Source organism: Mycobacterium sp. IDUB_39, assembly GCF_055419205.1.
This window is the reverse complement of the sequence record NZ_JBVAXF010000010.1, coordinates 1-55833: the sequence shown is the minus strand read 5'-3', so window position 1 is coordinate 55833 and position 55833 is coordinate 1. Positions and strand designations below refer to the sequence as shown.

60 protein-coding genes and 1 pseudogene (1 of these 61 only partly in view) are annotated in these 55833 nt (G+C 66.0%); 31 read left to right on the top strand and 30 right to left on the bottom strand.

The window, feature by feature from the left end:
• The 4 genes in view from ACZY0X_RS28380 to ACZY0X_RS28365 are tightly spaced (at most 13 nt apart) and all read left to right on the top strand, a layout consistent with a single transcriptional unit that may run on beyond the window.
• Positions 1–9 carry the final stretch of a M24 family metallopeptidase gene (locus ACZY0X_RS28380; RefSeq protein WP_463775163.1) on the top strand. Its footprint begins 1251 nt before the window's first position, so 9 of the gene's 1260 nt are visible here — the last part of the coding sequence; its start codon lies off the left edge, out of view; its stop codon occupies positions 7–9.
• Positions 6–1145 carry a M24 family metallopeptidase gene (locus tag ACZY0X_RS28375; protein WP_463775161.1) on the top strand — a complete coding sequence of 380 codons (1140 nt, stop codon included), beginning with the start codon at positions 6–8 and terminating at the stop codon, positions 1143–1145. Before ACZY0X_RS28380 ends, ACZY0X_RS28375 begins: the two co-directional genes overlap by 4 nt.
• An 11-nt stretch (positions 1146–1156) precedes the next feature.
• Positions 1157–2143 (top strand): enoyl-CoA hydratase/isomerase family protein, encoded by a 987-nt coding sequence (locus tag ACZY0X_RS28370; protein WP_463775159.1) that lies wholly within the window; start codon positions 1157–1159, stop codon positions 2141–2143.
• A 13-nt stretch (positions 2144–2156) separates the two neighbouring features.
• The gene (locus ACZY0X_RS28365) at positions 2157–4580 is read left to right on the top strand and encodes a CaiB/BaiF CoA transferase family protein (protein WP_463775158.1); all 2424 of its coding nucleotides are present in this window, start codon (positions 2157–2159) and stop codon (positions 4578–4580) included.
• Between the two features lie 122 nt (positions 4581–4702).
• On the opposite strand, the gene ACZY0X_RS28360 is transcribed toward ACZY0X_RS28365, so the two are convergent.
• The 3 genes from ACZY0X_RS28360 to ACZY0X_RS28350 all read right to left on the bottom strand — a co-directional run bounded on the left by ACZY0X_RS28360 (position 4703) and on the right by ACZY0X_RS28350 (position 7458).
• A complete protein-coding gene (locus ACZY0X_RS28360) occupies positions 4703–5497 on the bottom strand; it encodes a 1-acyl-sn-glycerol-3-phosphate acyltransferase (protein ID WP_463775156.1) in 795 nt (264 codons plus the stop codon).
• Between the two features lie 35 nt (positions 5498–5532).
• The gene (locus ACZY0X_RS28355) at positions 5533–6366 is read right to left on the bottom strand and encodes a mycofactocin-coupled SDR family oxidoreductase (protein WP_463775285.1); all 834 of its coding nucleotides are present in this window, start codon (positions 6364–6366) and stop codon (positions 5533–5535) included.
• 375 nt (positions 6367–6741) lie between these two features.
• Positions 6742–7458 carry a TetR/AcrR family transcriptional regulator gene (locus ACZY0X_RS28350; RefSeq protein WP_463775154.1) on the bottom strand — a complete coding sequence of 239 codons (717 nt, stop codon included), beginning with the start codon at positions 7456–7458 and terminating at the stop codon, positions 6742–6744.
• 172 nt (positions 7459–7630) lie between these two features.
• Between ACZY0X_RS28350 and ACZY0X_RS28345 the strand changes: the two genes are divergently transcribed.
• The gene (locus tag ACZY0X_RS28345) at positions 7631–8806 is read left to right on the top strand and encodes an acyl-CoA dehydrogenase family protein (RefSeq protein WP_463775152.1); all 1176 of its coding nucleotides are present in this window, start codon (positions 7631–7633) and stop codon (positions 8804–8806) included.
• A gap of 18 nt (positions 8807–8824) precedes the next feature.
• On the opposite strand, the gene ACZY0X_RS28340 is transcribed toward ACZY0X_RS28345, so the two are convergent.
• The 6 genes from ACZY0X_RS28340 to ACZY0X_RS28315 are packed head-to-tail and all read right to left on the bottom strand — an operon-like array spanning position 8825 to position 14196.
• Entirely contained in the window at positions 8825–9658 is an 834-nt protein-coding gene (locus ACZY0X_RS28340; RefSeq protein ID WP_463775151.1) for an acyl-CoA dehydrogenase family protein, read from the bottom strand.
• A 2-nt stretch (positions 9659–9660) separates the two neighbouring features.
• Complete coding sequence (locus tag ACZY0X_RS28335) at positions 9661–10806, bottom strand: acyl-CoA dehydrogenase family protein (RefSeq protein WP_463775149.1); 1146 nt, start codon at positions 10804–10806, stop codon at positions 9661–9663.
• Positions 10803–11255: a nuclear transport factor 2 family protein gene (locus tag ACZY0X_RS28330; protein WP_463775148.1), complete on the bottom strand. Its 453-nt coding sequence runs from the start codon at positions 11253–11255 to the stop codon at positions 10803–10805. The genes ACZY0X_RS28335 and ACZY0X_RS28330 overlap by 4 nt, the downstream gene beginning before the upstream one ends.
• A complete protein-coding gene (locus tag ACZY0X_RS28325) occupies positions 11239–12522 on the bottom strand; it encodes a metal-dependent hydrolase family protein (RefSeq protein ID WP_463775284.1) in 1284 nt (427 codons plus the stop codon). Before ACZY0X_RS28325 ends, ACZY0X_RS28330 begins: the two co-directional genes overlap by 17 nt.
• 2 nt (positions 12523–12524) lie before the next feature.
• On the bottom strand, positions 12525–12863 hold the full coding sequence (locus ACZY0X_RS28320; RefSeq protein ID WP_463775146.1) for a hypothetical protein: 339 nt from the start codon (positions 12861–12863) through the stop codon (positions 12525–12527).
• Positions 12856–14196: an aromatic ring-hydroxylating oxygenase subunit alpha gene (locus tag ACZY0X_RS28315; RefSeq protein WP_463775144.1), complete on the bottom strand. Its 1341-nt coding sequence runs from the start codon at positions 14194–14196 to the stop codon at positions 12856–12858. Before ACZY0X_RS28315 ends, ACZY0X_RS28320 begins: the two co-directional genes overlap by 8 nt.
• Positions 14197–14552: 356 nt before the next feature.
• Here ACZY0X_RS28315 and ACZY0X_RS28310 point away from each other — a divergent pair, with 356 nt between their 5' ends.
• The 9 genes from ACZY0X_RS28310 to ACZY0X_RS28270 all read left to right on the top strand — a co-directional run bounded on the left by ACZY0X_RS28310 (position 14553) and on the right by ACZY0X_RS28270 (position 23720).
• On the top strand, positions 14553–15845 hold the full coding sequence (locus ACZY0X_RS28310; protein WP_463775142.1) for an amidohydrolase family protein: 1293 nt from the start codon (positions 14553–14555) through the stop codon (positions 15843–15845).
• Positions 15846–15970: 125 nt separating this feature from the next.
• Positions 15971–17137 (top strand): acyl-CoA dehydrogenase family protein, encoded by a 1167-nt coding sequence (locus tag ACZY0X_RS28305; protein ID WP_463775282.1) that lies wholly within the window; start codon positions 15971–15973, stop codon positions 17135–17137.
• Positions 17138–17152: 15 nt separating this feature from the next.
• Positions 17153–17917, top strand: coding sequence for an SDR family NAD(P)-dependent oxidoreductase (locus tag ACZY0X_RS28300; RefSeq protein ID WP_463775140.1), 765 nt, complete (start codon positions 17153–17155; stop codon positions 17915–17917).
• Positions 17917–19164: a CaiB/BaiF CoA transferase family protein gene (locus tag ACZY0X_RS28295; RefSeq protein WP_463775138.1), complete on the top strand. Its 1248-nt coding sequence runs from the start codon at positions 17917–17919 to the stop codon at positions 19162–19164. The genes ACZY0X_RS28300 and ACZY0X_RS28295 overlap by 1 nt, the downstream gene beginning before the upstream one ends.
• Before the next feature lie 29 nt (positions 19165–19193).
• Positions 19194–20024, top strand: a complete 831-nt coding sequence (locus ACZY0X_RS28290; protein WP_463775281.1) for an enoyl-CoA hydratase/isomerase family protein — start codon at positions 19194–19196, stop codon at positions 20022–20024.
• Complete coding sequence (locus tag ACZY0X_RS28285; RefSeq protein ID WP_463775137.1) at positions 20024–21169, top strand: thiolase family protein; 1146 nt, start codon at positions 20024–20026, stop codon at positions 21167–21169. The genes ACZY0X_RS28290 and ACZY0X_RS28285 overlap by 1 nt, the downstream gene beginning before the upstream one ends.
• Before the next feature lie 31 nt (positions 21170–21200).
• Positions 21201–22349, top strand: coding sequence for an acyl-CoA dehydrogenase family protein (locus ACZY0X_RS28280; RefSeq protein WP_463775135.1), 1149 nt, complete (start codon positions 21201–21203; stop codon positions 22347–22349).
• A 199-nt stretch (positions 22350–22548) separates the two neighbouring features.
• A complete protein-coding gene (locus ACZY0X_RS28275; RefSeq protein ID WP_463775279.1) occupies positions 22549–23214 on the top strand; it encodes a TetR/AcrR family transcriptional regulator in 666 nt (221 codons plus the stop codon).
• Entirely contained in the window at positions 23211–23720 is a 510-nt protein-coding gene (locus ACZY0X_RS28270) for a hypothetical protein (RefSeq protein WP_463775134.1), read from the top strand. Before ACZY0X_RS28275 ends, ACZY0X_RS28270 begins: the two co-directional genes overlap by 4 nt.
• A gap of 13 nt (positions 23721–23733) precedes the next feature.
• Here the strand turns inward: ACZY0X_RS28270 and ACZY0X_RS28265 are convergent, their stop codons facing one another.
• The 4 genes from ACZY0X_RS28265 to ACZY0X_RS28250 are packed head-to-tail and all read right to left on the bottom strand — an operon-like array spanning position 23734 to position 27743.
• Complete coding sequence (locus tag ACZY0X_RS28265; RefSeq protein WP_463775132.1) at positions 23734–24708, bottom strand: NADPH:quinone oxidoreductase family protein; 975 nt, start codon at positions 24706–24708, stop codon at positions 23734–23736.
• A 4-nt stretch (positions 24709–24712) separates the two neighbouring features.
• Positions 24713–25726 carry a phosphotransferase family protein gene (locus ACZY0X_RS28260; RefSeq protein WP_463775278.1) on the bottom strand — a complete coding sequence of 338 codons (1014 nt, stop codon included), beginning with the start codon at positions 25724–25726 and terminating at the stop codon, positions 24713–24715.
• A gap of 38 nt (positions 25727–25764) precedes the next feature.
• The gene (locus tag ACZY0X_RS28255) at positions 25765–27063 is read right to left on the bottom strand and encodes an acyl-CoA dehydrogenase family protein (RefSeq protein WP_463775131.1); all 1299 of its coding nucleotides are present in this window, start codon (positions 27061–27063) and stop codon (positions 25765–25767) included.
• A gap of 20 nt (positions 27064–27083) precedes the next feature.
• Positions 27084–27743, bottom strand: a complete 660-nt coding sequence (locus ACZY0X_RS28250) for a TetR/AcrR family transcriptional regulator (RefSeq protein ID WP_463775129.1) — start codon at positions 27741–27743, stop codon at positions 27084–27086.
• A gap of 152 nt (positions 27744–27895) precedes the next feature.
• Between ACZY0X_RS28250 and ACZY0X_RS28245 the strand changes: the two genes are divergently transcribed.
• The 10 genes from ACZY0X_RS28245 (at position 27896) to ACZY0X_RS28200 (ending at position 33961) form a co-directional block, all read left to right on the top strand.
• The gene (locus tag ACZY0X_RS28245) at positions 27896–28381 is read left to right on the top strand and encodes a hypothetical protein (protein ID WP_463775128.1); all 486 of its coding nucleotides are present in this window, start codon (positions 27896–27898) and stop codon (positions 28379–28381) included.
• A 7-nt stretch (positions 28382–28388) separates the two neighbouring features.
• Positions 28389–29102 carry an ABC transporter ATP-binding protein gene (locus ACZY0X_RS28240; RefSeq protein ID WP_463775127.1) on the top strand — a complete coding sequence of 238 codons (714 nt, stop codon included), beginning with the start codon at positions 28389–28391 and terminating at the stop codon, positions 29100–29102.
• On the top strand, positions 29099–29893 hold the full coding sequence (locus ACZY0X_RS28235; protein WP_463775125.1) for an ABC transporter permease: 795 nt from the start codon (positions 29099–29101) through the stop codon (positions 29891–29893). The genes ACZY0X_RS28240 and ACZY0X_RS28235 overlap by 4 nt, the downstream gene beginning before the upstream one ends.
• Complete coding sequence (locus ACZY0X_RS28230) at positions 29890–30720, top strand: class I SAM-dependent methyltransferase (RefSeq protein WP_463775124.1); 831 nt, start codon at positions 29890–29892, stop codon at positions 30718–30720. The genes ACZY0X_RS28235 and ACZY0X_RS28230 overlap by 4 nt, the downstream gene beginning before the upstream one ends.
• On the top strand, positions 30717–31040 hold the full coding sequence (locus tag ACZY0X_RS28225) for a cupin domain-containing protein (protein WP_463775122.1): 324 nt from the start codon (positions 30717–30719) through the stop codon (positions 31038–31040). The genes ACZY0X_RS28230 and ACZY0X_RS28225 overlap by 4 nt, the downstream gene beginning before the upstream one ends.
• Before the next feature lie 37 nt (positions 31041–31077).
• Positions 31078–31806, top strand: a complete 729-nt coding sequence (locus tag ACZY0X_RS28220; protein WP_463775121.1) for a helix-turn-helix transcriptional regulator — start codon at positions 31078–31080, stop codon at positions 31804–31806.
• The gene (locus ACZY0X_RS28215; protein WP_463775120.1) at positions 31803–31988 is read left to right on the top strand and encodes a hypothetical protein; all 186 of its coding nucleotides are present in this window, start codon (positions 31803–31805) and stop codon (positions 31986–31988) included. The genes ACZY0X_RS28220 and ACZY0X_RS28215 overlap by 4 nt, the downstream gene beginning before the upstream one ends.
• 173 nt (positions 31989–32161) lie before the next feature.
• On the top strand, positions 32162–33457 hold the full coding sequence (locus ACZY0X_RS28210; protein WP_463775118.1) for a cytochrome P450: 1296 nt from the start codon (positions 32162–32164) through the stop codon (positions 33455–33457).
• Positions 33454–33642 carry a ferredoxin gene (locus tag ACZY0X_RS28205; protein ID WP_463775116.1) on the top strand — a complete coding sequence of 63 codons (189 nt, stop codon included), beginning with the start codon at positions 33454–33456 and terminating at the stop codon, positions 33640–33642. Before ACZY0X_RS28210 ends, ACZY0X_RS28205 begins: the two co-directional genes overlap by 4 nt.
• Before the next feature lie 34 nt (positions 33643–33676).
• Positions 33677–33961 (top strand): DUF1330 domain-containing protein, encoded by a 285-nt coding sequence (locus ACZY0X_RS28200; protein ID WP_241404210.1) that lies wholly within the window; start codon positions 33677–33679, stop codon positions 33959–33961.
• A gap of 72 nt (positions 33962–34033) precedes the next feature.
• Here ACZY0X_RS28200 and ACZY0X_RS28195 read toward each other — a convergent pair whose 3' ends face one another.
• The 9 genes from ACZY0X_RS28195 to ACZY0X_RS28155 all read right to left on the bottom strand — a co-directional run bounded on the left by ACZY0X_RS28195 (position 34034) and on the right by ACZY0X_RS28155 (position 42373).
• Positions 34034–34813 carry an alpha/beta fold hydrolase gene (locus tag ACZY0X_RS28195; protein ID WP_463775114.1) on the bottom strand — a complete coding sequence of 260 codons (780 nt, stop codon included), beginning with the start codon at positions 34811–34813 and terminating at the stop codon, positions 34034–34036.
• Between the two features lie 10 nt (positions 34814–34823).
• The gene (locus ACZY0X_RS28190) at positions 34824–35024 is read right to left on the bottom strand and encodes a ferredoxin (RefSeq protein ID WP_463775112.1); all 201 of its coding nucleotides are present in this window, start codon (positions 35022–35024) and stop codon (positions 34824–34826) included.
• Positions 35025–35122: 98 nt separating this feature from the next.
• Positions 35123–36325: a cytochrome P450 gene (locus tag ACZY0X_RS28185; RefSeq protein WP_463775110.1), complete on the bottom strand. Its 1203-nt coding sequence runs from the start codon at positions 36323–36325 to the stop codon at positions 35123–35125.
• 123 nt (positions 36326–36448) lie between these two features.
• A complete protein-coding gene (locus ACZY0X_RS28180) occupies positions 36449–37264 on the bottom strand; it encodes an NAD(P)-dependent oxidoreductase (RefSeq protein ID WP_463775109.1) in 816 nt (271 codons plus the stop codon).
• A 103-nt stretch (positions 37265–37367) separates the two neighbouring features.
• Positions 37368–38186: an NAD(P)-dependent oxidoreductase gene (locus ACZY0X_RS28175; RefSeq protein ID WP_463775108.1), complete on the bottom strand. Its 819-nt coding sequence runs from the start codon at positions 38184–38186 to the stop codon at positions 37368–37370.
• Positions 38186–39091, bottom strand: coding sequence for an alpha/beta hydrolase (locus ACZY0X_RS28170; RefSeq protein WP_463775106.1), 906 nt, complete (start codon positions 39089–39091; stop codon positions 38186–38188). The genes ACZY0X_RS28175 and ACZY0X_RS28170 overlap by 1 nt, the downstream gene beginning before the upstream one ends.
• Before the next feature lie 45 nt (positions 39092–39136).
• Positions 39137–40789, bottom strand: a complete 1653-nt coding sequence (locus ACZY0X_RS28165; RefSeq protein WP_463775105.1) for a thiolase C-terminal domain-containing protein — start codon at positions 40787–40789, stop codon at positions 39137–39139.
• Between the two features lies 1 nt (position 40790).
• Positions 40791–41078, bottom strand: a complete 288-nt coding sequence (locus tag ACZY0X_RS28160; protein WP_463775104.1) for a ferredoxin — start codon at positions 41076–41078, stop codon at positions 40791–40793.
• Positions 41075–42373, bottom strand: a complete 1299-nt coding sequence (locus ACZY0X_RS28155; protein WP_463775102.1) for an NADH-ubiquinone oxidoreductase-F iron-sulfur binding region domain-containing protein — start codon at positions 42371–42373, stop codon at positions 41075–41077. The genes ACZY0X_RS28160 and ACZY0X_RS28155 overlap by 4 nt, the downstream gene beginning before the upstream one ends.
• Before the next feature lie 68 nt (positions 42374–42441).
• On the opposite strand from ACZY0X_RS28155, the gene ACZY0X_RS28150 reads away from it, so the two are divergent.
• Positions 42442–42933 carry a hypothetical protein gene (locus ACZY0X_RS28150; protein WP_463775101.1) on the top strand — a complete coding sequence of 164 codons (492 nt, stop codon included), beginning with the start codon at positions 42442–42444 and terminating at the stop codon, positions 42931–42933.
• An 11-nt stretch (positions 42934–42944) separates the two neighbouring features.
• On the opposite strand, the gene ACZY0X_RS28145 is transcribed toward ACZY0X_RS28150, so the two are convergent.
• The 4 genes from ACZY0X_RS28145 to ACZY0X_RS28130 are packed head-to-tail and all read right to left on the bottom strand — an operon-like array spanning position 42945 to position 46528.
• Positions 42945–43817: an alpha/beta fold hydrolase gene (locus tag ACZY0X_RS28145; protein ID WP_463775099.1), complete on the bottom strand. Its 873-nt coding sequence runs from the start codon at positions 43815–43817 to the stop codon at positions 42945–42947.
• 33 nt (positions 43818–43850) lie between these two features.
• Entirely contained in the window at positions 43851–44240 is a 390-nt protein-coding gene (locus ACZY0X_RS28140; protein ID WP_241404221.1) for a Rieske (2Fe-2S) protein, read from the bottom strand.
• Between the two features lie 3 nt (positions 44241–44243).
• Positions 44244–45386, bottom strand: coding sequence for an amidohydrolase family protein (locus ACZY0X_RS28135; protein WP_463775098.1), 1143 nt, complete (start codon positions 45384–45386; stop codon positions 44244–44246).
• A gap of 20 nt (positions 45387–45406) precedes the next feature.
• Positions 45407–46528, bottom strand: coding sequence for an amidohydrolase family protein (locus ACZY0X_RS28130; protein WP_463775096.1), 1122 nt, complete (start codon positions 46526–46528; stop codon positions 45407–45409).
• A gap of 284 nt (positions 46529–46812) precedes the next feature.
• Here ACZY0X_RS28130 and ACZY0X_RS28125 point away from each other — a divergent pair, with 284 nt between their 5' ends.
• Together ACZY0X_RS28125 and ACZY0X_RS28120 are read left to right on the top strand one after the other, a co-directional pair.
• Positions 46813–47811: an acyl-CoA dehydrogenase family protein gene (locus tag ACZY0X_RS28125; protein WP_463775095.1), complete on the top strand. Its 999-nt coding sequence runs from the start codon at positions 46813–46815 to the stop codon at positions 47809–47811.
• Positions 47795–48970 carry an acyl-CoA dehydrogenase family protein gene (locus ACZY0X_RS28120; protein ID WP_463775093.1) on the top strand — a complete coding sequence of 392 codons (1176 nt, stop codon included), beginning with the start codon at positions 47795–47797 and terminating at the stop codon, positions 48968–48970. The genes ACZY0X_RS28125 and ACZY0X_RS28120 overlap by 17 nt, the downstream gene beginning before the upstream one ends.
• 66 nt (positions 48971–49036) lie before the next feature.
• Here ACZY0X_RS28120 and ACZY0X_RS28115 read toward each other — a convergent pair whose 3' ends face one another.
• From ACZY0X_RS28115 to ACZY0X_RS28100, 4 genes are all read right to left on the bottom strand, one after another.
• Positions 49037–50401: a cytochrome P450 gene (locus tag ACZY0X_RS28115; RefSeq protein WP_463775092.1), complete on the bottom strand. Its 1365-nt coding sequence runs from the start codon at positions 50399–50401 to the stop codon at positions 49037–49039.
• A gap of 51 nt (positions 50402–50452) precedes the next feature.
• Complete coding sequence (locus ACZY0X_RS28110; protein ID WP_463775090.1) at positions 50453–50644, bottom strand: ferredoxin; 192 nt, start codon at positions 50642–50644, stop codon at positions 50453–50455.
• A 66-nt stretch (positions 50645–50710) separates the two neighbouring features.
• Positions 50711–51571, bottom strand: a complete 861-nt coding sequence (locus ACZY0X_RS28105; RefSeq protein ID WP_463775088.1) for a mycofactocin-coupled SDR family oxidoreductase — start codon at positions 51569–51571, stop codon at positions 50711–50713.
• Between the two features lie 50 nt (positions 51572–51621).
• On the bottom strand, positions 51622–52323 hold the full coding sequence (locus tag ACZY0X_RS28100) for an SDR family NAD(P)-dependent oxidoreductase (protein ID WP_463775087.1): 702 nt from the start codon (positions 52321–52323) through the stop codon (positions 51622–51624).
• Positions 52324–52592: 269 nt separating this feature from the next.
• On the opposite strand from ACZY0X_RS28100, the gene ACZY0X_RS28095 reads away from it, so the two are divergent.
• From ACZY0X_RS28095 to ACZY0X_RS28080, 4 genes and pseudogenes are all read left to right on the top strand, one after another.
• A complete protein-coding gene (locus ACZY0X_RS28095; RefSeq protein ID WP_463775085.1) occupies positions 52593–54095 on the top strand; it encodes an aldehyde dehydrogenase family protein in 1503 nt (500 codons plus the stop codon).
• A complete protein-coding gene (locus ACZY0X_RS28090; RefSeq protein ID WP_463775083.1) occupies positions 54095–55303 on the top strand; it encodes a CaiB/BaiF CoA transferase family protein in 1209 nt (402 codons plus the stop codon). Before ACZY0X_RS28095 ends, ACZY0X_RS28090 begins: the two co-directional genes overlap by 1 nt.
• A 16-nt stretch (positions 55304–55319) precedes the next feature.
• Positions 55320–55712 carry a thiolase C-terminal domain-containing protein gene (locus tag ACZY0X_RS28085; RefSeq protein WP_463775082.1) on the top strand — a complete coding sequence of 131 codons (393 nt, stop codon included), beginning with the start codon at positions 55320–55322 and terminating at the stop codon, positions 55710–55712.
• Positions 55702–55833 (top strand): annotated as a pseudogene (locus tag ACZY0X_RS28080) (ABC transporter permease); the annotation flags it as partial. The gene ACZY0X_RS28085 and the pseudogene ACZY0X_RS28080, both read left to right, overlap by 11 nt.

Below are 55833 nucleotides of genomic sequence, written 5' to 3'. Positions count from 1 at the left end.
TCACAATGAGCGACGAGATTCTTGCCGACGGTCTGGAACTGCGGACTGGTCGGCGTGCACGCGCACTGGCTCAGATGGAGGCATTCGACCTCGACATCCTGGTGCTGGGCCGCCAGGCCAACGTCCGGTACGTCACCGGGGCACCGCAGCTGTGGGTGGCGGGCACGCGCCCCTTTGCGCCGATCTGCGTCATGCTGCGCGGCACCGGCGAAATCCACCTGAACAGCAGCTGGGACGAGGGCATGCCCGAGGAGATCGACCACGATCACCTCTACGGGCTGGCCTGGAACCCGATGACGCTGATGGATGTGCTGAAGAACATCGACGGGGCCGCCACGGCGCGCCGGGTCGGAACCGACGCACTGTCGCCGACGTTTGAGCAACTTCTGCCGATCGCCTTCCCGAAGGCCGAACTCGTCGACGGCGAACTCGCCATGCGTACCGCGCGGCGGATAAAGACGCCCGAGGAGATCGAGTCGCTTCGCAATGCGGCCCAGGTCGCGGAAGCCGGTCTTGCCGCGGGTGTTTCGGCGGTGGCGCCCGGTGTCACCGAGCAGGCCCTGACCGGCGCGATGCTCGAGGCCATGGCCGCCGGCGGGGTCAGCACATCGGCGACCCAGGACGGCGCGTGGATCACCTCGCGCGAGCATCGCTGGCGCCAGGGCCCCAGGGATCGTCGCGTGTCCGCCGGTGACCTGGTCGCGTTCGCCTCCGGCGCACTTGCGGACGGTTACGTCGGTGAGGTGGGCCGCACGGTCCCTGTCGGCGACGTGCCCGGTGCCGATGAGTTGTACCAGCGTTCGGTAGCGTTGTGGGACAGGCTGGTTGCGTCCTGCCGTGCCGGTGCGCCGGCCAGCGACCTGCTCGCGGCATACGAGGCCGCAGGCGAGCCGCTGCCCCCGATGCCGGTGGCACACGGTCTGGGTCTCGGGTTCGACCCGCCCGTGGTGTCACCGGACCTACCCGCGACGTCCTCCACCGAACGCCTCGATCCGGGCACGGTGCTCGCGGTGACCGGTTATGTGTGGGCGCAGGGAGTCGGCGCGGTCTACCAACGCGATGCCGTCCTGATCACCGAGAGCGGACCCGAGGTGCTGACCACATCGGCACCCGCCCAGAAGCACGCCCCCGTTGGCACAAGCTAGAAGGCGCGGAGATGCCGGAAAAGAAGAAGATGCCTGATAAGAGCAAGAACAAGAAGCGGCCCTCAGCCGAGGAGATCATCCTCTACGACAAGGACCCGAAGACCAAGATCGCAACGATCACCTTCAATCGTCCCGAGTTCCTCAACGCGCCGACATCGGATGCGCGGCTGCGCTACGCCGACGTGATTCGCGCGTGCAGCGTCGACAACGATGTCAAGGTCGTGGTGATTCGCGGGGTCGGCGACAACCTCGGTAGTGGAGCGGATCTACCGGAGTTCATGGAGGGCAATGACGATCCCGAACTTCGACTGCGGGAACTCAAGGTCGAGGGGATGGGCGTCGAGTACCCGCCCAAGGGGTCATTCCGCAACGGGGCGACCATCAGCGGCTGGTACGCCAACGTGCAGGCGGGCAACCGGCCGCTGCAGGAACTCAAGAAGATCAGCATCGTTGAGGCCAAGGGATACTGCTATGGCTGGCACTTCTACCAGTGCGCCGACGCCGATCTGGTGATCTCGTCGGACGACGCGCTCTTCGGACACCCGTCGTTCCGCTATTACGGCTGGGGTCCGCGGATGTGGACCTGGGTGCAGATGATGGGACTGCGCAAGTTCCAGGAGATGGTCTTCACCGGGCGGCCTTTCACCGCCGAGGACATGGAGAAGTGCAACTTCCTCAACAAGGTCGTGGCGCGCGACGAACTGGAGGCTGAGACGCAGAAGTACGCCGAGGCGTGCGCGCGCAACCGGCCTGTCGACACCGTCTACATGCAGAAGCTCTTCTTCGAGGTCTACAAGCAGCACCAGGGTGAGTACATGGGCAGCCTGCTCTCGGCGTTCTTCGAGTCGATGGGCAGCGGGGTGACCAACGACAGCGACGGAGACCTCGACATGCACGAGGCCATCGGCACCGGTCTGGCCGCCGCGGTGAACGACAACGACGACAAGTTCCCTCCCGACTTCCGGCTGTCCAAGAAGAACCGCAAGAAGTCGAAATAGCCACGGCACCCACATGACATCACCACTGAGTGGGTACACCGTCATCGATCTGTCGACCGGTATCGCAGGCGCGTACTGCACCAAGCTGTTGGCCGACGGCGGTGCCGAGGTGATCAAGGTCGAACCACCAGAGGGTGATCCGTTGCGCGGATGGTCGGCCTCGGGTGCGACCATCGAGCCGGGCTGCGACGGTGCGCTGTTCAGCTTCCTGTCCTGTTCGAAGCAGAGCGTGGTGATCGACCCCGACGAGGGCGCGGACACCGCGCTGGTCGAGTCGCTGCTGACGTCGGCCGGCGCGGTGGTGTGGTCGCGTGGATCGCGGGTTGCGGAGCTGGACTCGTTGTCCCCGCACCGAATTCACGAACGACACCCCCACCTGGTGATCACATCGATCACGCCGTTCGGACTCGACGGCCCGTGGCACGACCGGCCCGCCACCGAGTTCACCCTGCAGGCCTGGTCCGGTGGAGCGATCGGCATCGGCCGGGGCTCCCAGGACCGGGCACCCGTGCACGTGGGCGGGCAGGTGGGGGACTGGCTGGCCGGGGCCTACGGTTCCGCGATGACACTGGCCTTTCGCGCCAGGGCACTGGATGACGGCAGGGGCGAACTCCTCGACCTGTCGATGCTCGAGGCCCAGATCCTCGGCCTCACCTACTATCCGGTGACCTACTACGAGATGCTCGGGCGGCCCTGGCGCACCGAGCGCAAACCGACCGTGCCCGGCGTGGCTCAGGCCGCCGACGGTCTCGTCGCGCTGGGGTGCGGCACCGCCCAGCAGTGGCACGACCTGTGCGCCATGTCGGGTCACGACGACTGGATCGATGAGGAGACCACCCTCACCATCACCGAGCAGGCCAACCTGCACGCCGAGGAACTCTACGACTGGTTGCGTGATCAGCGCGTCGACGATGTGCGAGATCTCGCCTCGGCGTTCCGGATTCCCAACAGCCCGGTGGGCAACGGTGAGAACGTCACGGCGATGGACCATTACCGCGAGCGCAACGCGTTCACCGAGAATCCTCGCGACGGCTTCGTCCAACCCAGCCACCCCTACCGGCTCAGCGGTGTCGCGCTGCGCACCCCGGAACCGGCCCCGCGCCTCGGTGAGCACACCGCGGCGCACCGCGCGCGCCCGGCGCCAGCGCGGACCGTGCCGCAGACCGACACCGACCGGGACCGGTTGCCGTTCAGTGGTCTTCGCGTTCTCGATATGACAACGTTCTGGGCCGGCCCGTCATGCACGCACGCCATGGCGATGCTCGGCGCCGAGGTCATCCACTTGGAGTCGGCGGCGCGGCCGGACGGCACCCGGCTGATCGCCGGCATCCCCGCGAGCGAGGACCAGTGGTGGGAGCGCTCGCCGATCTTCTCGGCGCTCAACACCAACAAGTTGGGGCTCACGCTCGACTTCCAGACCGAGCGCGGTCGGAATCTGCTGCGTCGCCTGATCCCGACCTGCGATGTCATCGTCGAGAACTTCACCCCCCGGGTGATCGACCAACTCGGGCTGGACTTCGCCTCGGTGCGCGAGCTGCGCGACGACATCATCATGGTCCGCATGCCGGGCTTCGGCCTCGACGGCCCCTGGCGGGACAACCCGGCGTTCGCCTACATCATCGAGGACGCATCCGGACTGAGCTGGCTGACAGGCTATCCCGATCGCAATCCCTACGAGCCCTACTCGATCGGTGATCCGAATGCGGGTGTCCACGCGCTCAACGCCATACAGCTCGCGCTCGAGCACCGCCGTCGCACCGGCGAGGGCGTCCTGGTCGAGGCCGCCATGGTGGACGCCGCGCTGAACGTGGCCGCAGAACAGGTCATCGAGCACTCCGCCTACGGGACGCTGCTGCAACGCGCGGGGAACCGCGGACCCGCTGCCGCGCCGCAGAACCTCTACCAGGTCGCGGGCACCGACGAGTTCGGCCGCGACGACTGCTGGGTCGCGGTGGCGGTGAGCACCGATGATCAGTGGGTGGCGCTGCGCGACGCGATCGGTCGTCCCGACTGGGCGATGGATCCCGAACTGGAGGGCGTGGCTGGGCGCAGGTCGCGCCACGACGATATCGACGAGCGGCTTGGCGCGTGGTGTCGAGCGCGCAGCGCGGACGACGTGGTCGAAGTGCTATGGAGCGCAGGGGTGCCGGTGGCCAAGGTGATGCAGCCGCACCGCCAGACCGAGCTGGATCAGTTGGCACATCGGGGCTTCTTCGAGAGCCTGGACCATCCGATCAACCCGTCGGCCCCACACAGCACGCTGCCCGTGCGGCTGTCGAACGGGCCCGCGGCGTTTCACCGGACTCCTGCGCCACTACTGGGCCAGCACAACACCGAGTTGCTGCGTGCACTCGGCGTGACCGACGGGGAGATCGACGCGCTGAGCGAGGACGGTGTCATCGGTACCGCACCCGGCCGCAAGAAGGCTGCAAAATAGGCGATTTCGGCGCGTTCTCGTTCGCTAGGCGATGGTTAGCGCGCCGAAATCGCAGTGAGTAGGCCGTCGAAGCCGGTTGCGTCACCGGGCATCCACCGGTGATCGTTGCGAACGTCCACTCGTCAGCCGATGATCGGAAACCGGCGCTTGCGGGCCAGTTCGTTGAGGGCGCCCTGCATGACCGACCGGACATACACGTCGACGTCGTCGATGTCCGGATCGGGCCCGAAGCGTGCGATGACGTCGATGGGTTCCAGGACCTGCGTGACGATCTTGGTCGGCAGGGGCACGTTGGGTGGCCCCAGAACGCTGAATCCGAACGGGAAGCCGAACGTGATCGGCAGGATCTCGACCCGTGCCTTCGTCAGGCGGAGAAGCTTGGCCATTCCGTAGCCGCGGGTGAGGAACAGCTGGCTCTCCTGACCGCCGATGGACACCGCTGGCACGATCGGAACTCGCGCCGCGATGGCGGTGCTCACGTAGCCCGTGCGTCCGTTGAAATCGATCACCGTGTCCGACATCGTCGGCCGGTAGGAGTCGTAGTCGCCGCCTGGAAAGACCAACACGACGGCACCGGAGTCCAGTGCCGCCGCGGCGTTCTCGCGGCTGGCCTCGATGACGCCGACCTTGGGCATGAGATCGCCGAGCGGCCCCATCACGACGCCGTAGTGGGCCAACGTGATGAGCGGCCGATCCTCGTATCCGAAGCGGTCGTAGTACGCGGATCCGAACAACATCACATCGGGTGTGAGCATCCCACCGGAGTGGTTCGACACGACCAACGCGCCGCCCGAGGTAGGAAACGCGTCGAGGCCGTGCGTCTCGGCGCGATACCACCGGCGCAGCAGTGGTCCGATCCTCTCGGCCACGAACCTGGTGATCGAGGGGCTGTACCCGGCAAACGCGGGCTCGCTCATCCCATGAGTGTGGCAGTGCTGCGCGCTGTCCGCGGCTACTTCAGGCAGCTGCCACCATCGACGGGCAGCGTGACACCGGTGATGAAGCGTGCCTCGTCGGAGGCGAGGAACAGCACCGCGTTGGCGATGTCCTCGGGCTCCACCCAGCCGATGGGCAGTGTGTGCATCAGCTGACCGATGACCTTCATGTCCTCGGGGCCCGGGTTCTCCAGGTCGGGCCGGAACAGCTTCATCGTGGGCTCGTTCATGAACAGTGGGGTGTTGACGTTGGTGGGGTGCACCGAGTTGACGCGAATGTTCTGCGCGCCAAGCTCTACGGCAAACGTGCGCATGAGCCCGACGACGCCGTGCTTGGCGGCGACGTAGTGCCCGGTGTGGGGGTAGGCCTTGAGTCCGCCGACCGAGCTGGTCAGGATGATTGACCCGCCGCGGCCACCCTCGAGGATGTGGGGGACGCCCGCCTTGACGGTCTTCCACACGCCGGACAGGTTGACGGCGATCATGTCGTCCCAGTCGCCCTCGCTGGTCTTGTCCAGCGTCTGACCGCCGTTGCCGATGCCGGCGTTGGCGACGATGATGTCGAGCCTGCCGAACTCCTCGACACCGGCGTCGACGGCGGCCTTCAACGCGTCGTAGTCGCGTGTGTCGACCTCGGCGGTGAAGATGCGCCGGTCCAGACCCTTGACCAGATCGGCGGTCTCGGCCAGATCCTCGGGATTGGCCAGCGGGATCAGCACGCTGTCGATCTGCTTGCAGATGTCGATGGCGATGATGTCGGCGCCCTCTTGCGCCATGCGAACCGCGTGTGCGCGACCCTGCCCGCGCGCCGCGCCCGTGATGAACGCGACCTTGCCCTCTAGCCGGCCCATTTTCTGCTCCTCGCGTCCGCTGCCTGCCATGTGAATCCTCGACTCCCTGTTCGACGCCAGACGCCTCGCGCTGTGCACTTGCTCAGCACTCTGTCACCGTCGATCCCATTGTGTCAACGGCTCTCTCGGCTCGGGCCGTTTGTACTGTCCGCTTAAACCGCGACCCGGCCGCGGCGAATCGCGTTGTGCGAGATCGGCGTACCCGTAGACGTGGCGGTGGGGGGATGGCGCCGCGTGTATCTAGCGGACCGCTGTCTTAGGGGCGGGGGAGGCTCCGGCGTCGACCCCGGCCGGGCGCACGGCGAATCGGACCAGAGATCAGTTTCGCGCTCAGGCGCGAGTGAAGTTCTTCGTGGTCGAGAATGTAATTCTCTGCTAGCTGGAGGCGAATCCGTGGGAGCAGAAGTCCCATACTTCGTCGGCCGAGATGGGTTTGACGGCGACGTCCTCGGACCCGCTGGACTGGGCGACGAACATCACCGTCTGCATGGTCATGGCCGCCATGCGCCGCGGGTTGACGTCCGGGCGCAGGGCTCCTGCGTCCGCGGCCTCCTCCATCAGCTCGGTGAGCAGCGCCAACAGTGGTGCGTGCGCGATCTTGACCTCGGAGGGATGCGACACCAGCAGGCGTGGCGCGAAGTCGGTGAAGAGCGGGCGCTTGGCAGTGGGATCGGGACGCGAGGACTCGAACAGCAGCTGGACAGCGACTTTGAGCCGCTCGAGCGGGTCGGTCTGGCCGGCGACGGCCGCGCGAATCTGGTCCGCAGATCGGCCGAGCGCGTCCTCGAAGAGGGCGAGTAGAAGCTCATGCTTACCGTCAAACTGCAGGTAGAAGCTGCGCAGCGACTGGCGGGAGCGGTCAACGACCTCTTGTACGGTGAAGTCGGTGCTGCCCTTCTCGATGATGATCGCCTGGGCGGCATCGAGGAATCGCTGCACCCGCTGAGCGGCGCGCACTTTCGCGGTCTTGATGGAGCGTTCGACGGCCCTTTGCTTCCAGGCCGGCTCTTCGCTTGGGCTGCTCACCAGCGGCTCGGACGCGGGCTGGGTGGGAAGAGCATGGATGAACTGTACCGGAGGACGCCTGGGCATTGTGGTCCTGCACCCCCTCGCGGCCGCCGTGTCTGAGATTGTAACTTCCTCATGACGAGAATAGTATTCTCATTTCTGCCATTACAGAAGGCTTATGTGGAAGCCGCGACCCGATTCACATCGTCCCGTGCGTGTGATGCCGCAGGTCGTGACACATCATGCGGGGAGTGCCGTGCAGCTGACCTTTGATTCCGATGTCGAGGCTTTCCGGGCTGAGTTCGTCGCATTCCTCGATGAACACCTCCCGACGGACGCCGAGGCATTCGAACGTTCTCGCTCGTCGTCACACCTTCCGGACTGGGCCCGTCGGTGGCAGCGTCTGCTTTTCGACAATGGCTGGCTGGTGCCGGGTAATCCGCCCGAGTTCGGCGGTCGCAACGCAACCATCCTGCAGCAGTACGTGCACCAGACGGAGTTGTCCCGCCGGCGCATGGTGCCGAGCTTCAACGCGCAGGGAGTGGGCATCATCGCCGCCTCGCTCATCACCTTCGGGACCACCGAACAACAGCAGGGGTGGGCGGTGCCGATCCTGCGGGGCGAGATCACGGCGGCCCTGGGTATGAGTGAGCCCGCGGCGGGCTCGGACCTGGCCTCGTTGAAGACCCGCGCCGTGCGCGACGGCGACGACTTCGTCGTCAACGGACAGAAGGTGTGGACGTCGGGCGCCCACGATGCCGACGTGTTGCTGACCTTCGTTCGCACCAATCCCGATGTCCCCAAGCACAAGGGGATCAGCGTGCTGCTGATCCCCACCGACTCGCCTGGTGTCACGTGCCGCCCGTTCGGGTCGGCGGCCGACCGCGACGATCTGGACTTCAACGAGGTGTTCTTCGACGACGTGCGAGTGCCCGCGCAGAACTTGGTCGGTGAACTCGACAAGGGCTGGGGTGTCGCCAGCGGCTCGCTGGGGCATGAACGGAACATGTTGTGGCTCAGTTACGCCGACCGGCTGGCCGACCTGATCGCCGACTGGCGGCCGCGCACCGAGCTGGAGAGGGACCGCTTCGCGACGCTGGTGATGGACAACCAGGCGCTGCGGCTGTTGGGCTCGGCGGCCATCGCCCGTGCCGCGCGCGGCGAGGAAGATGTGCCCGCACTCTCGGTGCTGAAGCTTCTCGGGGGCGAGACCGGTCAGGCCGCCGGCGGGCACGCGCTGAACGCCAGCGGCGCTGACGGGCTCATCCATCCCGGGGTGTCGACGCGCTACCGGCCGATGAACCACGACGGCTACGCAGGCAGCTGGGCCGATCGCTACATCCGGTCGTTCGCGGGGACCATCGCCGGAGGCACATCGGAGATCCAGCGCAACATCATCGCCCAGCGGGTACTGGGACTGCCACGCGGCTGACTGTCGGCGAAGGCGGGACTACAGCTGAGCCAGCCGTGGCGCGGAACCGCGGGCACGCAGCCCCGCTCCGGCCCTCCGGGTCAGTTCCTTTGAGCTGCCCAGCAATCCGTCGAGAACCAGGACTCGATTCACGTGGTGGTGCAGATCGTGCTCCGCGGTGAAGCCGATGCCGCCGAGCACCTGCTGGCAGTGTTTGGCCGCGGTCAGCGCGGCCTTGCCCGCAGCGGCCTTGGCGAGCAGCGCGGTCAGATCGGGGTTGTCGTCGCCCGGCAGGTTCAGCGTTGCCTCGGCGCCCTCGATGGCGACCAGTGTCTCGGCCAGTCGGTGCCGGACTGCCTGGAAACTTGCGATCGGTCGGCCGAACTGGACCCGATCAAGCGCATGCTGGCGCGCCAGCGTCAGCATCGCCCTGGCCGAACCGACCAGCCACCAGCCCAGCGCGCGGCGGGCGTCAGGCAGCCGTAGGTGCCCGCCCTCGTCAACCCGGTGCAGTGGCAGCCCGCCCAGCGTCGAACTCTGGCTCGGCCGGGACATTTCCCCCGTCGCTTCGCTCGCCCAGGCCTCGTCCCACACCACCCAGGTGCCGCCGGCATACGGCAGCGGTGGGGTGGTGCCGGCATCACGGCCAGCGGTCAGCAGCACCACGTCGTTGAGAACCGAGGCGTGCGAACCCGTTTCGCCCAGGAGTCGGAACACCAGCGGTATCGCTTGCTCGGACATATCGGACAGCATGTCGGCCCAGCCGAGTTGGGCCAGCGCCGTGTCGAGCTCCGCGCCGGAGGCCGACAGCATGGTCTTGCGCAGTCCGTCCTCGAGTAAGTCGAGTGACGCCGTATCTGGTTGGTTATCCATGATCACTCCTTCCCGAGATCGAGCAGCCGGCGGGCGATGATGTTGCGCTGCACTTCGGCGGTGCCCCCGTAGATGGTGGCCGCCCGCGAGTACAGGTACTCAGTGCGCCAGGTGGTTTCGTCCAGCTCGATCGCACCCGGAAGTAGATCGCGTGCGGTGTCGTAGAGCTGCTGTTCGGCGCCGGCCAGCAACACCTTGTCGATCGACGTTTCGGCACCCAGCTTCTGGCCGTCGGCCAGCCGGTGCTGGGTGGCTCGGGACCGGCAGCGCAGCGTGTGCAGGGCCAGATACGCCGCACCCATCTCAGCGTCCGTTCCGTTGTGGCTGGCCTGACCGACGCCTGCGACCTCGTCAATCAACGCGTCGAACCTGTGGTACAGGTGGGCGATTCGTTGCCAGAAGCATGTCGAGCGCTCGTAGGGCAGCAGGTCCATCGCGAGTTGCCAGCCATCGCCGGGGTTTCCGAGCATGCGATCGGCCGGAACGACGACATCGTCGAAGTAGACCTCGCAGAACTCGTCGACGCCGTGCATCGTCCGCAGTGGGCGTACGTCGATACCGGGGCTGTCCATGTCCACGAAGAAGGCCGTGATGCCGGCATGGCCGGGTCCGGTACGCGTCAGCAGCACGCAGCGAGTTGCGTACTGCGCGAAGCTGGTCCAGACCTTCTGGCCGTTGATGACCCAGTCGCTGCCGCGCGGTTCGGCGCGCGTGGTGAGCGATGCCAGATCGCTGCCGGAACCTGGTTCTGAGAAGCCCTGGCACCAGGTCTCCCTACCGGACAGCAGCAGCGGCACCATTTCCGCCGCGAGTTCGGGACGGGCATAGTCGATCATCGTCGGGGTCAGAACCTCGAGCATCGAGTACGGTCCGGGGTCGTCGAGCCCGCGGCCCACGACCTCCTCGCCGACGATCGCGCGCAGGATCATCGGGCCGCCGAGGCCGCCCGCGGATTCGGGCCAGCCCCAACGCATCCAGCCGGCCTCGTACAACTCCCTCAGCACACGCGAGTGCTGTGCGTGATGAGCGTCGAGTGAGTGGTCGCCGGGCGGCGGGGTCAGGTCGTTGTTCTGCAGCCACTCGACGAACTGCGACCGGAACTCGTCGACGGTCGCGAACTCGGTGCCGGCCGTCAGATCGTCGGTCATCCCGCCTCCGGCCGCCCGATCGCGTGCGGGCGACCGGAGTCATGTTCGCCGCTGCGCCGGATGAAGGTCATGGCGCGCGTCTTGAGCCGCCACCCGTCGTCGGTGCGGACGTAGGTGTCTCGGTAGTAGCCGATGCGCATGTCGTGCTTGGAGTGCTCGATGAAGCACAACGGCTGCGTGCCGGTCGCGGTGTCCGGATCGTCGCCGCTCAGGTCGACCAGCGACGTGCCGGTCATGAACAATCCGCTGGGCGCCGCCGCCACCAACTCGGGGAAGCGAGCCAGCGTGTATGTCGACCCGAAGGCGCTGTACGTGCCGTCCGGGGTGAACACCTCGACGAGACCTTCGACGTCACCCTGGGTGATGGTGACGGCGTATTTGGCGAGGAGCTGCTGGATCTCGACCAGGTCGTCGGTGCGGCTGGGGTGCCGGTTAGTTGACTGCGTCATGTCGGTAGACCTTACCGCCCTTCATTACAAAATTGACATGCTGTGTAACGCTGATGTCCTGCAGGGGGTCGCCGGGGACGGCGATGATGTCCGCCACTTGGCCCTCGGCCAGACGGCCGCGGTCGGTGACGTTGATCAGGTCAGCGGCGACCACGGTGGCCGCGCGCAGGACCGCCGCGGGTGGCATGCCCCAGTCGACCAGCGTGACCAGCTCGTCCGCGTTCTTCCCGTGCGGGATGGCGGGCGCGTCGGTACCGACCGCGATCTTCACCCCGGCCTCGTAGGCCGCCTTGATCGACGTGCGCGCCTTCGGGAACATCTCGGCGGCCTTGGCCTGCAACTCCGGCGGAGCCTTCGAGACATCCATGTACTCGGCGAGGCGTCTGGTCGTCACCAGGAAGCGGTCGTTGTCGACCAGCATCTGGATGGCCTCGTCGTCCATCAGGAAACCGTGCTCTATGCAGTCGATTCCGCACGCGATGGCGTGTTTGACCGCCTCGGCGCCGTGGGTGTGCGCGGCGACGCGCAACCCGCGTCGGTGCGCCTCGTCCACGATGACGCGCAGTTCCTCGTCCGAATAGTGTTGCGCACCAGCTTCACCCGTTAGCGACATGACGCCACCCGAGCAGCACACCTTGATCAGTTGTGCGCCGTGCTTGATCTGGTAGCGCACCGCCTTACGGATCTCGTCGACGCCGTTGGCGATGCCCTCCTCGAGGGTCAACTCCAGTACGCCCGGCATGAAACCGGCGAACATCGTGGGGTCCAGATGCCCGCCCGTCGGGGTGATCGCGTGCCCGGCGGGCACAATGCGCGGCCCCTCGATCAAGCCCGCGTCGATTGCCCTGCCCAGCGCCACGTCGAGCAGGTAGCCGCCGGTCTTGACGAACAGACCCAGGTTGCGAACGGTGGTGAAGCCGGCGCGCAGCGTGCGACGGGCATTGCCCACCGCGCGCAGCACACGGGTCGGGGGATCGTCCTGCACCTGAGACAGGCCGGGGTTCTCCCCGCGCCCGCCCATGAGCAGGTTGACCTCCATGTCCATCAGGCCGGGCAGCAGGATCGCATCGCCCAGATCGATGACCTGTGAGCTGTCGCCGTCCGCGACTTCGCCTACAGTGCCTGATTTGTCGGCTTCGCCGACGCTGCCTGACTTGTCGGCTTCGCCGACGCTGACAATGCGGTCTCCGTCGACACGGACAATGCCGGGACGAATGATCGCCCCGGCATCGACGTCGAGTAGACCCGCAGCTTTGAGGGTCAGCACTTTCAGACCACCGGCTCCCTGGTGATGTTGACCCATGCCGCACCGCTGTCGAGCACACGCGGCTGCTTCCAGGCCTCCACCGGGAAGCTGACCATCACCACCGACTGCATCAGGTGCATCAGGTTCTTGGCATCCGCGGGCATGTCATGCAGCGGGAAACGGGCATCCAGGTACACCATGACCTCCTCGAGCCGGGCCATGCCGACGTCGTAGAGATCCTGCATCTCGTCCATGGTCGATGCCAGCCGCTTGGCGTAACGCTCAGGCTCGGTCGGCAGAATCCAGTCGTTGAAGCGCTCCAGGTCTGCGAATTCAGCTGGCAGCTTCTTGGTTTCAGACATGTGCCCCGTCTTTCTCATGTTGAGCGGTCTTCGCCCTCCCGTTGGTGGCGGCCTTCTCGGCTTGGGCCTCTTTGTACTCGTCCACGTACTTGTGCGCGGTGTGATGCAGGTGGCGCAGCAGGACCTCCTGGTCGCACAGCGGGAACTCGGTGACCGCACGAGTGCCGATCTGAGTCTGGGTGGCCTCCAGCGTGTTGGCGTCCTGCAGTGCGTACTCCTTGAAGGTCACCGCGGCCAGTTCCTGGCTCAGCCGCTGCCGGGTGTTCTTGGGCGGAACGAAGTACAGGTTGGCCTCGAAGATGTGACTGTCCACGCCCGTCGGCCAGTAGTTGTAGGTCAGGTACCAGCCCGGAACCCACAGCAGCAGCGTCCAGTTGGGGAAGAACTCGAAGCTGTCCTGGCCCCAGGTGGGCTGGCGGGCCGGGTTCACGGCCGGCGGCAACTCGTCGGGCAGGATGCCCTTGATGTCGGGGCGGTCCCACGGGCCGAACAGGCCACTGTGCAGGATCCGCTCGATGGGCTTGACCATGTTGAGGTCCTTGGGCGGTGACATGCCACCCCAGGACGAGATCATCGAGTGATCGCCCTTGATGTCGTAGTGCAGCGCCTCGAAGCCGACCTTGGCGAGCTTCTCGGCCTCCTCCTTGGTCGCCTGCTTCATGTGCAGGATCGGCGCGTGATAGAACTCGATGAACGCGTCGATGAACAGCTTCCAGTTCGCCTTGATCTCCGCTTTGTAGCTGTAGACCTCGGTCATCTCGTGGAACGGGTAGCCCTCCAGGCCCTTGCCGAAGTCGCCCATCGAGTCGACCAGCGGCTGGGCGTCATCGTCGAAGTTGACGAAGATGAAGCCCTCCCACACCTCGCAGCGGACGGGCTTGAGCGGGTAGTCGGCCTTGTCGACGTCGAAGAACTCCTGCTCCTGCTGGATGAACGTCAGATCGCCGTTCTGGGCGTAGCGCCAGGCGTGGTACTTGCAGGTGAACTGGCGGCAGCTCCCCGAGACCTCCTCGCCTGGGTAGTCGTTCCAGACCAGCTTGTTGCCGCGGTGCCGGCACAGGTTGTAGAAGGCGCGGATGACGCCTTCCTTGTCCTTGTTGATGATGATCGAGGTGCCTGTGCCCACCGACGGCATCTCGCGGGTGAAGTAGCTGCCGGCCTTGGGCAGCCGCTCGACGCGGCCGACATGCAGCCAGGTCTTGCGGAAGATGGCCTGCTGCTCGAGCTTCCAGTGCTCGGGGTCAATGGAGTCGGTGTAGTCGACCGGAGCGGTGCCCAGTTCGGGCCAATGCTCGGTCCAGCTGCCCTCAGCGGGTTTCGGGAAGTGTGCCACTTCTACTGCCTCTCCTGGTGTTCGGTGTCGTGTTCGGTTTGTGGATGGCCGGCGGGCGGTGCTGGCCGATTGGGGACGGGTCCGTGACGGGCCACGCGAGCGGACATCCCACTTCCTCTCGGGGACGAGAATCAGGTTCTCATATTTGACCAATAGATTTCCACTCTTCTGCGAGATGGTCAATGGGAGGGCCGTCTTGCGGCTGTCCGCGCACGCCGTCGTGGAGGCGAAACTGCGGGGTCAGCAGGCCACCTGGTGTTATCAGATGTTGATTCTCGTATCGTGAGAAGCTAGTTTTCCTAGATAGCGAACATGCCTCGAGGATGAGCCCCTGGGCCAATGTGGAGGGAGCGGTCGTGAACAAGGACGACATGATCTTGATCAGCGTGGATGACCACATCGTGGAACCACCGGACATGTTCAAGAACCATCTGCCGGCTAAGTACCGCGATGAGGCGCCGCGTTTGGTGCACAACGCCGATGGTTCGGACACCTGGCAGTTCCGCGACATCGTGATCCCGAACGTGGCCCTCAATGCGGTGGCCGGTCGCCCCAAGGAGGAGTACGGCCTGGAGCCGCAGGGTCTGGATGAGATCCGGCCTGGCTGTTATCAGGTCGACGAGCGGGTCAAGGACATGAACGCCGGCGGCATTCTGGGGTCGATGTGCTTCCCGTCGTTTCCGGGGTTCGCGGGTCGGTTGTTCGCTACGGAGGACTCGGACTTCTCGCTGGCGTTGGTGCAGGCCTACAACGACTGGCACGTCGAGGAGTGGTGCGGTGCCTATCCCGCGCGCTTCATCCCGATGACGTTGCCAGTCATCTGGGATGCCCAGTTATGTGCCGATGAGGTGCGCCGCAACGCCAAGCGCGGGGTGCACTCTTTGACATTCACCGAGAATCCGGCGGCGATGGGATACCCGTCTTTCCACGATGACTACTGGACGCCGCTCTGGGAGGCGCTGGTGGACACCGAGACCGTGCTCAACGTGCACATCGGGTCCTCGGGTCGGTTGGCGATCACCGCGCCCGATGCGCCGATGGACGTGATGATCACGTTGCAGCCGATGAACATCGTGCAGGCCGCGGCCGATCTGCTGTGGTCGGCCCCGATCAAGAAGTACCCGACGCTCAAGATCGCGCTGAGCGAGGGCGGCACCGGGTGGATTCCCTACTTCCTGGAGCGAGTTGATCGCACCTACGAGATGCACTCGACCTGGACCCATCAGGACTTCGGCGGGAAGCTGCCCTCGGAGGTGTTCCGTGAGCACTTCTTGACCTGCTTCATCGCCGACCCGGTCGGGGTGACGCTGCGCGACCAGATCGGTGTGGACAACATCTGTTGGGAGGCCGACTACCCGCACAGTGACTCGATGTGGCCCGGCGCCCCCGAGCAGCTCGACGAGGTGCTCAAGGCCAACGACGTGTCCGATGCCGACATCAACAAGATGACCTATGAGAACGCCATGCGCTGGTATCACTGGGACCCCTTCGCCCACATCCCCAAGGATCAGGCCACCGTCGGAGCCCTGCGCAAATCCGCAGAGGGGCACGATGTCTCGATCCAGGCCCTCTCCAAACACGACCACGGCACCGCCGACTTCGCGGCCTTCGCCGCCAATGCGAAAGAGCTGACGGGCAACAAGGACTGATCTCCAACGTGGGCTCGTCGGTGCGGCCGTCGGTCATGGCGTCCGCATCGACCGGCCCACGCGATCGCTGCTATACATAGCCTATCGATGTTTTTCGAGTTGAGGAGGGCGCCGTGTCCGGCGGGATGAACTTCGAGCTGACCGAGGATCAGGAACTGATCCGCAGATCCGTTGCGGAACTGTCGGCAAAGTTCGACGACCACTACTGGATGGACAAGGACCAGAACCACGAGTTTCCTCGGGAGTTCTACGACGCCATCGCATCTGGGGGCTGGCTGGGGATGACCATCCCGGAGGAGTACGGCGGACACGGTCTCGGCATCACCGAGGCGACGATCCTGGCCGAGGAGGTGGCACGGTCGGGCGGCGGGATGAACGCGGCCAGCGCGATTCACATGTCCATCTTCGGCATGCAACCGGTCGTCGTGTTCGGGTCCGACGAGATGAAGGCGGCAACCCTTCCCCGAATCGTCGACGGCGACCTGCACGTGTGCTTCGGCGTCACCGAACCCGGTGCGGGACTGGATACTTCGCGCATCTCCACCTTCGCTAGGCGGGATGGCGATCATTACGTGGTCAACGGTCGCAAGGTGTGGATCTCCAAGGCGCTCGAGTCCGAGAAGATCCTGCTGCTGACCCGCACAACGCCGTATGACGAGGTGACGAAGAAGACCGACGGCCTGTCGCTGTTTCTCACCGATCTCAATCGCGACCACGTCGACATCAGGCCGATCAAGAAGATGGGCCGCAACGCCGTCTCGTCCAATGAGCTGTTCATCGACGACCTCCGTATCCCCGTCGAGGACCGGATTGGCGAGGAGGGCAAGGGTTTCAGCTACATCCTGCACGGGCTCAACCCGGAACGAATGTTGATCGCCGCCGAGGCGCTCGGCATCGGCCGCGTCTCCCTGGACCGGGCGGTGAAGTACGCCAACGAGCGTGTCGTGTTCGACCGGCCGATCGGCATGAACCAGGGAATCCAGTTTCCGTTGGCCGACTCGCTGGCCCGCCTCGATGCCGCCGAGCTGATCCTGCGCAAGGCCACCTGGCTCTACGACAACGGCAAGTCGTGCGGCCGCGAGGCCAATATGGCCAAGTACCTGTGCGCGGATGCTGGATTCGACGCCGCCGACCGCGCGCTGCAGACACATGGCGGCATGGGATATTCGGAGGAGTACAACATCTCCCGGTTCTTCCGCGAGTCACGCTTGATGAAGATCGCGCCGGTGAGCCAGGAGATGATCCTCAACTTCCTCGGCTCACACGTGCTTGGCCTTCCCCGTAGTTACTGAGATGGAGCGCTACTGATGAGTGGGTACTTCGACCTGACCGGCCGTTCGGCGATGGTCACCGGCGCGGGCGCGAACGGGGGCATCGGTGCGGCTGTCGCCACCGCTCTCGCCCAGGCCGGTGCGGCCGTCCTCGTCACCGATATCAACGGTGACGCAGCGGCCTCGGTTGCCGAGGGCATCCGCGCCGAGGGAGGCAAGGCCGAGTCCTGCGCACTGGATGTCGTTGATCGCGACGCGGCCGACGCCGCGGCGGCGCAGGCGGCGGGACTGGCAGGAGGAGCGCTGCACATCCTGGTCAACAATGCCGGGGTGACCAAGCCTGCGATGTTCCCCAAGCTGACCGACGAGACGTTTCGGCTGACGTTCGACGTGCACGTGATGGGTACCTTCCACTGCACCCAGGCCGCGCTGCCCTACATTCCCACCGACGGCACGGGTCGCGTCATCAATGTGACGTCCTCGGCCGGGATAACCGGAACCCTGGGGCAGGTCAACTACTCGGCCGCCAAGGCAGGACTCATCGGCTTCACGAAATCGCTGGCCCGTGAACTCGCCGCCAAGAACATTCTGGTGAATGCCCTTGCGCCGCTGGCAGCCACACCGATGACCGAGACCATCCGCACCAATGAGAAGTTCGCGGCGAACATGATGACGCGAATCCCGTTGAAGCGCTGGGCGGAACCATCGGAAGTGGCGGGAGCGTTCGTGTTCCTCGCCTCGGATGCCGCCTCCTACGTCACGGGTCAGGTGCTGCCGGTTGACGGCGGCATGGTGATGTGATGCCTGCGGGCAGGAGCGCAGCGACCGGGGGATCAAGTGCAGCTCCGCTGGCTGGGATCACGATCGTCGCCATGGAGCAGGCCGTGGCCGCGCCGATGTGCACGCGGGTGCTCGCCGACTTCGGGGCCCGCGTGATCAAGGTGGAGAACCCCAGAGGTGGGGACTTCGCCCGCGACTACGACGACGTGGTGAACGGTCCCGGCGGGCTGGCGGCCCACTTCGTGTGGTGCAACCGCGGCAAGGAGTCAGTCACAATCAACACGAAATCGGCTGCCGGGATGGATGTGCTGCACCGACTGCTCGATCGCGCCGACGCCTTCGTGTCCAACCTCGCGCCGGGTGCGACGGCGCGGCTGGGGATTTCGGCTGCCGATCTCACCGTCCGGCATCCCGATGTCATCCCGGTAGAGATCGACGGATACGGACCCGGCGGACCGATATCGCATAAGCGTGCCTATGACCTACTCGTTCAGGCCGAGGCGGGATCGTGTGCCATCACCGGATATCCCGACATGCCCGCCAAACCGGGGCCTGCGATGGCCGACTTCACCACCGGGCTGTACGCCGCGATCTCGATTCTGGCGCTGCTCGTCGGGCGCGGTGGCCGACCGGAGGGCGCGACGGCACCGTCGGTGGAGCTGAGCCTGTTCGACGTCATGACCGATGTCATGGGGTACGCATTGACCTACACCCAGCACTCCGGAATCAACCAGCAGCCGCTCGGGGTGAGCTCACCCGCGGTCGCGCCATACGGCGCCTTTCCCACCCGCGACGGACAGACCGTCGTGCTCGGCACCACCAATGACCGTGAGTGGCAGCGGGTGGCCAGGGACATCATCGAGCGGCCCGACCTGGCCGAGGACCTCCGATTCAGCACCAACTCCGATCGCTGTGCGCACCGGGACGTGCTCGACGAGGCCATCGGAACATGGTGTGCCCAGCACGATCTCGCACACATCCAGAAGGTCGCCGATGATGCCGGAATCGGCAACTCCCGCTACAACCTGCCCAGCGAGGTCGTGGTGCACCCGCAGCTGACCGCTCGGGATCGCTGGCGCACGGTCGGCACGTCGAAGGGTGAGATCTCCGCACTTCGGCCGCCGCCGGTCATCAGCGATTACGAACAGCCCATGGGCGCGGTACCCGGGCTGGGCGAGCACACCGACGCGGTGCTGGCCGAACTCGGCCTCGGCGCCGACGAGATCGCCGCGCTGCGTGCCGAGGGCGCGATCGGGCCGGTCTACTGATGTCAGATTCCGCCTCGCGTCCGGAGAAGATGCTGCTGACCGATGACCGGGACGGTGTGCGCACCCTGACGTTGAACCGGCCCGAGCGCAAGAACGCGCTCAACGCGGCGCTGTGGGTCGAGTTGGCCGACGCGTTGCGCGCCGCCAAGCGGGATACCGGCATTCGTGCACTTGTGCTCACCGGGGCGGGTGGCGCGTTCTGTTCGGGTGCCGACATCTCGACACCCGAGGACATTCACCCCCGCTACAAGCTGGACCGGCTGACCGACGTCGCACTGGCCCTGCACGAACTCGCGATCCCCACCGTGGCCAAGGTGACCGGAATCGCCGTCGGCGCCGGCTGGAATCTGGCGCTGGGCTGCGATCTGGTGGTGGCCACCCCCGAATCGCGGTTCTGCCAGATCTTCGCCAAGCGAGGTCTGTCGGTGGACCTCGGCGGATCATGGCTACTGCCCAAGCTGGTCGGGCTGCAGCAGGCGAAGCGATTGGTGTTGCTCGCCGACATGATCGATGCCGAGGAGGCACACCGCCTCGGGCTGGTCACCTGGGTGACACCGAGCGACGAGATCGACACGTTCGTCGACGATCTCGCGGCACGACTCGCCGCGGGGCCGACGTTCGCGCTGGCGCAGAGCAAGGCGCTGCTCAACGACGGTGTCAACGCCACACTGCGCGAGGCGCTGGCGAACGAAGCCAGGGCCCAGCCGGGGAATTTCGCGACGACAGACTCCGCGGAGGCTTACGCGGCGTTCGCAGCGAAACGGAATGTGGAGTTCACTGGCCGGTGGGCGGTATCGCCGGCCAGGGGACAGGAACGAACCGACTCGGGGGATGAGTCGGACAGATCGGAGCAGAGGTAATGCGGGAGACCGTCATCGTCGGTGCCGTGCGCACGCCTGTGGGCAAGCGCAACGGCGGCCTGTCCAACCAGCACGCAGCCGACCTCTCGGCAATCGTGCTCAACGAACTCGCTGAGCGCACCGGCGTCGACCCCGACATCGTCGACGACGTCGTGTGGGGGTGTGTGTCTCAGGTCGGGGACCAGTCGAGCAATATCGGCCGCTTTGCGGTGCTGGCCGCGGGCTGGCCCGAGCGGATTCCCGGCACCACGGTGAACCGTGCGTGTGGATCGAGCCAGCAGGCGCTCGACTTCGCCGTGCACGCCGTGATGTCCGGTCAGCAGGACGTGGTCGTCGCCGGCGGGGTGGAGGTCATGAGCCGGGTGCCGTTGGGCTCCGCACGCTCCACCGGAATGCCGTACGGGCCCAAGGTTCTCGCTCGCTACGACGACTTCTCCTTCAACCAGGGCATCTCCGCGGAGATGATCGCGCAGAAGTGGAACCTCTCGCGGACCCGCCTCGACGAGTACTCGGCGCAGTCCCACGCGCGGGCTGCCGCCGCGCAGGACGCGGGAGCGTTCAAGGATCAGATCGTCCCCGTATTCACCGACGACGGCGTGGTGACCAAGGACGAGGGCATCCGCCGCGGGACGACTGTCGAGAAGCTCGCCGGCCTCAAACCCGCCTTCACCGACGACGGCGTCATCCACGCCGGGAACTCGTCGCAGATCTCCGATGGGGCGGCCGCGCTTCTGGTCATGACGACCGAGAACGCGGTGGCGCTCGGGCTCACCCCGCTGGCGCGTTACCGGGCCGGCGCGGTCGTCGGTGCGGACCCGAGGCTGATGCTGACCGCACCCATCCCGGCGACCGAGAAGGTGCTGCACAAGGCGGGCCTGGACCTGTCCGAGATCGGCGTCTACGAGGTCAACGAGGCGTTCGCGCCGGTGCCGTTGGCCTGGCTTGCCGAGACCGGTGGCGACGAGAGCAGGCTCAACCCTCTCGGCGGCGCGATCGCGCTCGGTCACCCGCTCGGCGGATCCGGTGCGGTCCTGATGACGCGAATGCTTCACCACATGCGGGACAACGGAATTCGCTACGGATTGCAGACCATGTGCGAGGGCGGCGGCACGGCCAACGCCACCGTCGTGGAACTGCTTCCCTAGACCCGCACCCCGAATCGAAAGAGGACGCGTGATGCGCCGAGATCTGTTCACCGAGGACCACGAGGCATTCCGCGGGCTGGCCCGGGACTTCGTCGAGAAGGAGATCGTCCCGAACTACCCGGCCTGGGAGAAGGGCGGTCGCATGCCCCGTGAGGCCTTCAAGCAGATGGGCGCACTGGGCATGCTCGGCATGGCGATCCCGGAGGAGTACGGCGGCGGCGGCATGCCCGACTACCGGTACAACGTTGTGCTGCAGGAGGAGGCTGCCCGCGCTCTGGTGACGCTGTCGACGGTGCGCACCCAGCTCGAGGTGATCCTGCCGTACTTCCTGCACTACGCGAACGCCGAGCAGCGTCAGCGCTGGTTCCCCGGTCTGGCCGACGGCACGCTGCTCACCGCGGTGGCGATGACGGAACCGGGCACCGGCTCGGACCTCGCCGGCGTGCGCACCACCGCCATCAGGGACGGTGACGACTTCATCGTCAACGGTGCCAAGACGTTCATCACCGGCGGCATGCAGGCAGACCTCGTCGTCGTTGTCGCCCGCACCTCCACCGACCCCGACAACCGGCGCAAGGGCCTGACGCTGCTCGTCGTCGAGAACGGCATGCCCGGTTTCACCCGCGGCCGCGAACTCGAGAAGATGGGCTGCAAGGTGCAGGACACCGCGGAGCTGTCCTTCGTCGACGTCCGGGTGCCCATGGCCAACGTGCTGGGGGAGGAGGGCGAGGCGTTCAGCTACCTCGGCCACAACCTGGCGCAGGAGCGGCTCACGGTGGCTGTCGGATCGGTGGCTCAGGCGCGCTCGGCGATCGGCGCAGCCATCGAGTACACGCAGAGCCGCAAGGCCTTCGGCACGCCCGTGGCGTCGTTCCAGAACACCAAGTTCGAACTCGCCGCCTGCTCGACCGAGGTCGAGGCCGCCCAGGCAATGCTGGACCGCGCCGTCACGCTGCACGTTGAGGGTGAGCTGTCCGGCGCGGATGCCGCGCGGGTCAAACTGTTCTGCACCGAGATGCAGGCCCGAGTCATCGACCGTTGCCTGCAGCTGTTCGGCGGCTACGGCTACATGATGGAGTATCCGATCGCCCGGCTGTACACCGACGCCCGCGTGGCGCGGATCTACGCCGGCACCAGCGAGGTCATGAAGGTGATCATCGCGAAATCGCTCGGCCTCTAACCTCCACCCATTGGCGATTTGGGCGCGCTAACCCGCGGTGAGCGCGGGTTAGCGCGCCGAAATCGCGCTGGTTTGACCCCGTGAGCTGGGCTGGTGATGGCCGCCACGAAATTGATGCGCTGAGACCCTTGTCACACGCGCCAAACCTACCTACTGTGTGTTCACTAGGTTGGTTTGGCGAAGGGGTTCTGTGTCCGCAGTGGAGTCGAAGGATCTGTCTGATCCTCCCGCAAGCGCTCGTCCGTACGCGACGTTGCTCGCCAAGGGTGACGATCGCAAGCAGCGGATCCTGGCGATCGCCGAGCGCCTGGTAATTCGCAACGGCTGGCGCAACACGTCGCTGGCTCAGATCGCCAAGGAGGCTGGTGTCAGCCCGGCGGGTCTGCTGCACCACTTCGAATCCAAGGAACAGCTGCTCAACGCGGTGCTCGACGCCCGCGATACCGATGACGACATCCACGCCGACCGCACGGGGGATCTGATCACCGAGATCTGCCGGGTGGCCGAGCGCTTCAATCGCGCGCCGGAACTGCTCGGCACGTTCACCGTGCTCCTGATCGAGAACATCGATCCGGACGCACCCCTGCACGACCGACTGCTCAAGCGTCAGCAGGCGGCCGTCGAGATCGTCGCGGACCTCATCCGCACCGGCCAGGCCCGTGGGCGCTACCGCACCGACCTCGATCCGGCCGTCAAGGCCATCGAAATTCTGGCATTCGTCAACGGAATGGAGACCGCATGGCTTCTCGATCCTTCGATACCCCTGAACGACGTGTTCAAGGGGTACGCCGAGACACTGGCCCGCGACTTCATGCCGCAGACACCCCACGAGCAGAGCGCGCACCTCGACCGGAACTCGACGTGAGGTACCGCCTCGACGTCGTCGCGGCCAACGTGCCCGAGGTGGTCAAGTACGCGGGCGGCTGGCTCGTCGACCGCGTGATGGCCGGCTGGGACGTCACCGTCCTGATCGACTCGAACGAGGACATCCGTGCGCTGGAGATCCTCGGCGTGGAGATCCAGGACCTGGAGACGGCACTCACCATGTGGGCTGAGCGACCGCACCCGCAGACCGTCGCGGTTGCTGCCGATCTGTACGCCTCCGACGCCCGCGTCCGCAGGGGGGTGCTCACCGCGCTGGAGCACGGTATGACCGAGGTGACCCTGTGGGGCGAGAGCTGGCCCGAGGAACTCGATGCCACGGTGGGTTCGGTACAGCACAAGTTGAGCGCGGCGGCCCGTGCGTTCAAGGCTCAGGCGCTGGCGGCGACCGACAACCCGGAGGCGTTCGATGTCGGGCGGGCCGAGTCCTTCCGCTGCGGTGTCACCACCGTCCCATCGGTGGCCGCAGACCTCGTCCCGGCCAGCTGAGCGGTTGGCGGCGTCAGCCCACGCCGCTCACGTCGATCAGGACCTTGCCCACGGCCCGGCCGTCTGCGACGTGGCGTAACGCCTTCGCGGTGTCCGCGAGCGGGTAGATCGCCCCGATGTGCGGTGTCGCACGCCCCGACTGCAGCAGATCGCGCAACTCGGTCTCGTTGCGTGTGAACTCGGCAGGCGGAACATCCTGGAACTGGAATCCCAGGATGTGAACTCCCTTGACCAGTACTAGGTTCAACGGGATTCGGGGAATGTCGCCGGAGGCATAGCCGATGGTGACGAATCGACCGCCACGGCGCAGTGAGCGCAACGCAGGCTCCGACAGTGCCCCGCCGACCGGATCGAGCACGGCGTCGCAGCCGTCGGGCAGCGCGGTGCGCAACGCGTCGCGCAGGTCGCCGTCGGGGTGACTGATCAGGTTCGTCGCTCCGAGTTGGCTTGCGACGAACAGCTTCTCGGGCGTCGAAGCCACCGCCGTGACCCTGGCGCCGAGTGCGACGCCCAGCTGAACCGCGGCCAGTCCGACGCCGCCGCCGGCACCCAGAACAACGATGTCGTCACCGGCCCCGATGCGCGCCACCGACCGCAGGCAGTGATAGGCGGTGCGGTGACCCACCCCGAACGCGGCCGCCGTGCGGACGTCCACGCCGTCGGGAATTCGCGCCAGGCCTGCGGCAGCCGTCGCCACCTGCTCGGCGAAAGCACCGAACAGTCCGGTGCCGGTGACTCGGTCGCCAACCATGAATCCTCCTGTCTCGCCGCATGTCTCGTCGATGATCCCGGCGAACTCGCTACCGGGCACGAACGGTGGCGGCACGCTGATCTGGTACTTGTCGGCGACCAGCAGAACGTCGGGGAAGTTGACCGCAGCCGCCTGGACGCGCACCAGTGCCTGACCCGGTTCCAGGGCGGGCGTGGAGCGCTCCTCGATACGGACCACCTCCGGAGGCCCATAGGACGGGCACACCGCAGCACGCACCGGGTCAGCCTCTGTAGTCGGTGGACTCGGCGAGATCGGCGGCTGACGCCATCAGGTCGGTGACCACCGGCCCGAACGCCAGCAGCTTCTCGTCGTCACCGGCGCGCTGAAAGCCCTGCTCCAACACGATCGCCAGCTTCCACTTCGCCAGCACCAGGTAGTAGTCCAAGTCGTCCACCTGGCGGCCGGACACCTCGGCATAGTGCGCGACGACCTGGTCGCGCGAGGGCATTCCGCGCATGTCGACATAGCTCATCGCGGCGTCGTCGGAATCGGCCGCGTCTTCATTTGCTCCTCGCGTCCGCGAAGGCCAGGACTGCACCATCCAACCGAGGTCGAGCTTCGGGTCGCCGACGGTACCCATCTCCCAGTCCACCAGTGCGGCGAGCCGAGCGGGGGCGCCGTGCTGGTACATGACGTTCGCGAACTGGTAGTCACCGTGCATCAGTCCGGGGATGAAATCGAGCGGACCGTGGGCCTTGAGCCAGCCGGTGGCGACCTCGAGTCCGGGCAGATCGCGTCCCTTGATCCGGTCGAGGAAGCCGGTCCACCGGGCCACCTGCCGTTCGTGGAACCCGTCCGGGCGCCCGAGGTCGGACAGTCCCTTGGCCTTCCAGTCGACCTTCGACAGCAGTGCGATGCCCTCGGCCAGTTGATAACTCAGGCCTGGCCGGGCACTCAGATCACTATTGAACGGTTCGGGCCACACGGCGTGCTGATCCATGGGTGACCAACCGTCGACGAAGCCCATGAGGTAGAACGGCCGACCCAGAACGTCCGCGTCCTCGCACACGCCGATGGCCTTGGTGTGCGGCACATCCGTGCCGTCGAGTGCCTCGATGATGCGCCACTCTCGCAGGATGCCCTTGTCTCGGTCTGAGGGCGCTCCGGGCGGTGGCATGCGGATGACGCAGCGCGCGTCGCCGCGCGTCAGTTCATAGATCACGTTCTGGGTGCCACCGGACAGGAAGCGTGCCCGCAGGGGTTCACCCCTGCCGGGTAGATCGGTGCCGTCCATCCAGGCGGCCAACCGGGTGGTGTCGATAGTCGGTTCACTCACTGGTTGCCTGCCTCGAGTTCGAGGTACTCGGCGAAGCGTTCCCGCGCGGCGTCCCGCTTGCGGGGCAGCCATTCGGACGGCCAGATGTCCTCGCTGGGCTTGTAGCCACGCAGCACCTGTTTGGCGACCGTGACCTTGTGCACCTCGGTGGGTCCGTCGGCAAGGCCCATCACGGCCGCACCGGTGACCATGCCGAGGAAGGGCATCTCGTTGGTGACGCCGAGTGCGCCGTGGACTTGCATTGCACGCCAAGCGATGTCATGCAGCACGGTCGGCATGACGACCTTGACCGCGGCGATGTCCTTGCGCACCCTTTTGTAGTCGTTGTCCTTGTCGATCTCCCACGCGGTGTGGAGCACCATCAGCCGGAACTGCTTGAGCTGGGCATAGGAGTCGGCGATGTAGGACTGCACGGTCTGCTTGTCCGACAGCAGGCTGCCCGCGGTCTCGCGGCTCAGCACGCGCTCGCACATCATGTCGATGGCCTTCTGGGCCAGGCCGATGGTGCGCATCGCGTGGTGGATACGGCCACCGCCGAGCCGGGTCTGGGCGATGACGAACGCCTGGCCCTCGCCGCCGAGCAAGGCAGCGTTCGGCACCCGCACATTCTCGTAGTGGATCAGCGCGTGGCTGCCCTCGTTCTCGCGCTCACCGTACAGTCCAACGTTGCGCACGATGTTCACACCCGGGGTGTCGGTGGGTAGCAGGAACATCGACATGCCCTGATACGCACTGACGTCGGGGTTGGTCACCACCATCACAATCAGGAACGCGGCGGTGTTGGCGTTGGAGGAGAAGTACTTCCAGCCGTTGATGACCCAGTCATCACCGTCGCGCACTGCGCTGGTCGTGAACTGCGTTGGATCCGCGCCACCCTGGGGTTCGGTCATCGAGTAGCTGGAGAACAGTTCGCCGTCGAGCAGCGGGCGCAGGTAGCGCTCCTTCTGCTCGGGCGTGCCGTAGTGCGCGATGATCTCGGCGTTGCCGGTGTCGGGGGCCTGGCAGCCGAAGATGATGGGTGCCCATTGCGATCGGCCGATGACCTCGTTGAGAAGTGCCAGCTTCAGCTGGCCATAGCCCTGACCGCCAAGGTCGGGTCCGAGATGCGTGGCCCACAAACCCTTCTCACGCACCTGCTGCTTGAGGGGGTCGACAACCTTGCGTCGCGTCTCGGTCAGCGGGGTGAACTGCAGATGAGGCCAGATGAGGTCGAGCGGCTCGACCTCGTCGCGCACGAATGCGTCCGCCCAGTCCAGCAGTTCCTGGTACTGCGGATCAGTCTCGAAGTCCCACATTGCGGCCTCCTTGGCAGGGATCAGGGTGTGGTGCGTCGGTGTGTGTAGCCGTCGATGAGCGTGGTGATGTCGTGGGTGACTACATCGGCGAATGAGCGCTCTCCGAATGTGCCTGCGGCCCAGTGTCTTGCGCCCTCGCTGACGAAGGTCTGGGCCAAGTACGCCAGATGCGCGACGTCGACGTGGTCGGGGAGCTTGCCGTCGGCCTTGGCCTGTGTGAACAGCTCGCTGAACATATCGTCCTCGAGGTCGGGGGGCGTGCCCTCGGCGATGAGACGGTGCTCGACGCGGTAGCCCTCGAGGATCGCCTCGATGATCAGCTCACGGGGGTTGCGTCTCATCGACTGCTCCAACGTCGTCAGGGCAGCGCCGATGACGGCGGCGATCTCGTAGGGCTCGTCGAGCATGTCGTGGATGGTGCGGTGCGCCGACTGCGTCGACATGACGCCCACCTCGAAGAGCACGTCCTCCTTGCGGGGGAAGTAGAAGTAGAACAGCGCCTTGGAGACACCCGCCGCGGTGCAGATGTCGGCGACGGTGGTGGTGGCGTACCCCTTGGTGCGCCACAGTGCCATCGCGGCTTGGACCAGCACCCGTTTGGTCTCACGCGAGTTCGCCCGCTGGAATGTCGCCCTACGCTGACCACGGTCAGGCGAGGTCGATTGGGTGGGCCTCGACATATACGCAAAATAACAGGGGATTGTCGGCCTGTCACTAGTCGACTCATGTCTAACTAATGGCCCGGGCGGCCGCCCCGGACGTAGGCCTTGTAAGGCACGGCTAACCTATCTATATTAACCGGAGAAATATCCTCTAAATTAAGGGTTGGCTGGTGCCTCGACTCTTCAGCGTCGTGAACGGCGCAGTGCTCGCGTGTGTGGTTGTGCTCGGAGTGTTCGCAGCGTCGCCCGCGCAGGCCGATGACCCGCCCGCGCACGCCGAGGACTTCGCCATCACGTCGGAGGTTCCCACGCTCGAGGAGCTCAGCGCGCAGATCGCCCTGCTGGTCGCCTCGCCCGCCCCGGACCACGTGAAGGCCGCGCAATTGGAGGGTGGTTCGCGTGCGGCGGTCGTGCCGAGGATGGTCTACCGCATCGGATTCTTCCGTCCGCCAAAGGGTTCGAGCGTGGTCACCGGACCCGAAACGCATGAGGAGGGCCGCCACACCGCCATCATCAACGCCAGTCGAGCGGGTCGGCCGACGATCCTGATCGAGGCGGAGTGGCGCTACCTCGACGGGCGCTGGAAACTCGCGAGCAAGTCCTTGTGCAACGGCATCAAGACCCTCGGCCTGCCCATCCCGTGCAACTTCGAATGAGTCGCTGGTGATCCACGTCGGGGGAGTCTCGAAGAGTTACGGCCGGTGCCGCGCCGTCAGCGATGTGACCCTGTCCATCCCCGCGGGCACGGTCACGGGACTGCTGGGACTCAACGGTGCGGGCAAGTCCACCCTGCTGCGGCTCATCGCCGGGTTGGATGCCCCCGACCGTGGCACGGTGACGGTCGATGGCCTGCGTCTGCGTGACGTGCGCCATCCAAATCGACTGGTGGGTGCGCACTTCGGGCCCGGCGCGCTGGACACCCGCCACACTGTGGTGCGCCACCTTCGATGGTTGGCCGCCCTTGGTGGCCTCGAGGCGGGGCGGGTCGACACCGTTCTCGCGATGGCCAACCTGACCGCGCTGAGCAACCGCCGCATCGCCGCGCTGTCGCTAGGTGCGCGGCAGCGGCTCGCGATCGCAGGCGCATTGCTCGGCGACCCCGAGGTGCTGGTACTCGACGAGCCCGTGAACGGCCTCGATGTGCCGGGCATCGTCTGGCTGCGGCACCTGTTGCGCGACTTGGCCTGTCGCGGTCGAATCGTCATCGTCGCCAGTCACCTACTGGCCGAGGTGGTTCTCACCGCCGACCGCGTGGTCATCATGTCGGCCGGCGAGGTCGCTGTCGACGGCTCGCTGGCCGACGTCGTGCCCTTCGGCGCCGATCCGCGCGAACACCTCGAGCAGCAACTCACCCGCGGCGTCGGAGTCGCGTCATGACCGTGACGACGCATGTTCTCCGCAGCGCGCGAGCCGAGTCCATCCGCACCGGCGGACGCGGTCCGCTGTGGACCATTCTGATCCCGGCGGCCTGCCTCGTTCCGGCTGTCATCACCTTCACGATCGCCATCGTCGCCGAGTACTTCGCACGCATCCCCGGCCAGACCTACGTCCAGCAGGTCGCGACATCCAATGCCACCTACTGGGTCGTCACGGTCACCGTCGTGATGGCGGCGACCGCTGCGGCGTACGGGCGAAGCAGTGAATCTCAGTGCGGAGCAGGCGCCTTCGTAAAGGCGGCGTTGCCTCGCACCTGGACTGCCGACGCGGGCAAGTGGCTCTTCTACGGGTTGCTCGGAGCGTTCGCCGCGGCGGTGATGGTGGCAGTGGTACTCATTGCCCTGCCGATGGTGTCGCCGTTGGTCTACGGCGAGGTGTCCATCGCCGACCCCGTCGGCCGTCGGCTGCTGGTGACTGTGCCGATCCTCGCGTTCTTCGCCGCCGGGTTCGGCATCGGTGTCGGGGCCATCACCCGCAGCCCGGCAGCCGCCGTGGGTGCGGTGCTGTTGTGGGTGTACGTCATCGAGACCGCGGTGGGCTACATCCCCGGCGGCATCTCCACGCAACGCTTCATGCCGTTCCTGAACGGTGTGTACGGCACGGGACAGGACATCATTCTGGCCCCACCGTGGGGTCCCGACGTGGCATTGGCCTATGCCTGTGCCGTGTTCGCCGTCATGTTCGCGGGAGGCCTGTGCGCCGCCCGCCTGAAGAGAGGAGTCACCTCGTGACCGACCAGGAAAGCATTCCGCTGAGCAGTCGATCGGATGCCGACGTACCCGGCCACTGGCTGCTGGCGCGGCTGGGCAAGCGCGTGCTGAGACCGGGCGGGGTCGAACTGACGGCTCGTCTGTTGTCCGCGGCCAAAGTGGCCGGCTCGGACGTCGTCGAACTCGGTCCGGGACTCGGCAGGACGGCCAACGACATTAGTGCACTGGGGCCGAAGTCCTATGTCGGCGTGGACGACAGCTCTGCGTCCTCGCCACTGCTACGCGATGTGGTCGCCCGCACGGGTGGCCGCACCGTCGCCGCCGATGCCGCCGAGACCGGACTGGACGACGCGAGCGCTGACGTCGTCGTGGGCGAGGCCATGCTCACCATGCAGGGGGAGAACGCCAAGCGCGCGATCGTCGCGGAGGCCTTCCGTGTGCTGCGGCCAGGAGGCCGCTACGCCATCCACGAACTCGGCCTGACCCCCGACACGCTGCCGCAGGACACCAAGGACGCCATCAGGCGCGATCTCGCCCGGTCAATCAAGGTGAATGCGCGCCCGCTGACGGCCCAGGAGTGGACCGCGCTGCTGACCGAGGCCGGATTCGAGGTCACCTCGGTGCAACTCGCGCCCATGGCACTGTTGCGGCCCGCGCGCGTGCTGGCCGACGAAGGCCTGCTGGGTACCCTCCGCATCGCCGAAAATGTGCTCAGGCGGCCCGCGGCCCGCAAGCGGGTGCTGGCCATGCGTGGCACGTTCGGACGGTATCGGGAGGCGTTGACCGCCGTTGCGCTCGTCGGCACGGTGCCGAACGAGGGCTCAGGACAGGGCGCGGTGACGCGATGACTGGTCGGCTGCACTTCCAGAGCAGTGCTGATCACCTGCCGCCACCCGACGCAACCGAGCGTCAGATCGCCAGCAAGATGGTGTACTCCTCACCCGAGGTCAAGGTGGTCAATCTCGCGTTCGTCGAGGGTGCGCTGCTGGCCGACCACTCCAGTCCGCACCCGATCCTGGTGCAGGTTCTCTCCGGTGACGTGGAGTTCACCTGCGCGGGCGAGACCACCCGGATAGGGGCCGGGGGGCTGATGTCGGTGGACGGCGGCGCCGTTCACGCCGTTCGCGCGATCGCCCCGACATCGCTGACGGTCACGTTCCTGCTCTGACCGCCCACGCGGGTGTGATCGCACCCGACGTGCGACGATGGAGTATCTGTCACAGCCGCAGGACGGGGGAGTTCAGTTGCCCGCCACCGAAGTACACGGCAGCGCCAGCGGTGCCTCGGACCGTGCCGTGGGACAGCAGCGTCAGCGGGTGCTGGGTGTGCTGCGCACGGCGGAGGAGCCCGTCGACGCTCACCACGTCGCCGACGCGCTGAACATCCACGTCACCACGGCACGCTTCCATCTGGGCACGTTGGAGTCCCAAGGGGTCATCCGGCGCGGTGGCGCGACGGCGGGTCGCGTCGGCCGGCCACGCCTGACCTACGAGTTGGCACCCCGCCTGGACTATGCCGACATCGTGGCGCTCTTTGCGACGCACCTCGGCGGCACGCCGGAGGAACGTGAGACCCGCGCGCTGCGGATCGGGGCGGACCTGGCCCGTCGGGTACGCCTGACCGAGACGTGCCGGGACTCGTCGATCACCGACCTCGTCGTGGCTGCCCTGACCGCACTCGGATTCCAGATTCGATCCGTCGTGAACGCGTTCGGAGAGCTGACGGTGCAGATCTGCACCTGTCCGCTTGCCGAGATCGCCGTCGACGCACCGGAAGTGGTGCGCGGTATTCAGCAGGGTTTGATCCAGGAGGTCATCGACAGCAACGCCGATTTGCTGGACAGGCCCTACGTCGCGGTCGTGCGGCCGGACCCGACGAACGGCGCGTGTGAGGTCAGCCTGGTGCTGCGCCCGGGAGCCCGTTCGGCGATGTGAGCACACTGCGGATCGCGGCACTGACTCTCGGCGTGCTCGCCCTTGTGGCGGGCGGGTTGCAGATCTGCGCATACGTCGCGACGGGTTTCCTGCGCCACCTTGTCGTTGGCTCCTTCGCGGTGGCGGTGGGCCTGTGCGTGGCGGGCGCCGCGGTGGGGGCGGTCCTGCGCGGCCGGCGCTGACGCCAGATTGAGAATCGCGTTCTCCAGCTCGGGCAGTCAGTGGCTCGCGGGCGCGCGTTGAGCAAGGTGATTAGAGGGCTGCCTTCGTTGACGCCGAAGCAGCGCTATGGAAATGTAATACTCAACAATGAGAGCCACGTTCTCATTGGCATGCGTGAGGAACGGAGTGGTACATGACGATCGACCCCGCCGGCATTGACTGGTTCAGGGACCCGCGGCTGGTCGACGACCCCTATCCGTACTTCAATGCGCTGCGCGACAAGTGCCCGGTCGAGCGCGAGGACCACTACGGCGTGACCATGGTGACCGGCTGGGAGGAGGCGGTCTCGGTCTACAACGACGAGGAGACCTTCTCGTCGTGCACCTCGGTGACGGGTCCCTTCCCCGGTTTCCCGGTGCCGTTGGAGGGCCGTGACGACGTCGCCGAGCTGATCGAGAAGCACCGCGACGAGCTGCCGTTCAGCGATCAGCTGCCCACACTGGATCCGCCCGTCCACACCAACCATCGCTCGCTGATGATGCGGCTCATCACCCCCAAGCGCCTCAAGGAGAACGAGGACGCGATGTGGCAACTGGCCGACGGGGTGCTCGACGAGTTCCTGGCGCCCGGCCGGGGTGAGTTCATCAAGGGTTTCGCGAGCCCGTTCACGCTGCTGGTCATCGCCGACCTACTGGGCATTCCGCCGGAGGACCGCAACGCCTTCGTCGACGGCATCTCCCAGCACTCGGGTGGCGGTGTCGGCAGCACCAGCAAGGAGTCGCTGTCGCACAGCCCGCTGGAGTTCCTGTACGGCCAGTTCGAGGCGTACGTCGAGGACCGTCGGGTCAATCCCCGCGAGGACGTGCTGACAGGCCTGGCCACTGCGCTGTTCCCCGACGGCACCACGCCCAGCGCCGGTGACGTCGCACGTGTTGCCACCAATGTCTTCTCGGCGGGTCAGGAGACCACGGTCCGGCTACTCGGCACAGCACTCAAGGTCCTCGGCGACCGGCCTGACATCCAGAAGAGGGTCCGCGAGGACCGCAGCCTGTTGCCCAACTTCATCGAGGAGGCGCTGCGCCACGAGAGCCCCGTCAAGGGTGACTTCCGGCTATCGCGCACCCCGGTCACCGTCGGCGATCACGAATTGAAGTCAGGCACAACGGTAATGGTGGTCAACGGCGCAGCCAACCGTGATCCGCGCCGTTTCGAGGAGCCTGACGAGTTTGACCCGGCGCGCAAGAACGCCCGCCAGCACCTTGCCTTCGGGCGCGGTATCCACAGCTGCCCCGGCGCTCCGTTGGCCCGCGCCGAGACGCGCGTTGGCCTTGAGCGACTGCTCGACCGCACCACCGACATCAGGATCTCGGAGGAGAAGCACGGGCCGGCGGGTCACCGCGACTACCACTACATCCCGACGTTCATCCTGCGTGGGCTGACTGAACTGCATCTCGAATTCGACGTGCGCGAGCCGAGCGGGGCCTCATGAGGGTCGCCGTAGATGAGGACCGCTGCGCGGGCCACGGCATGTGCCTGACGCTGTGCCCCGAGGTCTTCGAGCTGTCCGACGACGGGTGGGCGGTTGCCGACCCGGAGGAAGTGCCCGTCGAACTCGAGGGTGCGGCCCGCGAGGCCATCGACAACTGCCCCGAGCACGCGATCCACGAGATCTGATCTAACCCGCTTCACCGACAAGGAGATTCGTACTGTGGCAAAGGGCTATGTGATCATCACCGAGCACATCAACGACCCGGCGGGTATGGCTGACTACGGAAAGCTGGCGATGAAGGCCATGGCCGGCGCCACCGTGCTGTCGGTGGACACCAAGCCGACGGTGATCGAAGGCGACTGGCACGGTCACCAGACCGTGGTGCTGGAGTTCGAATCGGTCGATGCGGCCAAGGACTGGTACTACTCCGATGCGTACCAGGAGGCGGTGAAGGTGCGCCAAGGCGCCGCCGACTGCAACGGAGTCATCGTCTCCGGCTTCTGAGTTCCCGCGAGCAGACGCAAAGCTGCCCCTTTTCACGCGAAAAGGGGCAGCTTTGCGTCTGCTCGCGAGAGATTAGTGGGGAATCAGTGGGCCCACGGGTGTGGTGGTCGTGGCGTGTACGAGGAGATCGGCGAGTTCGCGCGGGCGGCTGAGGAACGGCGAGTGCGAGGCGTCGATGCTGAGCTGATTGACGCCGAGTCGCCGGGTGACGGTGTCGGCCAGCCAGCGTGGCATCGACCGGTCCTGCTCGCACACGATGAAACTGCGCGGCAGGTTGGCCTCCCAGAAGCGAGTCACCGACACCGGTGTCACGGTGGTGTCACCGAACCGCTCCGGACCCAGCCGGTCGAACGCCCAGCGCGCGGTGTCCTCATCGCAGTCGTGATAGAAGTACTTCCAGGCACCGTCGAAGTCCGCGAACGTCATCGCGCCGTCGTCGTCGAACTTCAAGTAGCTCAACATCTCTCCGACGTCACCGTCGAACTCGTCACCCAACTCGTCGCTGGAGTCACGCATCGCCATAGCCTCCGGATAGGTCCGGCCCTCACGGGGGAGCGCGGCAGCCAGATAGACGATGTGGCTCACCAGGTCCGGGCGCGCATCGGCGGCGAGCGTCGCGTCGAATCCGCCACCGGAGTGGCCGACCAGGACATTGCGGGTGTGGCCGTCGGTTGCCATCGCGTCGACGATCGCGTCGCGTCGATTGGTCAGCGTCGACTCCTGATCGATCAGGGCGCCATGGCCGGGCAGATCGACGGCGACCGCGCTGTGCCCCAACTTCGCCAGCTCGGAGACGGTGCGCTCCCAACACCACGCGGCGTGAAAACCACCGTGCACGAGGACGAATCGCACCGGAGCGAAGCTACTCGTCGCTGATGGCGATGGCCTGCCGCGGGCACTGGCGCACGGCTTCCCTGACCTTCGCCTCGTTGTCTGGGGTCACTTCCTCGGTCAGCACGTGCAGGTAATCGTCATCGTCCAGGTCGAACACCTCGGGGATGATGCCCATGCACACCGCGTTGCTCTCACATAGGCCGAAGTCGACCACGATCTTCTGAGTCACGATCACCTCACGACTTTCTCTTCGCGCAAGCGGCTCATCGGCCGACCTTCTCTTCGCGCAAGCGGCTCATCGGCCGACCTTCTCTTCGCGCAAGCGGCTCATCGGCTCACCCTCACGGGCACGTGGTGATAACCCGCGACGTTCTGCATGTTGACGCGCTGCAGGCCATCGAAGTCGACCTCGTAGCGAGGCATGAAGTCGAGCAACTTCTCGAGCGCGATGGCGGTCTCCATGCGGGCGAGTGCGGCACCGAGGCAGCTGTGAATGCCGTAGCCGAGCCCGAGGTTCTGCGCCTCGGCACGGTCGCGGTCGATGTCGAAGGTCTCGCCATCGGTGAAGGCTCGCGGATCGCGGTTGGCCGAGGCACCCATCAGGAAGACCGGCTTGTTCGCCGGGATCACACCGCTGGGCACCTCGACTTCCCGCACGCTGTAACGGACGTTGTACTGCACCGGGCCCACGTAGCGAAGCAGTTCCTCGACCGCGGCCGGGATCTTGCTGCGGTCGTCGAGCAGCTTCTGCCACTGGTCGGGGTGCTGGGCGAACAGCACCACGGCGCTGCCGACGAGCTTGGTGACGGTCTCGGCGCCGGCGCCGCCGAGAAGCGTGGTGAAGCCCGTGATCTCGATGTCGTCGAGCTTGCGCAGGTTGCCGTCCTCGTCGGGGATCTCCGCGGCGATCAGTCGGCTGATCATGTCGTCCTGCGGGTTCTTACGCCGCTCCTGGACTAGCCCGTAGTAGTACATGCCGGAGTCGATGTTGGCCTGCATGTTCTCTTCGTCGAGCTCGATCTGACCCGGCTTGCGTTGCAGGCTCGTGTCGATCCAGTGCCGGACCTGCTGGCGGAAGTCTTCGGGAACCCCTGCCATGCGGGTGATGACCTCGACCGGGAACGGTCCCGAGAAGTCCTGCACCACATCGAAGTTGTTCGGATCCACCTTGCCGAGATAGTGGTCGATGAGTTCGACCACGGTCTCGCGCTGCGACTGGATGGCACGCGGTGTGAACGCCTTGTTGAGCAGGCTGCGCATGTGCCGGTGATCGGGCGGATCCATGAAGATGATCGATTTGGACGGCACGTCACCCGAGCGCACCATGCCCAGATCGCAGCCACGGGCCGACGAGAAGGACTCGTGGTCCTTGAACGCCGCCGCCACGTCCTCGTGCCGGGTCAAGGCGTAGAAGTCCTCTTCCTCGTCGTAGTACAGCGGCGCCTCGTCGCGCATCCGCTTGTACACGTCGTACGGGTTCTCGAAGTACTCCGGCGAGACCGGGCTGAACACGACTTTGGGCTTGGTCACTGTGTCCTCCTCGGCACTGAACCCAATGCCGGATACGTTACGGAAGGCTGATTAATTGTAACGCTTACAGTATGCGGCATCTCAAGGAGATTTTCAGCGGATTCATGAACTGAACCGCGCGTGTCACGACTTGGCCCCAGCGTTCACCAGAGCTTCGAGAACACCGAGGTCACCGCCCAGTTCCGCGACGGTCTTGCGCACGACGGCGACGTCCTTCCCGATGAACTCGCCGACTGCCGAGATGAACGCATCTGCCGAGCCCGCCGAGGCGATCATCCCCAGCACCCGGCTCGAGGAGCTGCCGTGGGTCAGGGCCCCGAGCAGGGCGCCCTCGTCGATGCCGAACCGGGTGCCGAGTCGCACGCCCTCGGCGACCAATCCGATCTGAGCGGCGAACATCGTGTTGTTGATCAGCTTGACCAACTGGCCTGCGCCGACGGCGCCCGCGTGCACGATGGGATCGCCGTACGCACCGAGCACGGGTTGCATCCGGGCCACCGCGGCGTCGTCACCTCCGACGAAGAGGGTGACGTGGCCTGCGGCGATGTCGTGCGGACCCCCACTCACCGGTGCGTCGATGACATCGACGTGGGTGAAACGCTCGGCGATCGCCTGCGCGGTGCGCGGGCTTCCCGTGGTGTGCAGGATCAATGCGGAACCCGGGCGCATCCCGGCCACCAGATCACCCTCGAGGCAGATCTGTTTCACCTGGTCGTCGGTGAAGACACACAGCACGATCGCGTCGGCATCGGGTGCTGTGGCGGCCAGGTCGGGGACCGGTCGTGCGCCGAGTTCGGCGACCGCCTGCCGCTTGTCCTCGGTGCGACCGACGGCATCGACGTCGTGTCCGGCGTCGACCAGGCGGCGCACCATCGGAGCGCCCATCCGGCCCGCGCCGACGAATCCGACCCTCATCAGCGCAATCTCCTCTTCGCGCAAGCGCTCATCAGCGCAGTCTCTTCTTCGCGCAAGCGCTCATCAGGACACTCTCTTCTTCGCGCAAGCGCTCATCAGCGCAGTCTCTTCTTCGCGCAAGCGCTCATCAGCGCGAGTGGAGCATCGTCGCCAGCGCCGTGTCCGCGACGTTGAACACCGTGCCCTCGGGCGCCGACGCCGTCGCGGCGAGGCTCGCTGCGTGGCGGACGTCCTTCTGCAGCAGCGCACCGGCGATGGGGGCCAACCCCTCCACACTGCCGCCGAACATCGTGATGCTGCTAATCGCCTTGCTTGTGGCCGACCCCCGATTGAGCACCTCGCAGAGCCGTTCCCGAGCGATGCCCAGCGCGTCGCCGAGTTCCAGGGTGCTCAGGGCGCTGCCCAGATTGGCGGTGAACTGAAGATTGTTCAGGATCTTGGCCACCTGGCCGGCGCCAAGCCCGCCGAGATGCACGATCGCGTCGGAGTAGGTGGCGAACACCGGTCGGACCCTCTCGACATCGGCCTCCTCGCCGCCGACCATGACCATCAACGTGCCCTCCACCACGGCCGGTCCACCACCGCTGACAGGTGCGTCGATCACCGAGACACCCTGGGCCGCTGCGACTTCTGCCAGCTCGCGACACGTGTCGGGGTGCACCGTGCTGTGGATCGCGATGATCCCGCCGGGCTTCATCCCGGCCAGCACGCCTTGGTCACCCATGATGACCTGCCGCACGTCGTCATCGCCGACCACGCACAGGCAGACGAGGTCGCTGGCCGCACCGAGTTCGGCGGGGGTCGCCGCCACCTTCGCCGCGGTGTCAGCGTACGGCTCGACCGACGCCGATCGGCGTGCCCACAACGTGAGGTCATAACCGCCCTCGACGATCCGGCGTGCCATCGGCCCGCCCTGACTGCCCAAACCGATGAATCCGACCCGCATCACGCCTCCACCTCTAACTTCGCTGAATTGTCCGCTGGTGCGCTGTCCTTGGTGGCAGCCACGCAATCGGAGATGAACGCCAACACTCGCTGGTGGTACTCGCCGGCCGTCAGGCCAACGCTGAGATTGTGTCCGCTGTCTACCATCTCGTTGGCGGTGATGCGGGGGGCGGCGGTGAACAGTGCGGTGATGGCGTCGATCGCCTCGGGTGACGACTCCCAGACGCTCTCGTGATCGGCGATGCTGAACTCCACCGGAACACTCACGCGCGCAGCCAGTTCGGCGAAGTCTCGCTTCGCCCAGTTCGCGGTGACGTCGCTTTCGTAGGCCACACCCGGTGCGGAGAGCGCGCCGGTCAGCACCTCAGGCGGATACAGGTCGGTCGGTTGCCAGAGCAGATCACGCAGCCCGGCCGGTCGTGACGTGACGGTGGCTTCCTTGATGACGGCGTGTGCGTCGGGGCTGTAGCGCAATCCGGTGCCCGCGAGTTCCAGGCCGATCACGTCGGAGGCACGGTCGGCGACCGCCATCCGCAGGCCGAGTTCGCAGCCCGCCGAGTGGGCGACCAGGAACACACCAGCGCCGCGCGCGCCATCGGCGATGATCTTGTCGACGGCGCCGTAGGCGAGCGACACCCGGCGGTCGGGGTCGGCCATCTCGTCGGAATAGAGCGCGGACGCGCCGTAGCCGGGCCGGTCCAGTGCGATCGCCGTGTATCCGTGCGCTGCGGCCAAGCGCAGCAACGACAATCGCTGATTGCCCGGGCAGTCGAAGTACGCCGCCGACGTCGCGCCGCCGTGGATGGCGACGATCACGGCGCGCGGATCCTGGACCTCGGCGACGAGCCCGGACATCGGCACGCCGTCGACCATGACGACTCGGGGACGTGGCTCGGCTTCTGTCATTGTGCTCCTCGCGTCCGCACCGTCATCTTGCTCCTCGTCGCACTCTCACGAATCGATCCGCATCAGCATGACGCCGCTGGGAGTCAGGCCGCCGCTGCTGGTGACCGCGATCTTGGCGTCCTTGACCTGGCGCTCACCCGCCTCACCGCGAAGCTGGGTGACGGCCTCGTGGATCAGGCCCATACCGTGCGTCCGGCCGTGCGACAGCTGACCGCCGTGGGTGTTGAGCGGGATCACGCCGTCACGCGCGATGTTCTTGCCGCCGTCGAGGAAGTCCTTGGCCTCGCCGATACCGCAGAAGCCCAGTGCCTCCAGCCAGGACAGGCAGTTGAACGAGAACCCGTCATACAGCTCGGCGACGTCGACGTCGCTTGGCCGCAACGACGTTCGGGACCACATGTGCGCGGCCTGGCCGAGCACCTGCGGCTCGTGGGTCAGGGTGGACTGATCCCAGTCGGTGCGCTCGAGGATCTGCGTGCCCACGGCCTCGAACAGCACCGGGGTCTTGGGCATGTCACGGGCGACGTCGACCGCCGACACGATGACGGCGACGGCGCCGTCGCAGGGCACGTCACAGTCGTAGAGCCCGAAGGGTGTCGTGATCAACCGCGCCGAGAGGTAGTCGTCCATCGTCATCGGATCGCGGTAGATCGCCGTCGGGTTCAGTGCGGCGTTGGCGCGCTGATTGATCGCGATCCAGCCCAGCGTCTCGCGGGTCGTGCCGTACCGGTCGAAATGACGTTGGGCGTTGAGCGCCAAGGTGTGCGACGCCGACGACGCGCCGAAGGGCATCTGCCAACTGGAGGTCCGGGCTCCGCCGGGCGGCGACATCTTGCCCTGCTTCAACATCTCGCCGAATGTCGACTCCCACAGCGTGCGGAAGCACAGCACGTGGCGCGCCATACCGGTGGCCACGGCCATCATGGCCGCGATCACCGATCCACCGGGACCGAAGGTGTCCATACCGCCGTTGATCCACGTCGGCCGCAGGCCAAGGGCACCCTCGAGTGCGCTCACGCCGCCCTCGCCCATACCGGCCATGTCCAGTCCGGGGTAGGTCGACAGGCCGTCGATATCGTCGAACGTCAGTCCGGCGTCGGCGACGGCCGCCTCACACGCCTCGATGGTCAGCGACAACGGAGGCACCATCAGGCGGCGGCCGATGCGGGAGGCCCCGATTCCGGTGATCGCCGAGTGCTCCTCGAACCTCTTCTCGGACAACGCCGGGCGAACGTGTTTGGCGAAGTCCTGTGGCGCGATCTCGTCGACGGGCAGGGCCGCGGTCTCACCGTCGCTCGCTGGCCGGAACACCGGCAGCCAGACGTCGGCGATCTGCTGGAACACGACCTCGACTGTCTGGCCGATCTTGAGGTCCTCGGGATCGCACTCGATGATGTTGGTGGTCAAGCGCGCCCGTGGATCCTCCGCGATACCGACCTGTGCGATGACGTACGGAGGAGGCAGGTCGGGAAAACCGAACCGGTGGTTCACCGTGAACGCCGAGAGCGACGCCTTGCCGGATACCGCGCGGACACCCAGGTCACGGCTTCGGCAGTAGCGGCAGATCGGCGCGGGCGGATGGATGAGGGCCTGACAGCTCTGGCACTCCTGGATGCGCAGTTGGCCGTCGGAGCCCGAGGTCCAGAAGAACTCGTTCTCGGGGGTGATCTGCGGTAGCGGGCGGCCGGGCACGTCCATGTCAGTTACTCGTCTTCGCGGATGCCGTGGCGTGCACGGGAAGGTTGGTCGCACCGTTCGCACCGTTCGTGGCGCCGGGGTTCTCGCTCATTTCGATGATCGCGTGGACGGGGCAGTCAAACAGAGCGCGCTGGACCGCATCGTGGTCGGCCTCGGGCACCGTGCCGTCGCCGATGAGCGACGCGTATCCCCAGTCGTCCAATGAGAAGTACTCGGGGGCGTGCTTTGCACAGATGCCGAAGCCGTCGCACAGGGTGCGGTCCAGTCGAATCCTCATGGGGCCACTCATGACTCCGCCTCCACTTCGTAGGGCCGCAGCGCGGTGTACGCCCCGTTACGGCATGAGTCGCAGTCGCTGGCCACGTGGCGGGCGACGTCCTCGGAGAACTGCTTGAGCAGGGTCGCGGCCACATTGGTGGCGGCGTCGAGGGTCGCGCACGCGCCTCGCCCCCGTAGCACCACCGACCACCGCTCCAGTCGAGCCAGGTCATCGACGGTGGCGACGCCGTCGCGCAGGGCTGCGGCGACCGCGGACATCGCAGCAGTGCCGTTGAAGCATGAACCGCACTGGTCGGCGTTCTCGCGGTCGAAGTACGCCAGCACCGCAGCCGCGACGGCAACGGGGCAGTCGTCGGTGAGGATCGACACGGCGCCACAACCCAGTCCGCTGCCCAGTGCACGCATCGTCTCGTGGTCGAGCGTGGCGTCCAGCACATCACGGTTGAGGAGGCCGGCGAAGTAACCGCCCATCAGCACACCGGTCACGGCGTCGGCCGAAACACCGTGCAGGACCAGCAGATCGGCCACTGACGTCCCGTGCGGCAACTCGTACAGTGCGGCGGCCCTGCCTGCGCCCGTCACCGTCGCCAGGAACGTGCCGGGGGAGGCCGACGTGCCCGTCAGGCGGTAGGCATCGCTTCCGTGCTTGAGGATGAACGGCAGATTCGCGAGCGTCTCCACGTTGCTGACCAGCGTGGGGTGGCCGCCGACACCCTCCTGGAAGGGACGTGGCGGCTTGTCGGTGGGCTTGGCCGGTCCGCCGTTGACGGCGCGAACTGCGGCGGTCTCCTCGCCGGCGACGTAGCCGGGATCGACGGTGACGACGCTGACCGCGACACCATCCGACGGTGCGGCGGTTAGCGCGGTCCGCACAGCGTGCGCAGCATGCGGATCAGACACGTAGACGAATGCGCTGTCGGCGTTGACGATGCGCGCGGCGAGTCGCACGCCGTCCAGTACCAGGTGCGGACGGTTTCGCAGCAGCCACCTGTCCTTGACCGACGCCGGCTCGCCCTCCTCGCCGTTGGCCAGCAGCACTGTCGGACGGCCCGCACGGCCAGCGTCGCGCACTGTGCGCAGTTTGACCGCCAACGGGAATGCCGCACCGCCGCGACCTAATAGGCCGCTGCGGTCGATCTCATCGAGCAGGCCATCGGGGTCCGTGAGGCTCTGATAGCCGCCGGCCCGGACGTACTCGGGGAAGCCCTCAACACCGGATGTGGTGTCCAGGAGCAGCCGTGGCTCGAGTCCGGGCCAGGCGGCGACCTTGAGGTCGGTGGCAACCGGATTCTCGGCGGTAGTCATGGCTCCTCGCGCAAGCGCTCGTCGGTAGTCATTTCATGGCCTTCCTTCCCGCGGATAGGCTGGCGGGCATGAGAACTGCGGTGGTGCGTGTCGACGTCGACCCGTCTGCACGGCTTGCGCCCGCACAACTAACGGACGGCATGACGAGCCTCGCGAGGTTGGCTGCGGCGATCGGTGCCGAGGTAGTGCATGTCGACCTCGCGGCCATGCCGCCCAGCCGCAGACAGGTCGAGGTCCTGATCGTTGGAGACGACGCGAAGGCGCTGGAGCGCACGGCGGTCGAGTTGTGCACCACGGCATTCGGCGGATTCGGTGCGGAACCCGCTGCGGGAGTGCTGACCTACGTCAGCAGGGGCACCGACGACGACGCGCACGGCGTGCTCGCCGGACTGGGGCTGCGTGGCGATGTCGAGCGAACCCATGGTGGTCCTGACGGCCCGGGGTGGGACACCGTGCGGGTGACCCTGCGCAAGGCGGACCTCGAACGCGTGCCGGAAAGCCGTGTCCACACCGCCTTGGAGGCGTCGCTCAATTGCGAGGTCCAGATCGTGACGGTGTAGCTGCACCGTAATCAATCCTTGAGGAAGTCGAGGATCGCCGGCGCCGCCTTTACCCAGGTGTCGAACAGGCAGAACTTCGTTCCGCCGCTGGCGGCGAACTTCTCACCCGCCCGTTCCCAGGCGTCCTCCGGCCACGGTGGATCGATCAGCTTGGATCCCTTGATGAGACAGTTGACCTCGAGTGAGGTGCGCTTGGGGTGATCCCAGTCGTTCTCGCCGCCCCGGATGATCAACGTCGGAACCTTGATCTCGTCGAACATATCGTCCGGGACGCCGGGGATGGTTTGACCGGGCTTGGGCACGAATGCGTTGAGCCAGCGCAACATCACCTTGAGGAACTCATCGGCATCAAGACCAAGTAGGCGCGCTTCGTTGTCGGGGTTCTCCTCGATGCGCTCCTTCCACTCCGCGACATGCTGCAAACCCTTGATGCCCATCCCGCGGACCGCGAGGATGCTCGGCACGATGTAGTGCCCGCCGAGTACGAATGACCCGTAGACCCCGCCGACGATGTTCCACACCACAAGCTTGGTGACCAGTTCGGGATAGAGCATCGTGGTGATCATCGAGTCCCTGGCGCCACCCGATCCGCCCGCGATGATGCACGGTCCGATGTCGAGCCTGGTGATCAGTTCCTTCAATGTCTCGGCACGCATGTGGGATTCACTCTGCCCGTAGAACTGCACGTCGGACTTGCCGCAGTTCGGCCGGTCCCACAGCAACACCCGGTAGCCGCCCGCGACGAGCTTGCGCGCAAGGGGCTTCAGACCGGGAATGTCCTTGCTGAATCGACCGCCGGGGGTGAGGGCGATGAAATCACCCTCCTTGCCGAGGATCTCGTAGACGACATTCCCGCCGTTGATCTCGATCTTCTTGTCGGGCAACTTCTCTCCAACTCTCCTGGGCTCGAAGTCCGGTCAGGCCTGTACCAGGACGTCGTTGCCGACGACCCGGACGGGGTATGTGCGAATGCTCCATTCGGGCTTGACCGCGGTAGTCCCCGTTGCGAGCTCGAAACCCCATTGGTGCCAGGGGCAGAAGATGTACTCCATATCGCGCACCATCACCGCGTCGCCGGGCACGCTCTCGTCGACGATGTTGCGGCCGCGAGCGCGTCCCGCGCACAGCGGTCCGCCCTCGTGCGGGCAGTAGTTCGCGATGGCGTAGAACGTGCCGTTGACGTTGTACACGCCAACGCCATGTCTGCCGATTGGCACCAGTTTGTGCGTGCCAGGCGGGATTTCGTCGACGGTGGCGACGGCGTGCTCTCGCCCCTGCGCCAGCCGGGGCGTCTTGTCCTCAGCCATCTTCTAGAAGACCCGGACCTGACCCTCGAGCACCGGCACGGTGTCCGGCAGCTTGTAGGTCTCGATGCCGTTGCGGAACATGATGGCCTCGCGGGCGTGTTCGGGCAGGTGTTTGACCAGCCAGCGTGGGTCGTCGAACGTCCAGTGCGGATAGTCGCTGCTGTAGAGCAGGATCTTCTCGCACTCCATCCACTCGAAGGCGCGTGAGAGTTCGGTCTTGTCCTCGGGGTAGTCCAGCGGCTGGGTGCTGAACTTGATGTGGTCCTTGACGTACTCGCTGGGCTTGCGCTTGATGTCCATCCAGGACTTGCGCTTGGCGTAGATGGCGTCCATCCGCCACATCAGCGGCAGGATCCAGGTGAACGCGTGCTCGATGAACACGATCCTCAGGGTGGGGTGACGGTCGAACGTGCCGTCGAAGATCAGGCTCATCACCTGATTGGCCGCCAGCAGCGAGTAGGTGACCATGAAGTCGTGGTTGTAGCTGGGCAGGCCCACCGGCGGGATCGGCAGCGTCTCGTACACGCCGCGTGACAGGTGGCAGCTCACCGGCATGTCGTACTTGGTGGCGGTTGCCCAGATCGGGTCGTAGCTCGGGTCACCCCACGACGGGCGTGGCTCGGCCTTGATCAGGATCTGAGACATGTAGGGGTGCTCGGCCCACTTCTCGATCTCGCTGATGGAGCTCTTCTGGTCCTCGATGGCGATGCAGATGGATCCACGCCAGCGCTCGTGCCAGTTGTTGTGGCTGTCCAGCCAATTGTCGGCGAGCCAGGCGTTGGTGGCCGTGCAGTACGCGCCGGTGGCCTCGGCCAGCCTGCTCTCGCCGTGGGTGGGCTCAAGGATGGCGATATCGGAGCCGGCCTCCATGATCAGCTGGCGCAGTGCCATGTCGGGGTCGCTGCACGCGAACTCGCCATCCGGCGGGAAGCTGTCGACCCGCATGGCATAGGAGTGCGCGTAATCCGGTGCGTCGTAATAGATCTGGTCACCGACGGCATGGTTGGTGAAGTACTTGCTGCGCCACGGCTCCGGGATGTACTCAAGCAACTGCCCTCGCTTGGGCATCGGGTGAACATCGGAGTCAACGCACCGCACGGCGATGCGCTCGGCGGCGGGCACTCGTGGATTGGCAGTCACGGACATGGTGGCCTCCTCGCTTCCCTCTACTGTGCCGCAAGCGCGGACGGAATGACCGGGCTTGCCGGCATTTCAAGGCCGTACAGCTCAGCGGCATTGCGCCAGCAGAGCTTGTCGCGCTGCTCGGCGGAGTAACTGCTCGGTACCACTAACTCATTGCTGTCCCAGTGCGGGTAGCTGGAGCCGAACATCGTCATATCCTCCTTGCCGGTGAAGCTGAACCACTCACCCGCGAAGTCGGTGTCACCGGGACCGTCGAAGAAGCCCTGGACGAAGAAGACGTGGCCCGGCAGGTAGTCGCTGGGCATCTTCGGCGCCCACGGCGTCTGCTCCAGGTGTGGTCGGCCGAAGCAGTCCATCCGCCACATGAATGGCGTCAACATGTCCGCTGCGCCATCGGCCCAGACGAACCTCAACTCCGGGAGACGCTCGAAAACGCCCTCGGCGATCATGTTCATCAGGTGGTACAGGTAGTTCAACGACATGAAGGACAGGTACTGCTCGTAGGTGCGGGTCTTGCCTGACGGAGTCGGCGGGAAGGCGATACCTGCGCCCACCTCGATGTGAACGGCCACAGGCAGATTCGCGTCTACCGCGGCCTCCCACAGCGGCCAGAACTGCGGCTTGCCGTACAGCTCACGCGACTGCAGCGGAATGCCGATCTGCACCACGCGTGGATGGTCCTTGTACTTCTCGATCTCGCGCAACGCGCCGGCGACGTCGTCGGGGTTGACCCGGATGGTGCCACGGAACTTGTCGCCGAACTCGTCGTGCTCGAGCCAGCGCGTCACCAACATGTCGTTGTGCCCGGCTGCGATCGCGGTACCGAGGTGACGGTCCGGCATGATGCCGCGCGTCATCGGATGCAGGATGGCGATGTCCACACCCCGCCTGCCGAACAGCTCCTCCGCGACGAGCGCGGGGTCCGAGCCGGGGTACTGCCGGTCCGGCCCCTTGCTGCCCTTGATGTACTCGCCGCCGGGCGCGCCGTACCAGTCCATCTCGTAATCGGGGAAGCCCCGGCTGGAGAAGGGTTCCCGCATGAACGTCTGCCGCAGGTCCTTGTTGGACTGGCAGAAGATGTGCACGCTCGCGTCGATGACGGGCGTCGTCGTGACGTTGCCCGCGCCGTCAATGAGTTCCCTCACCGAGATCTGCCCTCCGATGTTCTGATGGCCCGGCCGAACCTGCCGACGGGTCGTGCCAGGCGGCCACCGACGTCGGTCATATCCTCAGTGTAGATCGTTGTTCTTCATTAGCAAGAACAATATTCTCCAGATGATCTATCACATCTTCGCTGGTAAGCGTGTCTGCTGGTCAGTTGCGCAGCGGGGCTGATGCGAAACAATGTACGTGGAAACGGAGAACGCGTACCCCCGAGACGAGAATGATATTCTCACTCAGACCACGCAAGTCATCGGGAGGCGGCTGCATGCTTTTGGAGTTCGATGCTGATCAGCGACTATGGCAGGAGACTGTCCGCGACGCCGTGGGCAAGCAGTGTCCGGCCACGTTGGTACGCGATATCGCTGAGAACGGTGCGGATGCCACGCCGTTGTGGAAGACCTACGTCGATGCCGGCTGGACCGAGCTGACCGATTCCGAGAACGCCGTCGAGTTGGCGATCGTGCTCGAGGAGCTCGGCCGCGCCACCGACCCGACGCCGTTTCTGGCCACGCTCACGCAGTACGCGCCCCTGGTGGGGGACCGATTCGATCCGCAGTGCACGGGAAGTGCCGTGTACACCGGCATCAGCGCCCACCGAGATGCCGACGGCTGGCTGCTCAACGGGACCGACCGGTTCGTGCTCGACGGCGACCGGGCCGACCGCTTCGCCGTGGTGACCGACGCTGGCGTGTTCCACGTCGAGGCCGGCGCGGTGAGCACTCGCCGCGCCGATGTCTTCGACCCGGTGCTCCACGTGTCCGAGGTGTCATTCCACGGCGTCCACGTCGCCGACGGCGATCGGCTCGAGATCGACGTGGAGCGCGCCAGGCATATCGCGCTGATGGGCATGTCAATGACGATGGTCGGCGCGTGTCAACGCGTCCTGGACATGGCTCTCGACCACGCCAAGAACCGCCACCAGTTCGGTGTGCCGATTGGCTCCTTCCAGGCCATTCAGCACAAGGCCGTCGACATGCACGTCGCGATCGAACGCGCCCGCGCACTGTCCTACTTCGCGGCGCTGACCATCGCCGCTGACGACCCGCGGCGGCGCCTCGCCGCGGCGATGGCGAAGGCGTCCGCCGGCGAGTGCCAGGACCTGGTCTTCCGGCACGGGCTGCAGACGTTCGGGGCGATGGGATTCACCTGGGAGAACGACCTGCAGTTCGCGCTGAAGCGCGCCAAGGCAGGGGAACTGATGCTCGGTGGTGCCGCGGAGCACCGCGCACTGATCGCGGAGGAGTTCGATGCAGCTCACATTTGATTCCGAGGTCGAAGAGTTCCGCGCCGAGTTCGCCGAGTTTCTCGACGAGCACCTGCCCTCGGCGGCCGACACCCTCGAGCGTCCGCGCTCGGTATCGCACATGCCGCAGTGGGCCCGCGACTGGCAGCGGCTGCTGTTCGACAACGGTTGGCTGCTGCCCGCGCAGCCGCCCGAGTTCGGTGGGCGCAATGCGTCGGTCCTGCAGCAGTACGTGCACCTCGAGGAGTTGTGTACCCGCCGGATCTATCACAGCTTCAATCCGCAGGGCGTCAATATCATTGCGGCATCACTGATCTCGTTCGGCAGTGATGAGCAGAAGCAGCGGTGGGCCGTGCCCGTCCTGCGTGGGGAGCGCACCGCGTCGCTGGGCATGAGTGAGCCCAGCGCCGGTTCTGACCTGGCGTCGCTGCGGACGCGGGCGGTCCGTGACGGTGACGAGTTCGTCGTCAACGGGCAGAAGGTGTGGACGTCTGGGGCGCACGACGCCGACTGGCTGCTGACCTTCGTCCGCACCGACCCCGATGCGCCCAAGCACAAGGGCATCAGTGTGCTGATCATCCCGACGGACCTTCCGGGCGTGGTGTGCCGCCCGTTCGCAGACATCTGCGGTGAGGAGAACAAGGACTTCAACGAGGTCTTCTTCACCGACGTGCGGGTGCCCGCGGAGAACCTCGTCGGACCGCTCAACGGCGGGTGGAAGGTCGCCAACGGTTCACTGGGCCACGAGCGCACGATGATGTGGCTGGGCTTCGCCGACCGGATCGCCAACTCGATCGCTGACTTCAAGCCGAGCAACGCGCTCGAGCGCGACGCGTTCGCCAGCACGATCATGGACTACCAGGCCCTGCGGCTGCTGGGCTCGGTGGGTCTGGCGCAGGCGGCCCGCGGGCAGGTCGACGTCGCCGCGGTGTCGATACCCAAACTGCTTGGCGCCGAGGCGGAGATGCGGGCGGCGGGCAACGCGCTCACTGGAGCCGGCCCACAGGGCCTGATCCATCCGTCCACGTCGGGCCCGTACGCGCACATGAACCTCGACCACTATTTCGCGAGCTGGTTCGAGCGGTACGCCCGCAGCTTCTCGGGGACCATCGCAGGCGGGACCTCGGAGATCCAGCGCAACATCATTGCTCAGCAGGTTCTCGGGTTGCCGCGCAGCTAGTGATTTTCGGCGCGCTTCCCGTCGCTGAGCGAACGAAAGCGCGCCGAAATCGCGAGGGTGGACCCGTCAGTCGATGACGACGGTTTCCTTGTACTCGGTGATGGGTCGGGCCGGCAGCTGTTCATCGCAGATCCGCTGCAACTTCTCCAGCGTCTCGTCGAGGCCGGGGCCGAGGCGCTTGCCGGGTGTGAACGTCGCGGGCAGATGCTTCATGCCCTGAATCACCCCGATGCTCTCGTAGTGTTCGGCGCCGTCGGGGTCACAGACATAGTCGGGCATCCGGTCGAGCACTGCGGTCAGCATGGACTTGAAGACCGTGCGGGCCACATTGGAACCCACACAGCGGTGTACGCCGATGCCGAAGCTGAAGTGGCGGTTGCCCTTCCGATCCATGACAACCTTGTTGGGGTCCTCGAAGACTGACGGGTCGCGGTTGGCCATCGCCCACGACAGCCACAGCCGCTCGCCCTCCTTGAAGCGGCGTCCGTCGACCTCGACGTCGTCGGCGAAGGTGCGGCCGTCGCCGGGCGCGGGAGTGAAGAAGCGCAGGAACTCCTCGGTGGCGGGATGCAGAAGTGTGTCCCGCTCGCGGCTGAGACGCTCGCGCTCGTGCGGGTTCTCCGACAGCCACTCCAGCGCGTGCGCGGTGAGCGCGGTCGTGGTGTCGAATCCGCCACCGATGATCAAGCCCAGGTTGCCCAGGATCTCCAGGTCCGGCGCCGGCTCGCCGTCGATGCGCAACTGCAGCAACGCGTTCACCAACCCTGGCCGGGGATTCTCGCGGATCTCCATCATCGCGTTGATCATGTCGATGCCCATTTGCCGATTCATCTCGGCGACGCGCGGGGCGTCCGGCGAGTGTTCCGGCGTGGACACCCCGGCGTGGGCCGGTTCGCTGTAGATCAGCCACTTGTCCAGCTGGATGCCCATCATCGCCAGGGTGAGCACCGCGGGCACGATGTTGGCCAGATCGTCGACGAAGTCGATGCGGCCTGTCTCGATCCTGTCGTCAACGGCCGCTCGGGTGATCTCGTCGACAAACGGCACCCACCGCTTGATCGCGGCGGGGGACAGGTACGGGTTGAGTGCGCCCCGGTAGGTGCTGTGCTCGGGCTCGTCCATCTCCAGGATGCCGCCGCGGACCACCGTGGCGCGCTGCGCCTTCGGGATGGTGATGCCCTTGTAGCCGCGGCGCTCGCCGTGCAGGTCGTGATCGTTGGAGATCACCGGGCAACGGGCGAGTTCGAACACCTCATTGCTACCCGCGGCGACCCAGTGGCCGTCGTAGACGTCGGTCCACGCCACCGGGCACTTGGCGTGCATCTCCTCGGTGATGTGCTGGAACTGCTCCCGGTACTCCGGTGTGTGCCGGTCGAAGTGGAAGCTGTCCTTCTTGCGATCGTCGTCGCATGCGACGTCGTCGATGCTCACGGCGGTGTCTCCTATTGTCTCTCTTGAAGAATCAGACGTCCCTCACGGGAGTCATTCGATGACGATGGCCTGTTCGGGGCAGGAGTGTGCCGCCTCGGCGACCAGGTCCTCCTGGTCTGCGGGCACCACCTCGTTGACCGGTGATGCGTGGCCATCGACGTCATCGAGTTCGAACGAGTCGGGCGCGATCATCGAGCACAGGGTGTGGCCCTGGCAGCGCTGTCCGTCAACCGAGACCTTCACGAGCGGACCCCTTCTTGTCGGTGACTTTCCTTGGGCGACTTCCCTTGGGCGAGAAACCAGATGGGCTCAGTTGTGGTAGTCGTACCACTTCAGGTAGCCGCCCGCGTCGATGCGCAGCTGGGCTCCCGTGACGAACCTGGCCTCGTCGGAGGCCAGCCACAGCACCGCATTGCTGATGTCCTCGGGCTCCACCCACGGCACCTTCATCGCCTGCTGCACGTAGAACACCGGCTCGGCGTCCTTGAGTTCGGGGGTCTCCAAGTCGGGGCGGAACGAGCGGTACATCGGGTCGCTCTTGAGCATGTTGGTGTTGCAGTTCGTCGGATGAACGACGTTGGCGCGGATACCGCGTGGCGCCAGCTCGGTGGCCAGGTCGTGGACGAAGGCCGACAGTGCGCGCTTGGAGTGCACGTAGGCCATGCCGCCGGGATCGTTGCCGGGGTTGTCCTTCTTGCTGGTGTCCATCAGCGCCGCCGTCGAACCCGTCGCGATGATCGACGCGCCCTCGGTGAGGTGGGGCAGGGCGACCTGGATGGCGTTGATGGTGCCGATCAGGTTGGTGTTGATGACGTCGATCCAGGCCTGCAGAGGCGGCTGGCCCTTCATTCCTGCGACACCCGCCTGGGCGACCACGATGTCGACCTTGCCGAACTCCTTGAGCCCGTTGTCGAGCGCCTCACGCAGCTGGCTCGCCTCACGGACGTCGGCCCGCGCGGTGAAGGCGCGTCGGCCGGTCTTCTCGATGAACTTCGCCGTCTCCTCGAGATCCTCGGGAGTGGCCATCGGGTAACCGATGGTGTCGATGTTCTCGCAGAGATCGACGGCGATGATGTCGGCGCCCTCCTCGGCCAGTCGGACCGCGTGGCTGCGGCCCTGGCCCCGAGCTGCGCCAGTGACGAATGCGACCTTGCCCTCAACACGTCCCACAGGTCTGTCCTTTCGAGAGTCTTTGCGTTGTCAGAAGTCGTGCTGGTCGATTAGGTGTTGCGGCCGCCGTTGACGCCCAGGATCTGTCCGGTGATGTAGGAGGCCTCCTCCGAGATGAGGAAGGCGCACGCGGCGGCGATGTCCTCGGGCCTGCCGATGCGTCGCACCGGGGTGGCCTTGATGGTCTGCTCGATGTCGCCGAGGAAACCCTTGTCGGCGGCGGCGCGCAGCATCGGTGTGTCGATGAAGCCCGGCGGCACGGCGTTGACCGTGATGCCGGCGGGGCCGTACTCGAGAGCCAGCGTCTTGGTGAGGCCGTTGACAGCGGACTTGGCCGCCACATACGGAGCCATATAGGGAGCCCCCGAGTGCGTGCTCGACGACGAGATGTTGACGATGCGTCCCCAGCCCGCCTCGATCATGTCGGGCAGCACAGCCTGGACGCAGTGAAAGACGCCGTTGAGATTGACGTCGATCACGCGCTGCCACCGCTCGAAGGACACGTCGTGGAACTTCTTGAAGCTGTCCAGGCCAGCGGCGTTGACGAGGATCGACACCGGGCCGAGCTGTGCGCGGATACCCGTCAGGGCCTCATCGATCGCGCCACGGTCGGTGACGTCGGCGACGAAACTGAAATCGGCCTCCGACGGATTCAGGTCAATGACCGCGACGTGGTAGCCATCGGCTCGCAGCCGATTGGCGATGGCCTCACCAATGCCGGACCCGCCTCCGGTGACAACGGCGTTCTTCACTCACGGCCTCCGTGGGGACAGTCGCACAGGCATCAAGAATCTCCCTTTCGATTATGAGAACCGTACTCTCACCGGGCGTTGTCTCGCAAGATCCGGGCCAGTCCTGATGACGTCGCCCAACACCATGTCCGGCGGCGTCAACCAACCTGACTAGGTGGTCTAGCATTTCTTGCGTTCTCACTCTGCGAATGTAAGATTCGCCGTTGATGAGAATGAAATTTCCATCACAGTGACCACGCAGCACCCAAATCACGAAGCCAGGAGGCTGGATGTCCCAGACGCCGACCATCTCCAGTGGCGCACAGGATCGCGCCGAGTCGGCACCGGTGTCGCAGGCTGATCGACGGATGTTGATCGACGGGGAACTGGTCGAGGCGGCGGGAACCTTCGCCTCGGTGAATCCGGCGACCGAAGAGGTGCTGGGATATGCCCCCGAGGGCACGGTGGCCGACGCGGAGAGGGCCGTCGCGGCAGCGCGGCGCGCCTTCGACACCGGCGACTGGGCCACCGACGTCGACCTGCGGATCCGTTGCCTCGATCAGTTCCATCGCGCGCTCGTCGAGCACCGCGACGAACTGGCGGATCTCACCATCGCCGAGGTCGGTGCCACGCCGGCACTGACCCAGGGCGCGCAGCTCGATCAGCCGATCGCGATCGTGCGGTACTACGCCGATCTGCTGCGCGACTATCCGCTGACCGAGGACCTCGGCAACATCGAGAGCCGTGGCATGCAGCATCACCGCTGGGTGGAGAAGGAAGCCGCCGGCGTCGTCGCGGCGATCATCGCCTACAACTACCCGAACCAGTTGGCCCTGGCGAAGCTCGCACCCGCCCTGGCCGCCGGCTGCACCGTGGTTCTCAAGGGTGCACCCGACACCCCGCTCGTCACGCTGGCGCTCGGTGAGCTGATCGCCAACCACACCGACATCCCCGCGGGTGTCGTCAACGTGCTCAGCTCCTCGGACCCGGCGGTCGGCGCGGTGCTCACCACGAGCCCAGACGTCGACATGGTGACCTTCACCGGATCCACCCCGACGGGGCGCCGCATCATGGCGGCCGCCAGCGAGACACTCAAGAAGGTGTTCCTCGAACTCGGCGGCAAGTCCGCGGCGATCGTGCTCGACGATGCCGACTTCGGCACCGCCGCGGTGTTCTCGGCGTTCAGCATGGTCACCCACGCCGGTCAGGGCTGCGCGCTGACGTCGCGGCTGCTGGTGCCGCGCAAGCACCACGACGAGATCGTCGATCTCATCAAGACCAACTTCAGCCACGTGCGCTACGGCGACCCGACGGACCCCAAGACCTACATGGGTCCGCTGATCAGCGAACAGCAACGGGACAAGGTCGACGCGATGGTGCAACGGGCCGTGGCGGCCGGCGCGACGCTCGTCACCGGCGGCGAGAAGAAGAGCCCGGGCTACTTCTACACGCCGACCCTGCTGACCAATGTCGCGCCCGACAGTGAGATCGCCCAGGAGGAGGTCTTCGGGCCCGTCCTGGCCGTGATCGCCTACGACGACGACGACGACGCCGTCCGGATTGCCAACAACTCGATCTACGGGCTGTCCGGGGCGGTGTTCGGCGGTCAGGAACGTGCTCTGGCGATCGCCCGCCGCATCCGCACCGGCACGTTCTCGATCAACGGCGGCAACTACTTCAGCCCCGACAGCCCGTTCGGCGGGTTCAAGCAGTCCGGCATCGGCAGGGAGATGGGCTCGGCGGGCCTCGACGAGTTCCTGGAGTCCAAGACCTTTGCCACGGTGGTGTCCTGATGTCCGGGCCCCTGGATGGGATCCGTGTTCTCGAGGTCGCCATGTACGGGTTCGTCCCGTCCGCTGGCGCGGTGCTCGCCGAGTGGGGTGCCGAGGTCATCAAGGTCGAGCACGCCGTCACCGGTGACCCGCAGCGCGGGCTGCGCCAGACCGGTCCGCTACGCGTGGAGGGCGACCCGAACCCCAACATCGAGCACGCCAACCGTGGCAAGCGCAGTATCGGGCTGGACGTGTCCAAGCCCGAGGGGCGTGAGGTCCTGCTGGAACTCGCCAAGCGCGCCGACGTCTTCCTGACCAGTTTCCTGCCGGGGCACCGCAGAAAGTTCGGCATCGACGTCGACGACATCCGCGCGGTCAACCCGAACATCGTCTACGCGCGCGGCAGCGCGCTCGGACCGCGCGGCGGCGAGTCCGAGAAGGGCGGCTACGACATGACCGCCTTCTGGTGCCGGGCGGGTACCGCAGCCACCATCACCCCACCCGGTATCGAGGGCATGATCGGGCCTCCCGGACCGGCCTACGGCGACACCATCTCTGGCACCAATCTCGCGGGCGGAATCGCCGCGGCGCTGCTCAAGCGCGAGCGGACGGGGGAGCCGTCGATCGTCGACGTGTCACTGCTCGGCAGCGGTCTGTGGGCGATGGGCCACACCATCGCACTCACCTCACACCTGAACCAGTTGATGGTGCAGCCCCCACCCGGGGTGCACGGCTCACCCATCAACCCGCTGGTGGGCGTCTACCGAACCAAGGATGACCGCTTCATCTCGCTGGTGATGATGCAGCCCACCAAGTTCTGGGCCGACGTCTGCCGCCACGTCGATCGCGAGGACCTGATCGAGGACCCGCGGTTCGCGACGGCGCAGAGCATCGCCGAGCACACCGCCGAGGCCGTGGAGATCCTGCGCGAGGTGATCGCCACCCGGACCCTGCCGGAGTGGAGTGCGCGCTTCGCCACCCTCGCCGGCCCGTGGGCCCCCGTGCAGGACACGCTGCAGGCGGCCCAGGACGCACAGGTCCGAGCCAATGAATACATCGTTGCGGCAGGCGAACTCGAGTTGGTCGCCAACCCGGTCCAGTTCGATGTGGCCGCTCCGCACGCCGGGCCCGCACCCGCGTTCGCCGAGCAGACCGACGAGATCCTGCTCGAACTCGACATGGACTGGGACCGCATCATCGAACTCAAGACGGCTGGCGCCGTCACCTAGGCGGCGGATACCAACGATGCCGTTAATCGCAGCGATTGACCGCCCCCACTCGGCGTGTTGGGCGATAGCTCAGCAGCCGGTGGTGGGTGTCGCCGGGAGTGGCATCGAGCGCGCGTGGACCGTGCCGGATTCGGCTATGCGCCAACATAAGTCGGCCGACGAGTCGCGTCACAACCGAGACCGTCAGTCTCGTAAGTCTTTACCGGTGAACTCCAGTGGTGGCTTTAAGGCCAAACGGCACCCGCCGGGTGCCTTTGGTATGGGACAGTGCGTCGAGTTGTTCCAACAACTGCGGGATGCTGTCAATCAGGACGGCCGCGCGCGAATCGCGCTGGCGCACAACATTGACGGTCCGACAGATGCGTCGGCCGTGACGAGCTCGGAAGGACCCGGGACGTATGGCAGTTAAAGGGCCAGAGCGTTGGTCGCCGGGGATCTCACTGCCCAAGGGGCTGGCGTCGCCGATGCAGGCGGTTGGTGGGTTGTTTGCGATGGGGGTGGATGCGTTCAGGTTCATCTTTGTGCGGCCG

Bases quoted from the DNA above. Each gene is read 5' to 3' on its own strand.
- ACZY0X_RS28330 (WP_463775148.1), bottom strand. From the start codon at position 11,255: ATGACGCAGTCAACTAACCGGCACCCCAGCCGCACCGACGACCTGGTC.
- ACZY0X_RS28210 (WP_463775118.1), top strand. From the start codon at position 32,162: ATGACGATCGACCCCGCCGGCATTGACTGGTTCAGGGACCCGCGGCTG.
- ACZY0X_RS28350 (WP_463775154.1), bottom strand. From the start codon at position 7,458: ATGCCCAGGCGTCCTCCGGTACAGTTCATCCATGCTCTTCCCACCCAG.
- ACZY0X_RS28290 (WP_463775281.1), top strand. From the start codon at position 19,194: ATGCTGCTGACCGATGACCGGGACGGTGTGCGCACCCTGACGTTGAAC.
- ACZY0X_RS28305 (WP_463775282.1), top strand. From the start codon at position 15,971: ATGAACTTCGAGCTGACCGAGGATCAGGAACTGATCCGCAGATCCGTT.
- ACZY0X_RS28295 (WP_463775138.1), top strand. From the start codon at position 17,917: ATGCCTGCGGGCAGGAGCGCAGCGACCGGGGGATCAAGTGCAGCTCCG.
- ACZY0X_RS28300 (WP_463775140.1), top strand. From the start codon at position 17,153: ATGAGTGGGTACTTCGACCTGACCGGCCGTTCGGCGATGGTCACCGGC.
- ACZY0X_RS28370 (WP_463775159.1), top strand. From the start codon at position 1,157: ATGCCGGAAAAGAAGAAGATGCCTGATAAGAGCAAGAACAAGAAGCGG.
- ACZY0X_RS28120 (WP_463775093.1), top strand. From the start codon at position 47,795: ATGCAGCTCACATTTGATTCCGAGGTCGAAGAGTTCCGCGCCGAGTTC.
- ACZY0X_RS28260 (WP_463775278.1), bottom strand. From the start codon at position 25,726: ATGGACGGCACCGATCTACCCGGCAGGGGTGAACCCCTGCGGGCACGC.
- ACZY0X_RS28160 (WP_463775104.1), bottom strand. From the start codon at position 41,078: ATGAGTGGCCCCATGAGGATTCGACTGGACCGCACCCTGTGCGACGGC.
- ACZY0X_RS28355 (WP_463775285.1), bottom strand. From the start codon at position 6,366: ATGGGCCGGCTAGAGGGCAAGGTCGCGTTCATCACGGGCGCGGCGCGC.
- ACZY0X_RS28340 (WP_463775151.1), bottom strand. From the start codon at position 9,658: ATGGATAACCAACCAGATACGGCGTCACTCGACTTACTCGAGGACGGA.
- ACZY0X_RS28095 (WP_463775085.1), top strand. From the start codon at position 52,593: ATGTCCCAGACGCCGACCATCTCCAGTGGCGCACAGGATCGCGCCGAG.
- ACZY0X_RS28170 (WP_463775106.1), bottom strand. From the start codon at position 39,091: ATGACAGAAGCCGAGCCACGTCCCCGAGTCGTCATGGTCGACGGCGTG.
- ACZY0X_RS28165 (WP_463775105.1), bottom strand. From the start codon at position 40,789: ATGGACGTGCCCGGCCGCCCGCTACCGCAGATCACCCCCGAGAACGAG.
- ACZY0X_RS28335 (WP_463775149.1), bottom strand. From the start codon at position 10,806: ATGACCGACGATCTGACGGCCGGCACCGAGTTCGCGACCGTCGACGAG.
- ACZY0X_RS28085 (WP_463775082.1), top strand. From the start codon at position 55,320: ATGCCGTTAATCGCAGCGATTGACCGCCCCCACTCGGCGTGTTGGGCG.
- ACZY0X_RS28205 (WP_463775116.1), top strand. From the start codon at position 33,454: ATGAGGGTCGCCGTAGATGAGGACCGCTGCGCGGGCCACGGCATGTGC.
- ACZY0X_RS28140 (WP_241404221.1), bottom strand. From the start codon at position 44,240: ATGGCTGAGGACAAGACGCCCCGGCTGGCGCAGGGGCGAGAGCACGCC.
- ACZY0X_RS28375 (WP_463775161.1), top strand. From the start codon at position 6: ATGAGCGACGAGATTCTTGCCGACGGTCTGGAACTGCGGACTGGTCGG.
- ACZY0X_RS28220 (WP_463775121.1), top strand. From the start codon at position 31,078: ATGGAGTATCTGTCACAGCCGCAGGACGGGGGAGTTCAGTTGCCCGCC.
- ACZY0X_RS28175 (WP_463775108.1), bottom strand. From the start codon at position 38,186: ATGCGGGTCGGATTCATCGGTTTGGGCAGTCAGGGCGGGCCGATGGCA.
- ACZY0X_RS28225 (WP_463775122.1), top strand. From the start codon at position 30,717: ATGACTGGTCGGCTGCACTTCCAGAGCAGTGCTGATCACCTGCCGCCA.
- ACZY0X_RS28365 (WP_463775158.1), top strand. From the start codon at position 2,157: ATGACATCACCACTGAGTGGGTACACCGTCATCGATCTGTCGACCGGT.
- ACZY0X_RS28255 (WP_463775131.1), bottom strand. From the start codon at position 27,063: ATGTGGGACTTCGAGACTGATCCGCAGTACCAGGAACTGCTGGACTGG.
- ACZY0X_RS28360 (WP_463775156.1), bottom strand. From the start codon at position 5,497: ATGAGCGAGCCCGCGTTTGCCGGGTACAGCCCCTCGATCACCAGGTTC.
- ACZY0X_RS28250 (WP_463775129.1), bottom strand. From the start codon at position 27,743: ATGTCGAGGCCCACCCAATCGACCTCGCCTGACCGTGGTCAGCGTAGG.
- ACZY0X_RS28155 (WP_463775102.1), bottom strand. From the start codon at position 42,373: ATGACTACCGCCGAGAATCCGGTTGCCACCGACCTCAAGGTCGCCGCC.
- ACZY0X_RS28150 (WP_463775101.1), top strand. From the start codon at position 42,442: ATGAGAACTGCGGTGGTGCGTGTCGACGTCGACCCGTCTGCACGGCTT.
- ACZY0X_RS28285 (WP_463775137.1), top strand. From the start codon at position 20,024: ATGCGGGAGACCGTCATCGTCGGTGCCGTGCGCACGCCTGTGGGCAAG.
- ACZY0X_RS28135 (WP_463775098.1), bottom strand. From the start codon at position 45,386: ATGTCCGTGACTGCCAATCCACGAGTGCCCGCCGCCGAGCGCATCGCC.
- ACZY0X_RS28235 (WP_463775125.1), top strand. From the start codon at position 29,099: ATGACCGTGACGACGCATGTTCTCCGCAGCGCGCGAGCCGAGTCCATC.
- ACZY0X_RS28125 (WP_463775095.1), top strand. From the start codon at position 46,813: ATGCTTTTGGAGTTCGATGCTGATCAGCGACTATGGCAGGAGACTGTC.
- ACZY0X_RS28320 (WP_463775146.1), bottom strand. From the start codon at position 12,863: ATGTCTGAAACCAAGAAGCTGCCAGCTGAATTCGCAGACCTGGAGCGC.
- ACZY0X_RS28090 (WP_463775083.1), top strand. From the start codon at position 54,095: ATGTCCGGGCCCCTGGATGGGATCCGTGTTCTCGAGGTCGCCATGTAC.
- ACZY0X_RS28280 (WP_463775135.1), top strand. From the start codon at position 21,201: ATGCGCCGAGATCTGTTCACCGAGGACCACGAGGCATTCCGCGGGCTG.